Source organism: Rhodanobacter sp. LX-99 (genome assembly GCF_018599185.1).
Taxonomy (GTDB): Bacteria; Pseudomonadota; Gammaproteobacteria; order Xanthomonadales; family Rhodanobacteraceae; genus Rhodanobacter.
The window spans coordinates 998,145-1,054,490 of record NZ_JAHFVL010000001.1 but is presented as its reverse complement, the minus strand read 5'-3'; the positions used below and the strand labels follow the sequence as shown (position 1 = coordinate 1,054,490).

The 56,346-nt window shown below is 67.2% G+C and carries 53 protein-coding genes (2 of these 53 running past the window's edge); 31 read left to right on the top strand and 22 right to left on the bottom strand.

Annotated elements, in window-relative coordinates:
- The 3 genes in view from KK131_RS05130 to KK131_RS05120 are tightly spaced (at most 55 nt apart) and all read right to left on the bottom strand, a layout consistent with a single transcriptional unit that may run on beyond the window.
- A protein-coding gene (locus tag KK131_RS05130) for an FAD-dependent oxidoreductase (RefSeq protein WP_214555619.1) crosses the window boundary here: on the bottom strand, positions 1-99 show its 5' portion. The gene continues 2,001 nt to the left of window position 1, outside the view; 99 of the gene's 2,100 nt are visible here — the first part of the coding sequence; it begins with the start codon at positions 97-99; its stop codon lies off the left edge, out of view.
- A complete protein-coding gene (locus KK131_RS05125) occupies positions 96-1,418 on the bottom strand; it encodes an amino acid permease (RefSeq protein ID WP_214555618.1) in 1,323 nt (440 codons plus the stop codon). The genes KK131_RS05130 and KK131_RS05125 overlap by 4 nt, the downstream gene beginning before the upstream one ends.
- A 55-nt stretch (positions 1,419-1,473) precedes the next feature.
- On the bottom strand, positions 1,474-2,544 hold the full coding sequence (locus tag KK131_RS05120) for an SRPBCC family protein (protein WP_214555617.1): 1,071 nt from the start codon (positions 2,542-2,544) through the stop codon (positions 1,474-1,476).
- A 337-nt stretch (positions 2,545-2,881) separates the two neighbouring features.
- On the opposite strand from KK131_RS05120, the gene KK131_RS05115 reads away from it, so the two are divergent.
- The 20 genes from KK131_RS05115 to KK131_RS05020 all read left to right on the top strand — a co-directional run bounded on the left by KK131_RS05115 (position 2,882) and on the right by KK131_RS05020 (position 29,286).
- Positions 2,882-4,900 carry a tetratricopeptide repeat-containing sulfotransferase family protein gene (locus tag KK131_RS05115; RefSeq protein ID WP_214555616.1) on the top strand — a complete coding sequence of 673 codons (2,019 nt, stop codon included), beginning with the start codon at positions 2,882-2,884 and terminating at the stop codon, positions 4,898-4,900.
- A 46-nt stretch (positions 4,901-4,946) separates the two neighbouring features.
- A complete protein-coding gene (locus tag KK131_RS05110) occupies positions 4,947-7,496 on the top strand; it encodes a TonB-dependent receptor (protein ID WP_214555615.1) in 2,550 nt (849 codons plus the stop codon).
- Positions 7,497-7,749: 253 nt separating this feature from the next.
- Positions 7,750-9,021: an efflux RND transporter periplasmic adaptor subunit gene (locus KK131_RS05105; RefSeq protein ID WP_214555614.1), complete on the top strand. Its 1,272-nt coding sequence runs from the start codon at positions 7,750-7,752 to the stop codon at positions 9,019-9,021.
- A gap of 131 nt (positions 9,022-9,152) precedes the next feature.
- A complete protein-coding gene (locus tag KK131_RS05100) occupies positions 9,153-9,869 on the top strand; it encodes an ABC transporter ATP-binding protein (RefSeq protein WP_214555613.1) in 717 nt (238 codons plus the stop codon).
- Between the two features lie 101 nt (positions 9,870-9,970).
- The gene (locus tag KK131_RS05095; RefSeq protein ID WP_214555612.1) at positions 9,971-11,284 is read left to right on the top strand and encodes an ABC transporter permease; all 1,314 of its coding nucleotides are present in this window, start codon (positions 9,971-9,973) and stop codon (positions 11,282-11,284) included.
- Positions 11,285-11,294: 10 nt separating this feature from the next.
- Entirely contained in the window at positions 11,295-12,527 is a 1,233-nt protein-coding gene (locus tag KK131_RS05090) for an FtsX-like permease family protein (RefSeq protein WP_214555611.1), read from the top strand.
- A gap of 47 nt (positions 12,528-12,574) precedes the next feature.
- Positions 12,575-13,891, top strand: coding sequence for an ABC transporter permease (locus KK131_RS05085; protein WP_214555610.1), 1,317 nt, complete (start codon positions 12,575-12,577; stop codon positions 13,889-13,891).
- Positions 13,892-13,902: 11 nt separating this feature from the next.
- Entirely contained in the window at positions 13,903-15,159 is a 1,257-nt protein-coding gene (locus tag KK131_RS05080; RefSeq protein ID WP_214555609.1) for an ABC transporter permease, read from the top strand.
- A 90-nt stretch (positions 15,160-15,249) separates the two neighbouring features.
- Positions 15,250-16,548, top strand: coding sequence for an ABC transporter permease (locus tag KK131_RS05075; protein WP_214555608.1), 1,299 nt, complete (start codon positions 15,250-15,252; stop codon positions 16,546-16,548).
- Between the two features lies 1 nt (position 16,549).
- Positions 16,550-17,773, top strand: a complete 1,224-nt coding sequence (locus KK131_RS05070; protein ID WP_214555607.1) for an FtsX-like permease family protein — start codon at positions 16,550-16,552, stop codon at positions 17,771-17,773.
- Between the two features lie 63 nt (positions 17,774-17,836).
- On the top strand, positions 17,837-19,141 hold the full coding sequence (locus tag KK131_RS05065; RefSeq protein WP_214555606.1) for an ABC transporter permease: 1,305 nt from the start codon (positions 17,837-17,839) through the stop codon (positions 19,139-19,141).
- A gap of 7 nt (positions 19,142-19,148) precedes the next feature.
- Entirely contained in the window at positions 19,149-20,378 is a 1,230-nt protein-coding gene (locus KK131_RS05060) for an FtsX-like permease family protein (protein ID WP_214555605.1), read from the top strand.
- A gap of 53 nt (positions 20,379-20,431) precedes the next feature.
- Entirely contained in the window at positions 20,432-21,748 is a 1,317-nt protein-coding gene (locus KK131_RS05055) for an ABC transporter permease (RefSeq protein ID WP_214555604.1), read from the top strand.
- A 69-nt stretch (positions 21,749-21,817) separates the two neighbouring features.
- Complete coding sequence (locus KK131_RS05050; protein WP_214555603.1) at positions 21,818-23,023, top strand: FtsX-like permease family protein; 1,206 nt, start codon at positions 21,818-21,820, stop codon at positions 23,021-23,023.
- Between the two features lie 88 nt (positions 23,024-23,111).
- Positions 23,112-24,452 carry a sigma-54 dependent transcriptional regulator gene (locus KK131_RS05045; protein ID WP_214555602.1) on the top strand — a complete coding sequence of 447 codons (1,341 nt, stop codon included), beginning with the start codon at positions 23,112-23,114 and terminating at the stop codon, positions 24,450-24,452.
- 78 nt (positions 24,453-24,530) lie between these two features.
- Complete coding sequence (locus KK131_RS05040; protein WP_214555601.1) at positions 24,531-24,857, top strand: hypothetical protein; 327 nt, start codon at positions 24,531-24,533, stop codon at positions 24,855-24,857.
- A 304-nt stretch (positions 24,858-25,161) separates the two neighbouring features.
- Positions 25,162-26,547, top strand: a complete 1,386-nt coding sequence (locus KK131_RS05035) for an ATP-binding protein (protein WP_214555600.1) — start codon at positions 25,162-25,164, stop codon at positions 26,545-26,547.
- A 60-nt stretch (positions 26,548-26,607) separates the two neighbouring features.
- Positions 26,608-27,552 carry an SPFH domain-containing protein gene (locus KK131_RS05030; protein ID WP_214555599.1) on the top strand — a complete coding sequence of 315 codons (945 nt, stop codon included), beginning with the start codon at positions 26,608-26,610 and terminating at the stop codon, positions 27,550-27,552.
- A gap of 10 nt (positions 27,553-27,562) precedes the next feature.
- On the top strand, positions 27,563-28,009 hold the full coding sequence (locus tag KK131_RS05025) for an NfeD family protein (protein WP_214555598.1): 447 nt from the start codon (positions 27,563-27,565) through the stop codon (positions 28,007-28,009).
- Positions 28,006-29,286 carry a threonine/serine exporter family protein gene (locus tag KK131_RS05020; protein ID WP_214555597.1) on the top strand — a complete coding sequence of 427 codons (1,281 nt, stop codon included), beginning with the start codon at positions 28,006-28,008 and terminating at the stop codon, positions 29,284-29,286. Before KK131_RS05025 ends, KK131_RS05020 begins: the two co-directional genes overlap by 4 nt.
- A gap of 277 nt (positions 29,287-29,563) precedes the next feature.
- Here the strand turns inward: KK131_RS05020 and KK131_RS05015 are convergent, their stop codons facing one another.
- The 3 genes from KK131_RS05015 to KK131_RS05005 all read right to left on the bottom strand — a co-directional run bounded on the left by KK131_RS05015 (position 29,564) and on the right by KK131_RS05005 (position 32,384).
- Positions 29,564-29,887, bottom strand: coding sequence for an H-NS histone family protein (locus tag KK131_RS05015; protein ID WP_214555596.1), 324 nt, complete (start codon positions 29,885-29,887; stop codon positions 29,564-29,566).
- Between the two features lie 280 nt (positions 29,888-30,167).
- Positions 30,168-31,865: a proline--tRNA ligase gene (locus KK131_RS05010; RefSeq protein WP_214555595.1), complete on the bottom strand. Its 1,698-nt coding sequence runs from the start codon at positions 31,863-31,865 to the stop codon at positions 30,168-30,170.
- 96 nt (positions 31,866-31,961) lie between these two features.
- The gene (locus KK131_RS05005) at positions 31,962-32,384 is read right to left on the bottom strand and encodes a DUF4124 domain-containing protein (RefSeq protein ID WP_250887056.1); all 423 of its coding nucleotides are present in this window, start codon (positions 32,382-32,384) and stop codon (positions 31,962-31,964) included.
- 110 nt (positions 32,385-32,494) lie between these two features.
- On the opposite strand from KK131_RS05005, the gene KK131_RS05000 reads away from it, so the two are divergent.
- From KK131_RS05000 to rimI, 3 genes are read left to right on the top strand one after another with little or no spacing between them, the layout of a single operon-like run.
- Positions 32,495-33,277, top strand: coding sequence for a phosphatidylcholine/phosphatidylserine synthase (locus tag KK131_RS05000; protein ID WP_214555593.1), 783 nt, complete (start codon positions 32,495-32,497; stop codon positions 33,275-33,277).
- Positions 33,274-33,771, top strand: a complete 498-nt coding sequence (locus KK131_RS04995) for a hypothetical protein (protein ID WP_214555592.1) — start codon at positions 33,274-33,276, stop codon at positions 33,769-33,771. The genes KK131_RS05000 and KK131_RS04995 overlap by 4 nt, the downstream gene beginning before the upstream one ends.
- Before the next feature lie 5 nt (positions 33,772-33,776).
- Positions 33,777-34,259: a ribosomal protein S18-alanine N-acetyltransferase gene (rimI, locus tag KK131_RS04990; RefSeq protein ID WP_214555591.1), complete on the top strand. Its 483-nt coding sequence runs from the start codon at positions 33,777-33,779 to the stop codon at positions 34,257-34,259.
- Positions 34,260-34,335: 76 nt separating this feature from the next.
- On the opposite strand, the gene KK131_RS04985 is transcribed toward rimI, so the two are convergent.
- From KK131_RS04985 to KK131_RS04955, 7 genes are all read right to left on the bottom strand, one after another.
- Positions 34,336-37,254, bottom strand: coding sequence for a valine--tRNA ligase (locus KK131_RS04985; RefSeq protein ID WP_214555590.1), 2,919 nt, complete (start codon positions 37,252-37,254; stop codon positions 34,336-34,338).
- A gap of 155 nt (positions 37,255-37,409) precedes the next feature.
- Positions 37,410-37,763: a DUF3147 family protein gene (locus tag KK131_RS04980; protein ID WP_214555589.1), complete on the bottom strand. Its 354-nt coding sequence runs from the start codon at positions 37,761-37,763 to the stop codon at positions 37,410-37,412.
- A 40-nt stretch (positions 37,764-37,803) separates the two neighbouring features.
- Entirely contained in the window at positions 37,804-38,565 is a 762-nt protein-coding gene (locus KK131_RS04975) for an alpha/beta hydrolase (RefSeq protein WP_214555588.1), read from the bottom strand.
- A gap of 73 nt (positions 38,566-38,638) precedes the next feature.
- Entirely contained in the window at positions 38,639-39,709 is a 1,071-nt protein-coding gene (hemE, locus tag KK131_RS04970) for a uroporphyrinogen decarboxylase (protein ID WP_214555587.1), read from the bottom strand.
- Between the two features lie 5 nt (positions 39,710-39,714).
- Positions 39,715-39,975 carry a WGR domain-containing protein gene (locus KK131_RS04965; protein WP_056387319.1) on the bottom strand — a complete coding sequence of 87 codons (261 nt, stop codon included), beginning with the start codon at positions 39,973-39,975 and terminating at the stop codon, positions 39,715-39,717.
- Between the two features lie 109 nt (positions 39,976-40,084).
- A complete protein-coding gene (gene aroB, locus KK131_RS04960) occupies positions 40,085-41,176 on the bottom strand; it encodes a 3-dehydroquinate synthase (protein WP_214555586.1) in 1,092 nt (363 codons plus the stop codon).
- Complete coding sequence (locus tag KK131_RS04955; RefSeq protein ID WP_214555585.1) at positions 41,173-41,727, bottom strand: shikimate kinase; 555 nt, start codon at positions 41,725-41,727, stop codon at positions 41,173-41,175. The genes aroB and KK131_RS04955 overlap by 4 nt, the downstream gene beginning before the upstream one ends.
- Before the next feature lie 53 nt (positions 41,728-41,780).
- Between KK131_RS04955 and KK131_RS04950 the strand changes: the two genes are divergently transcribed.
- The 3 genes from KK131_RS04950 (at position 41,781) to KK131_RS04940 (ending at position 43,296) form a co-directional block, all read left to right on the top strand.
- Entirely contained in the window at positions 41,781-42,614 is an 834-nt protein-coding gene (locus KK131_RS04950; RefSeq protein WP_214555584.1) for an NAD-dependent epimerase/dehydratase family protein, read from the top strand.
- 24 nt (positions 42,615-42,638) lie between these two features.
- Positions 42,639-42,983 (top strand): YbjQ family protein, encoded by a 345-nt coding sequence (locus KK131_RS04945; protein ID WP_214555583.1) that lies wholly within the window; start codon positions 42,639-42,641, stop codon positions 42,981-42,983.
- 109 nt (positions 42,984-43,092) lie between these two features.
- Positions 43,093-43,296 carry a dodecin family protein gene (locus KK131_RS04940; RefSeq protein WP_214555582.1) on the top strand — a complete coding sequence of 68 codons (204 nt, stop codon included), beginning with the start codon at positions 43,093-43,095 and terminating at the stop codon, positions 43,294-43,296.
- A gap of 56 nt (positions 43,297-43,352) precedes the next feature.
- On the opposite strand, the gene KK131_RS04935 is transcribed toward KK131_RS04940, so the two are convergent.
- Complete coding sequence (locus KK131_RS04935) at positions 43,353-44,183, bottom strand: kinase (RefSeq protein WP_214555581.1); 831 nt, start codon at positions 44,181-44,183, stop codon at positions 43,353-43,355.
- A gap of 233 nt (positions 44,184-44,416) precedes the next feature.
- On the opposite strand from KK131_RS04935, the gene pdxH reads away from it, so the two are divergent.
- The 3 genes from pdxH to KK131_RS04920 are packed head-to-tail and all read left to right on the top strand — an operon-like array spanning position 44,417 to position 46,270.
- Positions 44,417-45,004 (top strand): pyridoxamine 5'-phosphate oxidase, encoded by a 588-nt coding sequence (gene pdxH, locus KK131_RS04930; RefSeq protein ID WP_214555580.1) that lies wholly within the window; start codon positions 44,417-44,419, stop codon positions 45,002-45,004.
- Positions 45,001-45,441, top strand: a complete 441-nt coding sequence (locus tag KK131_RS04925; protein ID WP_214555579.1) for a secondary thiamine-phosphate synthase enzyme YjbQ — start codon at positions 45,001-45,003, stop codon at positions 45,439-45,441. Before pdxH ends, KK131_RS04925 begins: the two co-directional genes overlap by 4 nt.
- Positions 45,442-45,445: 4 nt before the next feature.
- Positions 45,446-46,270, top strand: a complete 825-nt coding sequence (locus tag KK131_RS04920; protein WP_214555578.1) for a cobalamin-binding protein — start codon at positions 45,446-45,448, stop codon at positions 46,268-46,270.
- A gap of 479 nt (positions 46,271-46,749) precedes the next feature.
- Here KK131_RS04920 and KK131_RS04915 read toward each other — a convergent pair whose 3' ends face one another.
- Both KK131_RS04915 and proC read right to left on the bottom strand, forming a co-directional pair.
- Positions 46,750-47,325 carry a YggT family protein gene (locus tag KK131_RS04915; protein ID WP_214555577.1) on the bottom strand — a complete coding sequence of 192 codons (576 nt, stop codon included), beginning with the start codon at positions 47,323-47,325 and terminating at the stop codon, positions 46,750-46,752.
- Positions 47,322-48,146 (bottom strand): pyrroline-5-carboxylate reductase, encoded by an 825-nt coding sequence (gene proC, locus KK131_RS04910; RefSeq protein WP_214555576.1) that lies wholly within the window; start codon positions 48,144-48,146, stop codon positions 47,322-47,324. The genes KK131_RS04915 and proC overlap by 4 nt, the downstream gene beginning before the upstream one ends.
- A 369-nt stretch (positions 48,147-48,515) precedes the next feature.
- On the opposite strand from proC, the gene KK131_RS04905 reads away from it, so the two are divergent.
- Both KK131_RS04905 and KK131_RS04900 read left to right on the top strand, forming a co-directional pair.
- The gene (locus tag KK131_RS04905; RefSeq protein WP_214555575.1) at positions 48,516-49,553 is read left to right on the top strand and encodes a type IV pilus twitching motility protein PilT; all 1,038 of its coding nucleotides are present in this window, start codon (positions 48,516-48,518) and stop codon (positions 49,551-49,553) included.
- A 172-nt stretch (positions 49,554-49,725) separates the two neighbouring features.
- Positions 49,726-50,895: a PilT/PilU family type 4a pilus ATPase gene (locus KK131_RS04900; protein ID WP_214555574.1), complete on the top strand. Its 1,170-nt coding sequence runs from the start codon at positions 49,726-49,728 to the stop codon at positions 50,893-50,895.
- A 71-nt stretch (positions 50,896-50,966) separates the two neighbouring features.
- Here the strand turns inward: KK131_RS04900 and KK131_RS04895 are convergent, their stop codons facing one another.
- The 6 genes from KK131_RS04895 to KK131_RS04870 all read right to left on the bottom strand — a co-directional run.
- Entirely contained in the window at positions 50,967-51,344 is a 378-nt protein-coding gene (locus KK131_RS04895) for a BON domain-containing protein (protein ID WP_214555573.1), read from the bottom strand.
- Between the two features lie 238 nt (positions 51,345-51,582).
- The gene (locus tag KK131_RS04890) at positions 51,583-53,364 is read right to left on the bottom strand and encodes a hypothetical protein (protein ID WP_250887057.1); all 1,782 of its coding nucleotides are present in this window, start codon (positions 53,362-53,364) and stop codon (positions 51,583-51,585) included.
- Between the two features lie 109 nt (positions 53,365-53,473).
- Positions 53,474-54,400 (bottom strand): aspartate carbamoyltransferase catalytic subunit, encoded by a 927-nt coding sequence (locus tag KK131_RS04885; RefSeq protein WP_214555571.1) that lies wholly within the window; start codon positions 54,398-54,400, stop codon positions 53,474-53,476.
- 36 nt (positions 54,401-54,436) lie between these two features.
- Positions 54,437-54,889, bottom strand: a complete 453-nt coding sequence (ruvX, locus tag KK131_RS04880; protein ID WP_214555570.1) for a Holliday junction resolvase RuvX — start codon at positions 54,887-54,889, stop codon at positions 54,437-54,439.
- Positions 54,886-55,455: a YqgE/AlgH family protein gene (locus KK131_RS04875; RefSeq protein WP_214555569.1), complete on the bottom strand. Its 570-nt coding sequence runs from the start codon at positions 55,453-55,455 to the stop codon at positions 54,886-54,888. The genes ruvX and KK131_RS04875 overlap by 4 nt, the downstream gene beginning before the upstream one ends.
- Positions 55,456-55,507: 52 nt before the next feature.
- A protein-coding gene (locus KK131_RS04870) for an energy transducer TonB (protein WP_214555568.1) crosses the window boundary here: on the bottom strand, positions 55,508-56,346 show its 3' portion. 31 nt of this gene lie beyond the right edge of the window; only the last 839 of its 870 coding nucleotides appear in the window; the start codon falls outside the window, past its right edge — the gene reads right to left on this strand; its stop codon occupies positions 55,508-55,510.

The following is a 56,346-nucleotide window of genomic DNA, read 5'->3' as shown; positions in this document are numbered from 1 at the left end:
CATGCCGTTGCAGTGCGGCACCTGGAAGAAGCGGTTCTTCGCCGTCACCGGGCCGATCTTGAGCGGGGTGAACAGGATGTCGTAGCGCGGATCTCTCATTCCGGAATGACCTCGGCGGGTGGCGCGTTCCTGCGGCGCAGGCGCATGAGCGCGTACAGCGGCAGGCCGGCCGCGATCAGCCCCAGCGCGTACACGAACGGCTCGTGGCCGATGCCGACGAAGGCGAAGACCACGAACGCCACGCAGGTGACGGCGACCAGCAGCACCCGGCGCGTGGCGCACGTCGCGCTGCGCCGCCGCCACAGCACGATCAGCGCGAGTGCGCAGCACAGGTAGAGCGGCAGGTTGGCGGCGGTCACCACCCGGGTGAGGAAGGTGAACGCCGCCACCAGCGACTTGCTGTAGCTCATCCAGACCATCGCCGAGGCGAGCGCACCGATCACCAGCAGCGCCACCGCCGGCGCGCCGTGGCGGTTGTTGCGCGCCAGCACCGCCGGCAGCACGCCGTTGACGGCCATCGTGCGGGTCAGTTCGCCGGCGAGCAGGGTCCAGCCATTGAGCGCGCCCAGTCCGCTGATCACCACGAACAGCGCCAGCCAGCGCCCGGAACCGGCGACGGCGAAACGGTCCATCAGCAACGCGAACGGTGCGCTTGCCTGGGCCAGCTCCTGCTGCCGGATCAGCAGCAGCGGCACGGTGGAGACGATGATGTAGATGATCGCGGTCAGCACGGTGCCGGTCATGGTCGAGCGCGGAATCGTGCGCCCCGGGTCGTCCACCCGCGCCGCCGGCACGCTGGCCGATTCGATGCCGAGCATCGCGAACAGGGCGATAGTCGAGGCCGCCATCACCTCGGCCAGGGTGATCGGCGTGGTCGGCAGGTGCGCGGTATAGCTTGCCGGCGAGGTCAGCAGCAGCCAGCCGCCGAGCAGCGCGATCGCCAGCATCGGCAACAGCTTCAGTGCCGTGGTGGCGATCTGCACGCCGCCGCCGGTGCGCACGCCGAACAGGTTGACCACCACCACCGACCACAGCAGGCACAGCGCGAACAGTGCCGGCGGGAGCGCGCCCAGCGGCGGGAACACCACCGTCATGTAGCCGACCACGCCGGTGGCGAGCGCGGCATTGGTGAGCCACATCGACACCCAGTACGCCCACAGCGCCATGTACGCCGGCAGCTCGCCCAGCGTGCGGCGGATGTAGCCGTACGGGCCTTCGGCATCGGGCAGGGCACGGGCCAGGTGCGAGAACACGCGGGCCAGAACGAGACAGCCGGCCAGCACGATGATCCAGCCGATCAGCGCGTTGAATCCGAACGGCGCCAGCGATGCCGGCAGCACGAAGATGCCCATGCCGATGACGTTGCCCACGACCAGCGCGGTGCAGGTCCAGAAGCCGATCGTGTTGCCGTTGCGCATGTCGGCTTCCGCCAGGTTTCGGTTCAGGGGTGTGGCCGGACGGGGCGGCGCATGCTCATGCGGATTCGCCGGCGGGGCCGGCATACGCCGCTCGCAGCAGGTTCTGGAAATGCCAGACGCCGCCCTCGCGTTTCGGGCACAACCGGCCGGGAACGTAGAAGCCGGACGCCAGTCCCTTCTGCACCGCTTCGCAGATCGCGATGTCCTCGTTCTGCACTTCGTCGCTGAACGCCTGGTCGGCGGCGATGCGGGCCTGGGCGCCGGCGTCCTGCGCGTAGTAGTAGTCGAACACGATGCGGCAGCGGTCCGGCCCCAGCGGCAGGATGCGGTTGGTTTGCAGCCGGCCGGGCATGATGTTGAGCATCACGTTGGGGTAGATGAAGTAGTAGAACGCCTGGCCGTCGCCGTAGAGCTCGGTGCTGTTGCGCAGCGGCGAGGATTGCAGCGAATGCCACGGGAACAGCTCGGTGTCGTAGGCGCGGTAGTCGAGCACGCGGGACAGGCCCGGGTGCACGTGCGGGAGGTGGTAGCCCTCGAGGTAATTGTCGACGTAGACCTTCCAGTTGCAGTCGATGTCGTAGTTGTCGCGGCGCAGGTAGCGCATGGCTGACAGGTCGATCGGCGCGATGCGTTCGGCGATGCCGCCGTAGACTTCGTCGAATGGCGGCACCTCGTCGCCCAATGCCACGAACACCAGGCCCTGCCATTCGTGCACGCGCAGCGGCGGCAGGCGGATGTCCTCGACCTTGAAATCGCAGGCGTCCTGCATCTCCGGCGCGCTGCGCAGCTGGCCTTCGAGCGTGTAGGTCCAGCCGTGGTACTTGCAGTGCAGGGCGCGCGCGCCCTTGCCGTCGCACAACGCCAGCGGCCCCGCGCGGTGGCGGCAGACATTGGGGAAGGCGCGCAGCGCGCCGTCCGCGCCGCGTACCAGCAGGATGGGCACCCCGGCGATCTGGCCGACGGCATGGTCGCCCGCTTCGGCCAGTTGCCCCTGGTGGGCCACCAACTGCCAGCTGCGCGCGAATACCGCACGCTGTTCCATCGCCAGCATTGCGTCGCCGGCGTAGTAGCGGGCGGGCAGCGCGTGCGCGCGGTTGAGTTCCTTGACCATGGTATCGGCAGGCATGAGCAGGTTCGGTCCCCGGGTGATGGGCGCGACGAGCAGCCGTCTTCCGGGGATTCCATGTCCCGCATGCCGTCTCGCGCCCGCAGCAGTGTTTGCCCGATCCAGCCTAGCGCCTCCGCCGAACCTGGGGCAACCGGTGCCGCCTGTGCCGTACAGATCGGGGCACCCCTGACATATTTGCCAGCGCCACTATCTACCGGCCGGGTTCGGTTGTAGATTGCAGCGATACCCGTGAGGAGCTGCTGTCGTCCATGCAACGCGCTGTGCCCCGGCTGTGCTGCCGCGCGAGACTCGACCCGTACGGGCAGCAGGGCGTATTGTCACGGCGGGGCCGTCCGTGACGGGTGCGCCGGCCACCGGTACGCTGGAACAGGCGCTGGCCCACGCGGCACGCCTGCTGGAGCGGGATCCGGCATTGGCGGTCGAACAGCTCGACGAAATTCTGCAGGTGGCCGCGGGTCATCCGGCCGCACTGCAGTTGCTGGCCGCCGCGCGCTCGCTGCAGGGAGACATGCAGGGCGCGCTCGACATCCTCGTTCCCCTGGCGCAGGCCCAGCCGAACTGGGCCATGATCCACTTCGACCTGGGGCTGGCCCTGGGCCGCTGCGGACGCGGGCAGGAAGCGATCCAGGCGCTGCGCCGCGCGGTGGCGCTGAAGCCCGACCTGCCGCAAGCCTGGCGTGCGCTTGGCGACCACCTGATGGCGGCCGGCGATCAGGAGGCGGCGGACGCGGCATACGCCAGCCACGTGCGTCATTCCACCCGCGATCCGCGCCTGCTGACCGCCGCCGTCGCCCTGGTCGAGAACCGCATCCCCGAGGCCGAGGCCTTGTTGCGCGAGCACCTGAAGCAGGCGCCGACCGACGTGGCGGCGATCCGCATGTTCGCCGAGGTCGCCGCCCGGCTGGGTCGCAACGAGGACGCCCAGCATCTGCTCGAACGCTGCCTGGAGCTGGCCCCCAGCTTCCAGGAAGCACGCCAGAACTACGCGCTGGTCCTGCATCGCAGCAACCAGCCGGAGCAGGCGCTGGTGCAGATCGAGCAGCTGCTGGCGGCCGATCCGGAACATCTGGGCAACCGCAATCTCAAGGCGGTGGTGCTGTGCCGGATCGGCGACTACGAGCCCGCCATCCGCATCTACGCCGAGCTGCTGGAACACTACCCGCGCCATGCGAAAGTGTGGGTGAGCTACGGCCATGCGCTGAAAACCGCCGGGCACACCGAGCGCGCCGTCGCTGCCTATCGCCGCAGCCTGGAACTCGAGCCCTCATTCGGCGAAGTCTGGTGGAGCCTGGCCAACCTGAAGACCTTCCGCTTCAGCGCCGACGAACTGGCCGCGATGCGCCGGCAGCTGGCGCGCGCGGATCTCGCCGACGACGACCGCCTGCACCTGGAGTTCGCCGTCGGCAAGGCGCTGGAAGACGCCGGCGAGTACGAGCCGTCGTTCCGGCATTACGCGCAGGGCAATGCGATCCGCCGCGCGCAGGTGCACTACAGCGCCGACGACACCAGCGCGCGGGTGCAGTACATCCGCGCGCACTACACCCGCGAGTTCTTCGCCGCGCGTGCGGGTGCCGGCAGCCCGGCGCATGACCCGATCTTCGTGGTCGGGCTGCCGCGTGCCGGCTCCACGTTGATCGAGCAGATCCTGTCCAGCCACAGCCAGGTCGAAGGCACGATGGAGCTGCCCGAGGTGACCTCGATCGCGCGCCTGCTGCGCATGCAGGGCGACGCCGACGACGCCATGCCCTACCACGGCGCACTGGCAGTGCTCGATGCCGATGCCCTGCGCGCGCTCGGCGAGCGCTACCTCGCGCACACCCGGATCCAGCGCAAGACCGCGGCACCGCTGTTCATCGACAAGATGCCGAACAACTTCATGCATATCGGCCTGATCCACCTGATGCTGCCGAACGCGAAGATCATCGATGCGCGCAGGCATCCGCTGGCCTGCGGCTTCTCGGCCTTCAAGCAGCACTTCGCGCGCGGCCAGGGCTTCAGCTACGACCTTGAGGATGTGGGGCGCTACTACCGCGACTATGTCGCGCTGATGGCGCATTTCGACGCGGTGCTGCCCGGGCGCATCCACCGCGTCGTGTACGAGCGCATGGTCGACGACACCGAGGGGGAAGTGCGCCGCCTGCTCGAGTATTGCGGCCTGCCGTTCGAGGCATCGTGCCTGCGGTTTTTCCAGAACCCGCGGCCGGTGCGCACGGCCAGCTCGGAACAGGTGCGCCAGCCGATCTACCGCGAGGGGATGGATCACTGGCGCCACTACGCATCATGGTTGGGGCCGCTCGCATCGGCGTTGGGGCCGGTGCTGGAGAGCTACCCCGACGTACCGGTATGGGAGTGATGGCTTAAATCCGATGGATTGTCGTGGACTTGCGAGGGGAGGGCTTATGCACACGAGTAGATTCAAGAAGATCACGGGGGCGCAGCGGGTCGGGCTGGCCAGGTTGCCGCTTGCGGCGGCGATCTGCCTGGCCATGGCCACACCGGGCTTCGCCCAGGATGCGGGGCAGGCCGAGGCGTCGGCCGCGACACCGGCAGCAAAACCGAAGACCACGACGCTGAGTGTGGTGAACGTAACTGCGCAGAAGCGCACCGAGAACCTGCAGAAGGTGCCGATCAGCATCAACGTGCTGGAGACGGACCAGCTCGAGGCGCTCCACGTACAGAACTTCAACGACTATGTGAAGTACCTGCCCAGCGTCACCTTCCAGCAGGGCGGCGGCGGCATCGCCACCGGCCCCGGTTTCGCAACCATCTACATGCGCGGCGTGGCCAGCGGCGGCAACACCAACCACTCCGGATCGCAGCCGAGCGTGGGCGTGTACCTCGACGACCAGCCGGTCACCACGATCCAGGGCCCGCTCGACATCCACATGTACGACATCGCCCGCATCGAGGTGCTGGCCGGGCCGCAAGGCACGCTGTACGGCGCCAGCGCCCAGGCCGGCGCCTTGCGCATCATCACCAACAAGCCCGATCCGAGTGCTTACGCGGCAAGTTACAGCCTGGGTGTGGACACTGTGGCGCATGGCGGCATCGGCTATACGGCCGAAGGCATGCTCAACGTCCCGATCAGCAAGAACGCGGCGGTACGCATCGTCGGTTGGCGCGAGCATGATGCCGGCTACATCGACAACAAGGCCGGCTCGCGCACGTTCCCCACTTCGGGCATCACCATCAGCAATGCACCGAATTGCTCGCCGAGCGGGACCTCGCCGTCCTCGGCGTTCCAGTGTGTCGGACATGCCAGGGACAATTACAACGACGCCAATACCAGCGGTGCACGGGCGGCGCTGAAAGTCGACCTCGACGACAACTGGTCGATCAGCCCGATGCTGATGGGGCAGCAGACGATCTCGCATGGCAACTTTGCCAGCGATCCAGTCGTTGGCGATCTGGCCGTTACCCACTTCTATCCCGAGCGCGTCAATGATCGCTGGTGGCAAGGCGCGCTGACCGTGCAAGGCAAGATCGGCAATTTCGACTTGACCTATGCCTATGCGCACCTCAAACGCAGTCAGGAAGAGCAGACCGATTACACTGACTACGGGTTCTGGTACGACGCCTTGTATGGCTCCGGCGCATCCTTCTATGACAACAACGGCGCGCTGATCAATCCCTCGCAGCATATCAGCGACCGGGATCGCTACACCAAGAACAGTCACGAACTGCGTCTTGTCTCACCGGCGGACGAACGGCTGCGCCTCGTCACGGGCCTGTTCTGGCAGAAGCAAAAGCACGACATCATGCAGGATTACCAGGTCGATGGCCTGGCCGACGCGCTGTCAGTCACGGGCTGGAACGACACGATCTGGCTGACCCGACAAGTGCGCTACGACCGCGACAAGGCGGTGTTCGGCGAACTGTCCTGGGACTTCATTCCCGACGTGCTCACCGGCACGTTCGGTGAGCGTTATTACCGCACCAGCAATCAACTGTACGGCTACTTCGGCTACGCCGCAGGCTTTTCATCGAGCCAGGGTGAGGCTGCCTGCGTGTCGCCCGAACCGTTCCTGGATGCACCGTGTTCCGACTTCAACAAGAGAGTGAGGGAAAGCGGAAATCTCACCAAGTACAACCTGACCTGGAATATCAACGACACCAAGATGATCTATGCGACCCGGTCCGAGGGTTTTCGCCCTGGCGGTGTCAATCGGCGCGGCACATTGTTGCCGTACCAGGCCGATTTCCTGATCAACGAGGAGCTGGGCTGGAAGACTTCGTGGTTGGACAATCGGGTGTCGTTCAACGGCGCGGTGTTCCGTGAGACATGGAACGACTTCCAGTTCCCGATCCTCGGTGCGAACGGCCTCACCGAAATCAAGAACGCGAACTCCGCCCGCATCGACGGTCTCGAGTCGCAACTGAACTGGCAGGCCACGTACAACCTGCAGCTGACGGCGGGGATCGCGGCGTATCGCGCCCGACTGACCGCCAACTACTGCGGGTTCACCGACGCCAACGGTCGTCCGATCACGGATTGCCCGGCCGGCTCGATCAACCCGCAGGACGGCAGTGTCGTGGCCGGGCCGCTCGCTCCGAAGGGTACGCAGCTGCCGATCACGCCCAGGTTCAAAGGCAACCTCATTGCGCGCTACACCTTCAGCCTTGGCGGCAACGACGCCTTCGTCCAGGCGGCGCTTGTCCATGTCGGCAGACGCACGACCGACCTGCGCTTGAGCGAGCGTGCACTGCTCGGTGACCTGCCTGCCTACAATTCCGTCGATCTGTCCGCCGGCGTGCAGAGAGGCGGCTGGTCGGCCGACGTTTACGTCAACAATGCATTCGACAAACGCGCGGCGCAGTACAAGTACACCGAGTGTGGTGTCGATGTTTGTGGAGCACACGGTATCGTTGCGCAGTATCCGAACGGACAGGTCTATACCGGCTTCAGCCTGCCGCGCACGTTCGGGATCCGCTTCAAGCAGGAGTTCTAGGAGGGAGACGCCGCTTGTTCGGAACGAAGGGCTCCGGCGCGAACCGGAGCCCTTCGCGTTTCCGGAATGGCGATGGCGTTTGACCGTGCCGCGTTCGTCCGATTGTCCGCATGGTGTCCGCGGACACTCGGCCGGGGCCGTGCATGCGACGCAAGCTACTGAAAGACATTGGTTTCTGCCGTTGTTGTCGGGTGGCACGCGGATTGCAGACGTCCCCATGCAACCGCGCTGTCCGCGGTCAGGAACGGCATAGATGATCCGCGACACTTCCGCACAAGACCGACTGGTCGAGGTCAAACCCAACCGCAAGCGCCGGTTGATCCTGCTTGGTGCCGGCGTACTCGTGCTGGCGCTGCTGGCCTGGCTGGCGCCGGGCATCGGCCGGATGTTCTCGGCGTCCGAATCGGTCAGCAGTTCGCGGCTGGCCTTCGCCACCGTCGAACGCGGCCCGTTCGTGCGCGACATCGCCGCCGAGGGCAAGGTGGTGGCGGCGGTCAGTCCGACCCTGTACGCCACCTCCGGCGGCGCGGTGACGTTGCAGGTGCATGCCGGCGACACGGTGAAGATCGGCCAGGTGCTGGCCACCATCGTCAGCCCGGAGCTGACCAACAAGCTGGCGCAGGAACAGAGCAACGCCGACGCGATGGAAGTGGAATACCGGCGCGCGCAGATCGACGCGCGCAAGCAGCGTTCCGCGCTGCAGGAAACCTACGACAACGCCGTCATCGACCAGACCACCGCCGAGCGCAACCTCGACCGTTACCAGAAGGCGTATGCCAAGGGCGCGGTGTCCAACATGGACGTGGACAAGGCCAAGGACGCGCTGGACAAGGCAAAGATCGCCACCACGCATGCCAAGGCCAACCTCGGCCTCGACAACGACAGCCTCAACTTCGACATCCAGTCGAAGAAGCTCGCGCACGAGCGCCAATTGCTGCTGGTGAAGGACCTGCAGCGCCAGGTCGACGACCTCAACGTGAAGTCGCCGGTGGACGGCCAGGTCGGCCAGCTGTTCATCGCCGAGCGCGCCACCGTGGCCAAGGACGCGCAGCTGCTCAGCGTGATCGACCTGTCCGCGCTGCAGGTGGAGATGCAGGTGCCGGAAAGCTTCGCCCGCGACCTCGGCATCGGCATGTCCGGCGAGATCAGCGGCAACGGCCACACCTGGAAGGGCCTGGTCAGCGCGATCTCGCCGGAAGTGGTCAATGGCCAGGTCGCCGCACGGCTGCGCTTCGAAGGCGAGACGCCGAAGCAGCTGCGGCAGAACCAGCGCCTGTCGGTGCGCGTGCTGCTGGACAAGCGCGACAACGTGCTGACCGTGCAGCGCGGCTCGTTCGTCGACGAGTCCGGCGGCAGCTATGCCTACCTGGTGCGCGACGGCATCGCCAAGAAAACCCCGATCCGCGTCGGCGCCTCCAGCATCGACAAGGTGGAGATCCTCGACGGCCTGAAGGAAGGCGACCGCATCGTGATCTCCGGCACCGACAGCTTCAAGGGCGCGGCCACGGTCGCGATCAGCAACTAGCCGGGATTTGGGATTCGGGATTGGGGATTCGCAAGAGCACAAGCTCGCGTGGCCGCCGCTTTTCCGAATTCCCAATCCCCAATCCCGAATCCCGAATCCCGAATCCCAGCTCCAACCACCGAGGAACAACCATGCTGAAGATGACCCACCTGTCCAAGGTCTACCGCACCGAAGTGGTGGAGACCTACGCGCTGCGCGATTTCAACATCGACGTGAAAGAGGGCGAGTTCGTCGCCGTCACCGGCCCGTCCGGTTCCGGCAAGACCACCTTCCTGACCATCGCCGGCCTGCTGGAAACCTTCAGCGGCGGCGAGTACCACCTGGACGGCATCGAGGTGAGCAACCTCAACGACAACGCCCGTTCGAAGATCCGCAACGAGAAGATCGGCTTCATCTTCCAGGCGTTCAACCTGATCCCCGACCTCAACGTGTTCGACAACATCGAGGTGCCGCTGCGCTACCGCGGCATGAAGGCGGCCGAGCGCAAGCAGCGCATCATGGAATCGCTTGAGCGCGTCGGCCTGGCCTCGCGCGCCAAGCACTACCCGGCCGAACTCTCCGGTGGCCAGCAGCAGCGCGTGGCGATCGCCCGTGCGCTGGCCGGCTCGCCGCGCCTGCTGCTGGCGGACGAACCGACCGGCAACCTGGACACCCAGATGGCGCGCAGCGTGCTCGAGCTGCTGGAGGACATCCATCGCGAAGGCGCCACCATCGTGATGGTCACGCATGACCCGGAACTGGCCGCGCGCGCCCAACGCAACGTGCACATCATCGACGGCCAGGTGGTGGACCTGTCGGAGGACCCGCGTTTCCACACCGTGCATGTCGCTGACGAAGCCCACGGCTGAGCGGCCGGGATTCGGGATTGGGGATTCGCGAGAGCCACGGCTCGCGCATCCGCTGCTTCCCGAATCCCCGATCCCCAATCCCAAAATCCCGGATCCTGATCATGTTCGCCTACTATTTCCAACTCGGTCTTCGCAGCCTGCGCCGCCATCCGGCGCTGACGGCGTTGATGGTGATGGCGATCGGTTTTGGCGTGGCGGCGTCGATGATCACCTGGTCGGTGTTCCGCGCGGTGTCGGGCGACCCGATTCCCGGCAAGTCCTCGCAGTTGTACACGGTGCTGGTCGACAACCGCGGCCCGCAATACAACGACGGGGGCGAACCGCCGGAAGCGCTCACCTACACCGACGCCACCGCGCTGGTCGCGGCACACAAGGCCACGCGCCAGACGCTGCTCTACTACGTGGCGCCGTCGGTGCTTCCCGAGGGCGACCAGAGCCTGCCGTTCATCGCCCATGGCTACGCCACCAATGCGGATTTCTTCAGCATGTTCGAGGTGCCGTTCGAGTACGGCGGCGCCTGGCATGCGAGCGACGACGAAGGGCGCGCCGCGGTGGCGGTGATCAGCCACGAGCTCAACCAGCAGCTTTTCGGCGGCGCCGACAGCGTGGGTCGCGGGATCACCATGGACCGGCATACCTACCGCATCGTCGGCGTGACCGCGCACTGGGATCCGCAGCCGCGCTTCTACGACCTGTTCAGCGGCAACGGCTTCGGCGATCCGGTGCAGTTGTACCTGCCGTTCAGTCGTGCGGTCGACGTGCAGATGGATACTGCCGGACGCAACAATTGCGGCAGCAACGTGGATTTCGGCGCCGGCCGGGACGCATGGCTGCATGGCGAATGCGTGTGGGTGCCGGTGTGGGTGGAACTGGCCGACCAGGCCGCCGCGAAAGACTATCGCGAATTCCTGACCAACTACGCCGCCGAGCAGCAGCGTGCCGGCCGCTTCCACTGGGCGCCGAACGTGCGCCTGCGCGACGTCAACGACTGGCTCGACTACAAGCATGTGGTGCCGCCGGAAAGCCGCATCTCGCTGCTGGTGGCGCTGGGTTTCTTCGTGATCTGCCTGGTCAACACGATCGGCCTGCTGCTGGCCAAGTTCATGCGCCGCGCCGCCGAGATCGGCGTGCGCCGCGCGCTCGGCGCGCCGCGACGCGAGATCTACCACCAGTTCCTGGTCGAGGCGGGCACCGTGGGCTTGGCCGGCGGCGTGCTGGGCCTGTTGCTGACGGCGCTGGGCATGCTTGGTGTCGGCCTGCTGTTCGAGCCGGAGATCGCCCGGCTCGCGCATCTCGATTTCTCGCTGGTGGCGATGACCTTGCTGGTGGCGATCGTGGCCACCGTGCTGGCCGCGTTCTATCCGACCTGGCGCGCCGCGCGGGTGCAGCCGGCGTGGCAGCTGAAGTCGAACTAGGGCAACGACCATGCAGATCAAACCCATCCTCACCGCGATGCGCCACCACAAGGCCGGCACCGTGCTGATCGCGCTGCAGATCGCACTGACCCTGGCGATCGTCTGCAATGCGCTGTTCATCATCCAGCAGCGTACGGCGCGGATGTCGCGCCCCAGCGGCGTGGATGAAGCCAACCTGTTCGTGATCCGCAGCGACTGGACCGACAAGTCCGACGCGCAGCGCATCGACGCGCAGATGCAGGCGGACCTGATCGCGCTGCGCCAGCTCGGCAGCGTGCAGGACGCCGCGCCGACCAACAGTTTTCCGCTGCGCGGAAGTGGCTGGGACAACTTCATCAAGCTGCAGCCCGACCAGGTCAAGATGACCACCGACGCGGCGATGTTCTTTTCCGACGACCACACCCTGGCCACGCTGGGCACGCACCTGATCGCGGGGCGCAATTTCACCGCCAGCGAAATCGGTGCGCAGCGACCGCGCGACGCGATGCATGCCGCGCAGGTGATCATCAGCAAGGATCTGGCGCGGCGGCTGTATCCCGATGGCTCGGTGCTGGGCAAGACCATCTATGTGTCGATGGGGCGGGGGCCAGCCACCGTCATCGGCATCACTGACACCTTGCAGGCGCACATGATCAGCAGCTGGGCCAACGCGTACGCGTACAACGCCGTGCTGGTGCCGGCGCGGCTGCTGAACGACTACACGTACTACCTCGTGCGCGCGCGACCGGGCCAGCTCGACGCCGCCATGCGCGATGCGCCGAAGGCCCTGTATGCGCAAAGCCGCATGCGCATCATCGACCGCAAGGATGGCGTGATGAGTTTTGCCCAGGTGCGCCAGCGTGCCTACGAACGCGACCTAGGCATGGCGATCCTGATGGGCATCATCAGCGTGGTGCTGCTGGCGATCACCGCCGCCGGCATCGTCGGGCTGACCAGCTTCTGGGTCGGCCAGCGGCGCAAGCAGATCGGCGTGCGCCGCGCGCTGGGGGCCACTCGCGGCGACATCCTGCATTACTTCCTCACCGAGAACCTGTTGATCGGCTTCGGCGGGGTACTGGTCGGGGCGGTGCTGGCGATCGGCATCAACCTGTGGATGGTCACCCAGTTTGAAATGGCGCGACTGTCGCTGGTCTATGTGGTGAGCGGCGTGGTCGTGCTGTTGTTGCTTGGCCAAGGCGCGGTGCTGGGACCGGCACTGCGCGCTTCACGCGTGTCGCCGGTGGAGGCGACACGTTCGGTGTGACGAATACCGCCTCTCCCGCCAGGGAGAGGCCAACTCTGGAGATGCGCATGTTCAGCTACTACCTCGAATTGGCGCTGCGCAGCCTCAGGCGCAGTCCGGGCCTGACCGCGTTGATGGTGCTGGCGATCGGCTTCGGCGTGGCCGCGTCGATGACGACCTGGTCGGTGTTCCGTGCGGTATCGGGCGACCCGATCCCGTGGAAGTCGTCGCAGCTGTTCGTGCCGCAGATCGACAACTGGGGGCCGAACGGCCGCAGCGACGACGGCGAGCCGCCGAACGCGATGAGCTACGCCGACGCGATGGCGCTGATGCGCGACCATCGCGCGAAGCGGCAGTCGGCGATGTACCAGGTCTCGCCGTCGGTGGTGCCGGCGGAGGCCGGCAAGCACCCGCTCAACGTCAGCGGCCATGCGGTATATGGCGAGTTCTTCCCGATGCTGGACGTGCCGTTCAAGTACGGCAGCGGCTGGAGCGAAAGCGATGACACCAATCGTGCGACGGTGGTGGTGATCAGCGCCAAGCTCAACCAGAAGCTGTTCGGCGGCGCCAGCAGCGTGGGCAAGACCGTCAACATCGAGGGCAAGGATTACCGCGTGGTCGGCGTGCTCGATGACTGGAACCCGCAGCCGCGCTTCTACGACGTGGTCAACACCGGCGGTTTCTCGACCACCGGCGACGACGTGTTCCTGCCGTTCCTCACGGCCATCCAGACGTCCATGCCGAACGACGGCAACACGAACTGCAATGCGGTGCCCGAGGAGTCGGGTTTCGTCGGCCTGCAGCATTCCGAGTGCGTGTGGATCGCCTACATGGCCGAGCTGGACGGTGCCGCGGCGGCGACTTCCTATCGCAATTACCTCAACGACTACTCGCGCGAACAGCAGCAGGCCGGGCGTTTCCGCTGGGCGCCGAACAGCCGCCTGCGCGATCTGCCGGCATGGCTGGACAACCAGCACGTGGTGCCCAGCGATACCAAGGTGTCGTTGCTGGTGGCGCTGGGGTTGCTGCTGGTGTGCCTGGTGAACACGGTGGGCCTGCTGCTGGCGAAGTTCCTGCGCCGCAGCGGCGAGATCGGCGTACGTCGCGCGCTGGGCGCGCAGCGCGCCGCGATCTACGCACAGTTCCTCACCGAGGCCGGCATCGTCGGCCTGGCGGGTGGCGTACTGGGCCTGTTGCTCACCGGGGCGGGCGTGGCCAGCGTGGGCTGGGTGCTGCCCAGGGACATCGCCGCGCTGGCGCGGGTGGACGTGTCGCTGCTGCTGCTCACCCTGCTTGTGGCCGTGGTCGCCACGATGCTGGCCGGCCTGTATCCGACCTTCCGTGCCTCGCGCGTGCAGCCCGCATGGCAGTTGAAGAGCAATTGAGGAGCATGAACATGACACTGCATCCCATTCTTGCCGCACTGCGCAAGCACAAGGCGGGCACCGTACTGATCGCGTTGCAGATCGCGCTGACGCTGGCGATCGTGTGCAATGCGGTCTTCATCATCGGCCAGCGCATCGACCGCGTGAACCGCACCACCGGGCTGGACGAGGGCGACCTGTTTTTGGTCAGCCAGCAATGGGTGGGCGCGCCCAACGCCGACAGCACCGATGGCGTGGAGAAACTGGACGCCATGCAGCGCGAGGACCTCGCTGCCCTGCGCCAGCTGCCGGACGTGGCTTCGGTGGCGCCGATCAACTCGCTGCCCTTGCTCAACTCCTCCTGGACCGGTTCGGTTTCGCACAAGCCGGGCGCCCAGCTGGGCGGCAAGGGCAATACCCGTACGGCGTACTACTTCACCGACGAGCAGATGCTGTCCACATTGGGAGTGCGCCTGGTGGCTGGCCGCGCCTTCAATGCCGGCGACGTGCAGCATCAGGGTTTCCGCGACCGGCGCGATCGCCCGGTCGCCATCATCACCCAGCAGCTGGCGGACAAGCTGTTCCCGAAGGGCGACGCGGTCGGCAAGGTGATGTACACCGACGGCAGCAATGCGCCCACCACCATCATCGGGGTGGTGGCGCGCATGCAGATCCCCGCCACTGGCAGCTGGGGCAACGACTTTGCGTGGTACTCGACGCTGATACCGACCCGGCTGGACGCGAACTTCGCGCGCTATGCCGTGCGCGCCAAGCCCGGCCGGCTGGACGCCGCGATGCGCGCGGTGGCGCCCACGCTGTACAAGGTGAACCCGATGCGCGTGCTCGACGACGATAGCGTCAAGCCGTTCTCCGAGATCCGCGCCAGGGCCTATCGGGCCGACGTGGGCATGGCGATCCTGATGGGCGTGATCTGCCTGATCCTGCTCTGCGTCACCGCCGCCGGCATCGTCGGCCTGACCAGTTTCTGGGTCGGCCAGCGGCATCGGCAGATCGGCGTACGGCGTGCGCTGGGCGCCCGCAAGATCGACATCCTGCGCTACTTCCAGATCGAGAACCTGCTGATCGCCGGCGCCGGCGTGGTGATCGGGGTGTTGCTGTCGCTGGGCCTGAACATGTGGCTGATGAGCCACTACGAGATGACCCGCATCCCGCTGCCGTACGTGCTGACCGGCGTGCTGGCGATGCTGGCGATCGGCCAGGCTGCGGTATTCGCACCGGCGCGGCGCGCCTCCAACGTGCCGCCGGTCGTGGCGACGCGGGCGGCCTGAGCTTTTTTCACGCCCTTCCTTGCTTGTCCCGAAAAGGGATTGCCTTCGGTCGCAGGGGAGGGAGGGGACAAGAACGACGGAGCGCATGGAATGTTCGGCTACTACCTCGATCTGGCACTGCGCAGCCTCAGGCGCAACAAGGCGCTCACTGCACTCATGGTCGTGGCGATCGCGCTGGGCATCGGCGCGTCGATGACGACACTGACCGTGCTGCACGTGCTGTCGGGCGATCCGCTGCCGGACAAGAGCGGCAAGCTGTTCTATCCGCAGCTGGATCCGCAGGACATGGACGGCTACAAGCCCCAGGACGATCCGCCGGCGCAGGTCAGCTGGATCGACGGCATGGCGCTGCTGCACGCCAAGCGCGCCCGCTACCAGGCGTTGATGACCGGCGGCGCCGTGCCGATCCAGCCGGCGCAGTCCTCGATCGATCCGTTCTTCGAGGACGCGCGCTACACCTCTGCCGATTTCTTCCCGATGTTCGAGGTGCCGTTCCTTTACGGACAAGGCTGGAACGCGGCCGACGACGAGGCCGGCGCGCGCGTGGCCGTGCTCACCCGCGAACTCAACGACAAGCTGTTCGGCGGCAAGGACAGCACCGGACAGACGCTGCGCATGGACGACGTGGCGTTCCGCATCGTCGGCGTGCTGGACGCCTGGCGGCCGACACCGCACTTCTACGACCTCAACACCGGCAGCTATTCCTCCGACGAGGGCGTATTCGTGCCGCTGACTACGGCGACGGACCTGAAGTTCGCCCGCAATGGCTCGACCGATTGCTGGGGCAAGGGCTCGGGCGACAACATGAAAATCGCCACCTGCACCTGGCTGCAGTTCTGGGTGCAACTGGACACGCCGGCCGACGCGGCCGCGTACAGCGAGTTCCTGCTGAACTATTCGCGGGAACAGAAAACGCTGGGCCGTTTCCAGCGGCCGGCCAATGTCCGCCTGCCCGACTTGATGGGCTGGCTGGACTACAACAAGGTGGTGCCCAGCGACGTGCACCTGCAGGCATGGCTGGCGTTCGGCTTCCTGCTGGTGTGCCTGGTCAACACGGTCGGGCTGATGCTGGCCAAGTTCCTGCGCCGCTCGGGCGAACTCGGCGTGCGGCGTGCACTCGGTGCTTCGCGTCGTTCGCTGTTTGCGCAGCTCCTGGTCGAAGCCGGTGCGGTCGGCCTGGTCGGTGGCATCGGCGGCCTGCTGCTGGCGCTACTCGGCCTGTGGCTGGTGCGCAGGCAGCCCTCGGATTACGCCGCGCTGGCGCACCTGGATCTGCCGATGCTGCTGGCGACGTTCGTCTCCGCCGTCGTGGCCAGCCTGCTGGCGGGCCTGCTGCCTGCCTGGCGGGCCTGCCTGATTCCGCCCGCGCTGCAACTGAAGAGCAACTGACATGGAACTCGGACCGATCCTCTCTACTTTGCGCCGGCACAAGATCCCCGCACTGCTGCTGATCCTGGAGATCGCGCTGACCTGCGCCATCGTCTGCAATGCCGTGTTCCTGATCAGCCAGCGCCTGGAACGCAACAAGATGGTCAGCGGCGTGGCCGAGCACGAGCTGGTGCAGCTCCAGGTCGCCAACATCGGCAAGCCGGCCAATGCCAAGGCACGCGCGCAGGAAGACCTGGCGCTGCTGCGGCAGGTTCCCGGCGTGACCGCGGCGGCGCTGGTCAACCAGGTGCCGTTCACCAACAGCTCGTCGAACACCAGCATCAAGCTCGACCCGACGCAGAAGCTGCCCACGCTCAATGCCACCATGTACATGGGAGAAAGTCTGATCGGGACCTACGGTGCACGGCTGGTGGCGGGGCGCGATTTCAATGCCGACGAATACATGGACTTCGACGCCATGCGCAGCGATCCCGACCTGCAGAACAAGGTGGGCTCGGTGATCATCACGCAGGCGATGGCGGAACGGTTGTGGCCCGGCGAGAGCGCGCTGGGCAAGAACATCTATCTCGGCGAGACATCGGTACGCGTGATCGGTGTGATGCAGGCGCTGATCCGGCCATCGCTTTTCATGGGCGATGACGCGGCGCAGTGGACGATGGTCTTCCCGCTGCGGATGAGCACCGCCAGCGCCTCGCGCTATGTGCTGCGCACGGCACCGGAACAGCGCGATCGCGTGCTGGAAGGCGCGGCCAAGGTGCTGCGCAAGGCCGATCCGCATCGCATCATCCTCAAGAAGGAGACGCTCGACGACATCCGCAGCGATTTCTTCCGGAACGACCGCGCGATGGCCGGCATCCTGGTCGGCGTCATCGTCGCGCTGCTCGCCGTGACCGCGCTGGGCATCGTCGGCCTGGCCAGCTTCTGGGTGGCGCAGCGCCGTCGCACCATCGGCGTGCGGCGTGCGCTGGGCGCGACCCGCCGCAACATCCTCAACTATTTCCAGACCGAGAACTTCCTGCTCGCCACGATCGGCATCGCTCTGGGCATGGTTCTGGCCTACGGCATCAACCTGTTCCTGATGCTGCACTACGAACTGCCGAGACTGCCGGCCGTCTATTTCCCGGTCGGCGCGATCGTGCTGTGGCTGATCGGGCAGGCGGCGGTGCTCGGTCCGGCGCTGCGCGCCGCGGCGGTGCCACCGGTGGTGGCGACGCGGTCGGTGTGATTGCTGGAAGCCCCTCCCCGAGACGGGTCACGGGGAGGGATTTGAACTCAACGGAGCGCTGTCATGTTTGCCTATTACCTCGACCTGGCCCTGCGCAGTCTCAGGCGCAACAAGGTACTTACCACGCTGATGGTGCTGGCGCTGGCGCTGGGCATCGGCGCCACGATCACCACGCTGACCGTGCTGCGGCTGCTGTCCGGCGATCCGTTGCCGCAGAAGAGCGCGCATCTGTTCTACCCGCAACTCGATCCGAATGCGAAGGACGGCTATATCGTCGGACAGACCAAGCCGGCACCGACGATGACCTACGTCGATGCGATGAACCTTCTGCACGCGCACCGCGCCGTGCGCCAGGCGGCGATGGCGCTGAGCCAGGCGAAGATCCTGCCGCAGCAGGGCGGCAAGCACCCGTTCTTCAGCGACGCGGTGATGACCACGGCGGATTTCTTTGCAATGTTCGATGCGCCGTTCCAGTACGGCGGTGGCTGGACCGCCGCGGACGACGACAGCGGTGCGCAGCTGGTGGTGATCGCCAGCTTTCTCAACGACAAGCTGTTCGGCGGTGCCGACAGCGTGGGCAAGACCATCCGCCTGAACGATCGCGACTTCCGCATCGTGGGCGTGCTGAAACCGTGGGCGCCGCAGCCGCGCTTCTACGCGCAGGACCTGGGTGGCCGCAGTTACGGCGATGGCGATGCCGCGTTCCTGCCGCTGAGGACGGCCCGAGCCATCGACATGGGCCCGCAGGACACCGAATGCTACGCGGCCGTCACCGACATCAAGCATCTGGAAACGGCGCCGTGCATGTGGCTCGGTGTCTGGGTGGAACTGGCTGATGACACCGCCGTGGCGGACTACAGATCCTTCCTGTCCGGCTACGCGCAGCAGCAGATCGCGCAGGGCCGCTTCGAGCGGCCGGAGACGGCACTGCTCGATCTGATGGGATGGCTGCGCGACCAGCAGGTGGTGCCCGACGACGTGCGCCTGCAGGCCGGGCTGGCGTTCGGCTTCCTGCTGATCTGCGTGGTCAATACGGTCGGCCTGCTGCTGGCCAAATGCCTGCGCCGCTCGCAGGAGATCGGCGTGCGCCGCGCGCTGGGTGCCACCCGGCGCGAAATATTCACCCAGTTCATGGTCGAGGCGGCCATCGTCGGCATGGCCGGCGGCGTGCTGGGTCTGCTGTTCGCCGAACTCGGCCTGCTGGGCATCCGTCACCAGCCGGCGGAATACGCCAGCCTCGCCCATCTCGACTTGGGCATGTTCTTTTTCACCTTCGTCGTCGCCCTGGGCGCCAGCCTGATCGCCGGCATCCTGCCGGCCTGGCGCGCCTGCGTGTTGGCGCCGGCCCCGCAACTGAAAGCTGCCTGAGGTGGCCATGGAAATCCGTCCGATCTTCGCCAGCCTGCGCAAGCACCGCATTCCCGCCTGCCTGATCGTGCTGGAAATCGCGCTGGCCTGCGCGGTGCTGTGCAACGCCGTGTTCATGATCAGCCAGCGCGTGTCCGACATCCACCTTGGCAACGCGATCGACGAACCGGGCATCGCCACGGTGGTTCTGCGCGGCACCGACGACAAGCTGGTCGGCAGCGACATTCCGCGCAACCTCGCTGCGCTGCGCGGCATCGCGGGCGTGCAGGCGGTGGCGGTGACCAGCACGCTGCCGCTCAGCCACAACAACTGGGGCTGGAGTTTCGGCCTCGATCCCGACGCCACCATCAGCGACCAGAAGAGCCACAACGTCTCGCTGTACTTCGTCGGCGAAGGCGCCGACCAGGCGCTGGGTTTGCGCCTGCTGCAGGGGCGTTTCTTCAACGGCGACGAATACGCCGGCAGCAAGTTCGACACGGCGCCCCTGCCGGAAACCCATGTGGTCGTCATCACCCAAAGCCTGGCCAAAAAGCTGTGGCCGGGACAGTCGGCGCTGGGCAAGACGCTGTATTCGATGCCGCACTACTACACCGTGATCGGCGTGGTGGCCGATGTGCTGCGCCCGGCGATCGGCACCCACTCCGGGCCGTACACCTACGACAGCACGTATTACCCGCTCAGCGCCGACGGTTCCAAGGGCGTGCTGGCCTACTACCTGATCCGCAGCGCGCCGCAAGACCGCGACCGCATCCTGCGCGAGGCCGAGCAGACGCTGGCCAAGCTCAACCCCGGCGCGGTGACCAAGGGCCAGACCTACAGCGATATCCGCAACAAATATTTCGCCGACATGAGCAGCATGGCGTGGATGCTGGTGCTGGTGTGCGTGGTGATGCTGGCGGTGACGGCGTTCGGCATCGTCGGCCTGACCAGTTTCTGGGTCGGCCAGCGGCGGCGGCAAATCGGCATCCGCCGCGCGGTCGGCGCCACGCGCGGCCACATCATGCAGTACTTCCAGACCGAGAACCTGCTGCTGACCACCGCCGGCGTGGCCATCGGCATGGGGCTGGCCTTCGGCATCAACGTCTATCTGATGCAGCACTACGAAATGTCGCGCATGCCCTGGTACTACCTGCCGGGCGGTGCGCTGTCGCTGTGGCTGCTGGGTCAGGCGTCGGTATTCGGGCCGGCGCAGAAAGCGGCCTCCGTGCCACCCGTGGTGGCGACGCGGTCGGTTTAAGTCCTCTCACCGGTGTTGCCGTGAAAGGACGTTTGAATTCAATGGAGCCGTGCATGTTCACCTACTACCTCGACCTGGCCCTGCGCAGCCTGAAGCGCAACAAGATGCTCACCGCATTGATGGTGATCGCGATTGCGGTCGGCATCGGCGCCAGCATGACCACGCTGACCGTGATGTACCTCCTCTCCGGCGATCCGCTTCCGGGCAAGAGCGGCCACATCTATTACCCGCAGCTGGATCCGGAAACCGGCGCCGACGTACGCAAGGTGCCGCCGGACCTGCTCGACTACATCTCTGCGCACGACCTGTGGCAGTCGGGCAGGGCCGATCGCCAGACCATGGTCATGGACGGCAACATCAAGGTGCAGCCGGGTGGCGGGCAGTCGCCCTTCATGACCACCGTCGTGGGCACCACTTCGGACTTCTTCCCGATGTTCAACGTGCCGTTCCGCTATGGCGGCCCCTGGGTTGCCGCCGACGAGGCGCGCGGGGTGCGCCAGGTGGTGATTTCCGACGTGCTCAACCAGCGCCTGTTCGGCGGTGCCAACAGTGTCGGTCGCAGCATCGTGCTCAACGGAGCCAGCGTGCAGGTGGTCGGTGTGCTCGACCACTGGCGCCCGCGGCCGCGGTTCTACCTGTTGGCTGGTGCGCGCAATTCCGGCGGCAATACCTCTTATTTCTACGGCAAGGTGCACGACGTGTTCCTGCCGCTGCCGACCGGGCTGGCCATCAACGCCGGCAACTTCGGCTGGTACACCTGCTGGGCCAAGCCCGATCCGATGAACCTGCCCACCGCGCCATGCGAGTCGGTGGCGTTGTGGGTGCAACTGGATACGCCGGCCAAGGCCGCGGCTTATAGGGGTTACCTCACCGCCTACGACGCGCAGCAACGCGAGCTCGGCCGCCTGACTCATCCGGCCAATACCCGCATGTTCTCGTTGAGCGAATGGATGGCCTACCAGAACGTCGTGCCGGGCGACGTCAAGTTGCAAACCTGGTTCGCGTTCGGCTTCCTGCTGGTGTGCCTGTTCAACATGGTCGGACTGCTGCTGGCCAAGTTCCTGCGCCGCAGCGGCGAGATCGGCGTGCGTCGCGCGCTGGGCGCCTCGCGCACCGCCATCTTCGAACAGTGCCTGATCGAGGCCGGCATCATCGGGTTGCTCGGCGGTGTGTTCGGCTTCCTGCTGACCGTGCTCGGCCTTTGGCTGGTGCGACAGCAACCGGTGGAGTATGCGGACATCGTTACGCTGAACGTGCCGATGTTCCTGCTCACTTTCGCGCTGGCGATTGTCGCCAGCCTGATTGCCGGCGCCTTTCCGGCGTTGCGAGCCAGCCGGGTTGCGCCGGCTCTTCAGCTCAAGACGCTTTAATGCGCCATTCCTGCGCGTGAAAGCGGCCATCCATGGCCGCACTCCTCACAAGAGCACTGGATATCCATCATGCAAATCCTGCCCATTCTCGCCGCCCTGCGCCGTCACCGCATCGCCGCGTTCCTGATCGGCATGGAGATCGCGCTGGCCTGCGCGATCCTGTGCAATGCACTGTTCCTCATCTCCAACCGTGTCGACATGATGCGCGTCGACAGCGGTGTCGACCAGAATCGCCTGGTCGTGCTGTGGCTGGACGGCATCGACGATACCAATGCCACGGATCTGGCCGCGCGCCTGCGTGCCGGTTTCGCGGGTATCGCCGGCGTGGAGTCGGTCGCCGTCGGCAATGCCGTGCCGTTCACGCAGCGCGCCGGCGAGATGGGCTTCCGCGTGGTCGCCGACGACCCGCACTACACCCAGCAGGGACACTTTTATGTCGGCGGCCCGGAATTTGCCGCCACGCTGGGTCTCAGGCTGGCGCAAGGGCGCTGGTTCAATCCGGACGAATACGGGCCGATGGGCGAATTCCTGCCCGAATCGCCGTCGGTCATGCTTGATGCCGCCTATGCGGAGAAACTGTGGCCAGGCCAGGACCCGCTGGGCAAGATGGTGTACACGGGCGAAAACAGTTATCGCGTGATCGGTACCTACGCTTCGCTGGTGAGGCCGGACCCGAGCCCGGACAGCCAGCACAACACCCTGCTGGTGGCCGGCAATCCCGGTAAGCATCTGGCCGGAGTCTACGTATTGCGCACGACGCCGGAGCAGACCGATCGGGTATTGCGCGATGCGCGCGCGCTGATGGCGCGTGTTGCACCGACCGTGGTCGTCGAGAAGGATTTCAGCGGCACCATGCTGGCGTTGCGGCACGCTTTTTTCGCTGGTGACCGTGCCATGGCTGGCCTGCTGGTCGGCGTGATCGCCGCCCTGCTGCTGGTCACCGCGCTGGGCATCGTCGGCTTGGCCAGCTTCTGGGTGCAGCAGCGGCGCCGGCAGATCGGCATCCGCCGCGCGTTGGGCGCTACCCGCGGCGACATCCTGCATTACTTCCAGACCGAGAACTTCCTGATCGTCAGCGGCGGCATCGTACTTGGCATGCTGCTGGCATTCGCGCTGAATCTCGCGCTGATGACGAATTACGAATTGCCGCGCCTGCCGCTGTACTACCTGCCGGTCGGCGCGCTGCTGCTGTGGGCGTTGGGTCAGCTGGCCGTACTTGGCCCCGCGCTGCGCGCAGCGGCGGTGCCACCGGTGGTGGCGACGCGGTCGGTATGAAAGACGAATCTGCAGGTATACGCATGACCATAGTCATGGCAACCTTTCAGGCCGGAGCGGCATCCATGTCCGCATGTGCAGAAGAAAGATGCGAACCGTACTGATCATCGACGACAACCCGGCCGTGGGCGAGGCGCTGTCGCTGGCGCTTTCGCTCAACGAGATCCGTCCGCTCACCGCGCTGACGCCCGACGAGGGGCTGGCGCTGCTGCAGCGCGAGGCGGTGGACGTGGTGATCCAGGACATGAACTTCACCGCCGACACCACCTCGGGCGAGGAGGGCGTGGCGCTGTTCCGGGCGATCCGCGAGCGGCATCCGGACCTGCCGGTCATCCTGCTCACCGCGTGGACGCACCTGGAGACCGCGGTGGAGCTGGTCAAGGCCGGCGCCGCCGACTACCTGGCCAAGCCGTGGGACGACAACAAGCTGCTGGCCACGGTGGAGAACCTGCTGGAGCTGTCCGAGTCGACCCGCGAGGTGAGCCGCAGCCGCCGTGAGCGGCGCCAGCGGCGCGAGCAGTTGCAACGCAAATATGAACTGGACGGCCTGGTGTTCGCTTCCGAGGCGATGGCGCGCACGCTGGACCTGGCCTGCCAGATCGCCCGCTCCGACGTACCGGTGCTGATCACCGGCCCGAACGGCACCGGCAAGGAGCGCATCGCCGCGATCGTGCACGCGAACTCGGCGGTGAAGCGCGGCCCGTTCGTGGCGGTGAATTGCGGCGCGCTGCCGGGCGAGCTGATCGAGGCCGAGTTGTTCGGCGCCGAGGCCGGCGCGTACACCGGCGCGAACAAGGCGCGCGAAGGCCGCTTCGAGCTGGCCGACGGCGGCACGCTGTTCCTGGACGAGATCGGCAACCTGCCGCTGCCCGGCCAGATGAAGCTGCTGCGCGTGCTGGAGACCGGCCAGTTCGAGCGCCTGGGCTCGGGGAAGACGCGCCAGGCCAAGGTGCGCGTGCTGTCGGCGACGAATGCCGACCTCAAGGCGATGATCCAGGCCGGCACGTTCCGCGAGGACCTGTACTACCGGCTCAACGTGATCGAGGTGAACCTGCCGCCGCTGAGCGAGCGCAACGACGACATCCTGCCGCTGGCCGAATTCTTCCTGGGCGGCCGCGCCGAACTCGGCGACGCCGCGCGCGAGGCGCTGCTGGGTTACCCGTGGCCGGGCAACGTGCGCGAGCTGAAGAACGCGATCGAGCGCGCTGCACTGCTGGCCGACGGCCATCCGATCACTCCCGAGCTGCTGAACCTGCCGCAGCATGCGACGGCCGCCGCGCGCAACCTCGACGAACCCAGCCGCGAGGCGGTGGAGACCGCACTGCACAAGGCCGATGGCGTGGTCAGCCGCGCCGCGCAAAGCCTGGGCCTGTCGCGCCAGGCGCTGTATCGGCGGATGGAGCGCTACGGCCTGGCGAGCACGGCTTGAGCGATCTGTGACGGCGATGCTTGTCCTCGACGGGAAGGCGTAGAAAGATGGCTGCATGTATCCAGCAGGGGAGGCGTCATGCGATATCGCCGGATCATGCTTGTTGCCGCCTGGCTGACGGCCGGCGCGGCCATGGGGCAGGTGCCATCGGGTTCCCGCGAAGGCTGGACGCTGCAGCCCACGGCCACCAGCCCGGCCCGGTATCGGCTCGGTTCGCCGACGGTGCTGGCGGCATCGACGAAAAGCCCGTTCAGGTTCAGCGACGGCAGCGATGGCGGTGTGCTGAACAAGCCGCCGCCGCGTCCGATGGACCGTGCCGCGGTGCTGGGCACCGAGCGCGCCTGGGTGGGTGGACGGCCGCCGCTCGACTGCGCGATGACCCCGATGGACGCCAGGTGCCATTGAGAGGCTGTGAATTTTTCAGCCTCTCGGTCCGGCCACGGCGAGGGCATGGATGCCCGATGTTGAGGCAACGCAGGAGCAGTTGCCCGATGGCCGGGCGCGAATCGGGCACGCACGTGCCTGATTCGCGTGAGCGAGTCCGGACAAATCCGTCAGGAACGGACTTGAACAGCCGCAGGCTGGCCCGCAGGGTGCATGCGATGGATGGCATGCACACATGCGCCGGACTCGCGGCTGAAAAATTGCGCAGGAAGCGCGATTTTTCACAGGCTCAGAGCCGGCTTTCCCCCGTCGATGAGAACAGCCGATGTGGCGTCGCCTGAATTCGCTGCAGGGGCGCCTGACCTTTTTGCTGGCCGTGGCCGGCCTGGCCGGCGCGCTGATCTACGCCGGCGTCACCCAGTGGCCGCTGCCGCAGCTGCTGGTATGGCTGCGCAAGGACCTGGCGCTGTCGATACGCACGCCGATGCAGCTGGGCATCTACGGCGGCCTGCTGGCCAGCGTGATCGTGCTGCTGCCGCTGTCGTTCTGGCTGGCCGGCCGGGTGATGGCGCCGGTGAGCCGCCTGCTGCGTGCGCTGGAGGGCGCGGTGGCCAGTTATCGCGACGGCGATTTCAGCTTCTCGATCGCGGTGGACCGGCGCGACGAGTTGGGCGAGCTGATCCGCATGCACAACGCGCTGGGGCACACCCTGCGCGAACAGCGCCAGCACCTGGTGCAGCGCGAGCTGCTGCTGGACACGGTGGTGCAGAACACCCCGGTGGCGCTGGTGCTGACCGATGCGATCGGCAAGGTGGCCTACGCGAACATTGCTTCGCGGCACCTGTTCAACGAAGGCCGCACCCTGGTCGGGCTGGACTTCGCCGAGTTGCTGACCGAGGCGCCCGAAGCGCTGCGCAAGGCGGTGGAGAGCGGCGAAGACGCGCTGCTCAGCGTGGAGATGGAAGGCAGCGAGGAAACCTTCCACCTGTCGCAGCGCGCGTTCCGGCTGCAGGGCCGGCCGCACCGGCTGCACCTGTTCCGGCGCATGACGCGCGAGCTGTCGCGGCAGGAGGTGGCGACCTGGAAGCGGGTGATCCGGGTGATCAGCCACGAGCTCAACAATTCGCTGGCGCCGATCACTTCGCTGGCGCACTCCGGCGCGGAGCTGGCCCGCCGCGGCCAGGTCGAGCGGCTGCCCGGCGTGTTCGCCACCATCGGCGAACGCGCGCTGCACCTGCACCGCTTCATCGCCGGCTACGCCAGCTTCGCCAAGCTGCCCACGCCGCAGCCGGTGGACATCGAGTGGAAGCCGTTCCTCGACGGCCTGGCGCTGCATTGCCAGTACCGCCTGGCGACGCCGGTGCCGGCGCGGCCGGGACATTTCGATGCGGTGCAGATCGAGCAGGTGCTGATCAACCTGATCAAGAACGCGCACGAGTCGGGCGGGCCGGGCGACGAGGTCACGCTGTCGATCCTGGATGTCGGCAACGAACTGCGCATCGAGGTGGCCGATCGCGGCCCCGGCATGAGCGAGACGGTGCTGGCGCAGGCGCTGCTGCCGTTCTATTCGACCAAGCGTTCCGGCACCGGGCTGGGCCTGGCGCTGGCACGCGAGATCACCGAGGCGCACGGCGGCCGCGTGCTGCTGGCCAACCGCGAAGGCGGCGGCCTCAGGGTCAGCCTGCGCCTGCCGCAACCGGCGGCCCGGTAGCGCTCGAAGCGGCACGGGCTCGCCTATACTCAGGCCTTCTTCATGGACATGGGGTGGGCAATGGGACAGCTTCTTGCGTTGGTCATCGTGGCCGTCGTCGTCATCGGCGTGGCCAAGCTGGTGCGCATCGTGCCGCAGGGCTACGAGTGGACCGTGGAAACGTTCGGCAAGTACACCCGCACGCTGAGTCCGGGGCTGCATTTCCTGATCCCGATCTACCAGGCGGTAGGGCGCAAGATCAACATGATGGAACAGGTGCTGGACGTGCCCAGCCAGGACGTGATCACCAAGGACAATGCGGTGGTGCGCGTCGATGGCGTGGTGTTCTACCAGGTGCTGGACGCGGCCAAGGCAGCCTACGAGGTGGCCAACCTGGAAGGCGCCGCGCTGGCGCTGATCATGACCAACATCCGCACCGTGCTCGGCTCGATGGACCTGGACGAAAGCCTGAGCCAGCGCGACGCGATCAACGCCAAGCTGCTCGGCGTGGTGGACGAGGCGACTCATCCGTGGGGCGTCAAGGTCAACCGCATCGAGATCAAGGACATCTCGCCGCCGCGCGACCTGGTCGATGCGATGGCGCGGCAGATGAAGGCCGAGCGCGAGAAGCGCGCCAACATCCTCGACGCCGAGGGCTTCCGCCAGGCGGCGATCCTCAAGGCCGAAGGCGAGAAGCAGTCGGTGATCCTGGCCGCCGAAGGCGAGAAGGAAGCCGCGTTTCGCGCCGCCGAAGCGCGCGAGCGCTCAGCCGAGGCCGAGGCGAAGGCGACCACGATGGTGTCCGAGTCGATCGCCGGCGGCAACGTCAACGCCTTGAACTACTTCGTCGCCAACAACTACGTCGAGGCTTTGAAAGAGATGGCCAAGTCGCCGAACCAGAAGATGCTGCTGCTGCCGATCGAGGCCACCGGCATCCTCGGTTCGCTGGCCGGCATCGCCGAGCTGGCGAAGGAGTCGCTCGGCCAGCAGCAGAAGCCGGCCGCCATCCAGCCGCCGCTGCGTTGAGGGCACGACGATGTGGGAGCTCTCGACGCATTACCTGTGGTGGATCCTGGCGCTGCTGCTGATCGCCGGCGAGTTGCTGCTGCCCGGCTATTTCCTGCTCTGGATCGGCCTGGCGGCCGCCGCGATGGGCGTGGTGCTGTGGATCGACCCGACGCTGGGCCTGCTGGCGCAGGCGATCCTGTTCGGCCTGCTCGCGTTTGCCTCGTGCATCGGTTACGCGCGCTGGCTGCGGCCGCGGCTTGAACGCCGCGCGCCCGGCGGCGAACGGCTGAACCGTCGCGCCGAGCAGTTGATCGGCCAACGCTACGAGCTGATCGAGCCGATCGTCAACGGCCGCGGCAAGGCCCGCGTGGGCGACGGCCAGTGGCTGGTCAGCGGACCGGACCTGCCGCTGGGCACCACGGTGGAAGTGGTCGCGGTGGAAGGCGCCACGCTGCGGGTACGCGCGGCGGCATGAGCGCAGGCGACACCATCAGCCAGCAGCAGTTCGCCACCACGGCGTCGGCCACGCGCATCGCGTTCGTGCTGGAACTGGCGCGGCGGCTGCACCAGTACGGCACCTCGGCGCCGCGGCTGGAAATGGCCATTGCCGGCGCGGCGCAGCGGCTGGGGCTGTCCGCCGACGTCTGGTCCAGCCCCACCGCGATCATCATCTCGTTCGCCGACCTGGCCCAGGGCGAGGAAGGCGTGGCGCAGACCACCCAGGTGATGCGGCTGGCGCCGGGCGAGGTGAATCTCGAGCGGCTGTGCGAAGCCGACGACATCGCCGACCGCGCGATCGCCGGCGAGCTGGGCCTGCGCGAGGGCTTCCGCCTGCTGCGCGAACTGGGCCGACCCGACACGCGGCGCGAGAAGATCGGCTCGGTCGCCAGCTACGGCCTGTCCGCAGCCGGCATCGCGGCGCTGTTCCTGCACAGTTCCTGGGTGGACCTGGTGGTGGCCGGCGCGATCGGCGTGATGATCGGCTGGATCACCCTGCTGGCGGCCAGCCGGCCGCGGCTGGCGGTGGCCAGCGACGCGATCTGTGCGCTGGTGGCGACCACGGTGGCGATCGTGGTGAGTGCGTTCGTGGTACCGCTGGCGATCAAGTCGGTGGTGCTGGCCAGCCTGATCATCCTGGTGCCGGGCATGTCGCTGACCAACGCCGTGCGCGAGATTTCCAGTGGACACCTGGTGTCCGGCATGGCGCGCATGGGCGGCGCCATGTCGACCCTGCTCAAGCTCACCTTCGGCACCATCGCGGCGACCCAGCTGTGCGCCGCGGTGGGCATCACGGCCCGCGACTTCGCGCTGCCGGCACTGCCTACCTGGACCGATTACCCGGCCCTGCTGGTCGCGGCGGTCGCGTTCGCCATCCTGTTCCGCGCGGCCCGGCGCGACTGGCCGGTGGTGATCGTGGCGGTGGTGGTGGGCTACCTGGCCACGCGCTGGGGAGGGGCGATTTCCGGCTCGCTGCCGGGCGCGCCGGTGGGCGTGTTCCTGGGCGGGCTGCTGCTGGGCGCGCTGGCGAACGTCTACGCGCGCTTCGCGCATCGCCCCGGCGCGGTCATCCGCGAGCCGGGCATCCTGCTGCTGGTGCCGGGCAGCGTGGGTTTTCGCAGCGTGTCGTTCCTGCTCGAACGCGATACCACGCTGAGCGTGGATACCGGCCTGCTGCTGGTAACCCTGCTGGTGTCGCTGGTGGCGGGACTGATGTTCGGCGACCTGCTGGTTTCCCCCCGCCGCTCCTTATAAAACAAAAGTAGCCGAAGACGTATTCTTCACTGTCACCTTGTCCATCAAGACGACGAACCCGCTCGGCACCTTCGCCCCTTCCCTGCAAGGCAGGGGAGGGTTGGGGAGGGGTTGCTCTTGGCCAAGGCAAGATCAAAAACCACCTCCCCCTGCTTTGTAGGGGAGGAATCAAGCGTGTGCTTGCCCGCTCAAGCGGATGAAGCATTGTCTTGGAACCAACAAAAAAGCGCCGGCATCAAGCCGGCGCTTTTCATTGAAGCGGCTCGCGGAACAGCAATCAGATCGCCAGATCCTTTTCCTTCTTGCCGGCCTTCAACGCGTCATTGAACCAGTGCGGGCGCTTGCCGCGGCCGGACCATGTCTGTGCGGGATTGGCCGGGTTGCGGTATTTCGGCGCGACCGTTCCGGTGCTGCGCTTGGCCTTCCCGCGCGTGCTGCCGAAGATGTCTTCGAAGGTATACCCCTCGGCCTTGATCAAGGCATGCACTTTCTCGCGCAGCTTGACGACCTTTTCCTTGCGCAGTTCATTCTGGCGCACCTGTGCCTTGTTGATCAGGTCATTGAGCTGGTTGTGATTGAGGTTCTTGATATCGACGGCCATGGTGGACTCCCGGGTAAGTATCGAAAATTAAACGGTCTGGCTATGGTCTGGCCATTATTGGGAACAAAGTCGGACGCATTGGAAGTTGTTGCAAAACTGATTCTCGCTGATTTGCGGAATCCTTGTAAAGCGCAGTGCACCGCGTGAAGTGTGCTTTCACATTAAAAATAATTAATAGTGTGATCGGTTTTGAATTAACCAATTTCGCCGGTTTCGTCACGGAAGATGCAAAAACGGCCGCACCGGGCGACCGTTTTTGTTAATGCGGCGACTGACTTGATCAGCCGAGCAGGGCAAACAGTTCTTCTTCGCTGAGTGACCGGCTTTCGCTGTCTTCGCGGGCGCGATATTCCAGGGTGCCCGCGGCCAACCCGCGCTCGCTGACCACGACACGGTGCGGAATGCCGATCAGCTCCATGTCGGCGAACATGCTGCCGGCGCGTACGCCACGATCGTCCAGCAAGGCCTCGATGCCGCGCTGGCTCAGCGCCTGGTACAGCGCCTCGGCGGCCGCGCTGACGGCGGGCGCGTTTTTCGGGTTGATCACGCATACCGCCACGCGCCACGGCGCCATGGCTTCCGGCCAGAGGATGCCGGCTTCGTCGTGACGCTGCTCGATCGCGGCCGCGACGATGCGGCTGACGCCGATGCCGTAGCAGCCCATGGTCATCACCTGCGGCTTGCCGGTTTCGTCCACCACGGTGGCGCCAAGCGTTTCGGCGTACTTCGTGCCCAGCTGGAACACGTGGCCGACCTCGATGCCGCGGGCAAGGTGCAGCACGCCCTTGCCGTCGGGGGAAAGGTCGCCCTCGACCACGTTGCGCAGGTCGGCGACGCGGGTGATGCGCGCATCGCGGTCCCAGTTCGCGCCGGTGCAGTGCGTGCGGTCGACATTGCCGCCGCAGACGAAGTCGGCGAGCACGGCCGCGTCGCGGTCGACGATCACCGGGATCGACGCGGGCAGGCCGACCGGGCCGATGAAACCGGGGCGCGTGCCGGTGGCGGCGAGGATTTCCTCCTCGCTGGCGAGCACCGATTCGTCCGGCAGCTCGGCCAGCTTGCCGGCCTTGACCGCGTTGATCTCGTGGTCGCCGCGCAGGCACAGCGCGACCAGGCCGTCGCGACCGCGCACCAGCAGGGTCTTCACGCACTGCTGCGGGCTGACCTGGAGGAAGCCGGCGATGTCGTCGATGGTTTTCTGGGTGGGCGTGTCGACCCGCTGCAGGGCGGCGGCAGGGGCAGGGCGTCCGGCGGCCGGCGCCAGCGCCTCGGCCTTCTCGATATTCGCGGCGTAATCCGAACCGTCGGAAAACACGATGGCATCCTCGCCGGAATCGGCCAGCACCTGGAATTCGTGGCTGGCATTGCCGCCAATGGCGCCGGTATCGGCCTGCACGGCGCGGAAGGTCAGGCCGAGGCGGGTGAAAATGCGCGAATAAGCCTGGTACATCGCCGCGTAGGTCTCGGCCAGCGACTCCTGGGTCAGGTGAAACGAATAGGCGTCCTTCATCAGGAATTCGCGCGCGCGCATCACGCCGAAACGCGGGCGGATCTCGTCGCGGAACTTGGTCTGGATCTGGTAGAAGTTGACTGGCAGCTGCTTGTAGCTTTTCAGCTCGTTGCGGGCAAAGTCGGTGACCACTTCTTCGTGGGTCGGGCCATAGCAGAATTCCTGACCCTTGCGGTCCTTGATTTTCAGCAGCTGGCCGCCGAATTTCTCCCAGCGGCCGGTTTCCTCCCACAGTTCCTTCGGCTGCACCGACGGCATCAGCATTTCGATCGCGCCGGCGCGGTCCATTTCCTCGCGCACGATGTTTTCCACCTTGCGCAGCACGCGCAGGCCCAGCGGGCTCCAGGTGTACAGGCCGGAGGCGAGCTTGCGGATCATGCCGGCGCGCAGCATCAGCTGGTGGCTGGCGATTTCGGCGTCGGCAGGGACTTCCTTGACGGTGGCCAGGTGGAATTGGCTGAGGCGCATGCGGGCGGTTCCGGCGTGGTAAAGACGCCTAGTGTAGCGGCCTGCCGGCGCCGTCGCAGATCACGCCGGCACCGCCCGGCGCATGCAGGCGGTGGATTACCGGGCCTGCTGGCAGAACTGGTCGTATTGCGTCTGCGTCGCGGCGGCCTGCTGCTTGCGCTGGGCGTCGTCGAGCGCGACGGTCTTGCCGTCCTGCTGCATCACCACCGGACCGCCGCCCTGCAGCGCGGTGAGGTTGGCCTTCAGCGTATCGCACATCTTGCTGCGGTTTTCCGGCGTGTCGGCCACCGGTTTGGCGGGCTCGGCCGGGGCGTCCCTGCTTTGCGCCGTTTCGCTGGGCGCGGGTGCGGCCAGCGGTTCCACCGTGCCGGTGGTGGTCACCTTCACGTACTTCGTGCCCTGTGCCGGCGGCGCTTCCGAGTAGTGCACGGTGCCGCTGGCGTCCGTCCATTTGTAGACCTGGGCGGCGGCCAGCGGGGCCAGCAACAGCAGCGCCACGGCAATCAGCGAACGATGCATGGTGTTCTCCATTTCGCAGGGAAATTACGGTTCACCTTGTTATCACTCCGGCGTGCCGGACTCAAGCAGCCGATGGTTTACACTGCGCGCATCCTGTCACGGATTGATTCATGAGCGAGCCATTGCCTGTCCGCCCGCCCCGCCACCGGGGCATCTACCTGCTGCCGAACCTGTTCACCACGGGGGCGATGTTTGCGGGTTTCTACGCGATCATCGCCAGCATCGGCGGCCGTTATACCGAGGCGGCGGTCGCGGTGTTCATCGCCGCGCTGCTGGACGGCATGGACGGCCGCGTGGCGCGGATGACCGGCACCCAGACCGAGTTCGGCGTGCAGTACGACTCGCTGTCCGACCTGGTCAGCTTCGGGCTGGCGCCGGCGCTGGTGATGTATACGTGGTCGCTGTCGACGCTGCGCGATTTCGGCCCGCTGTGGGGCAAGCTGGGCTGGGCCGCCGCGTTCATCTACGCCGCCTGCGCTGCGTTGCGGCTGGCGCGCTTCAATACCCAGGTGGGCGTGGCCGACAAGCGCTATTTCCAGGGGCTGGCCAGCCCGGCGGCGGCGGCGGTGTGCATGTCGTTCGTGTGGAGCGTGGACAAGTTCGGCCTGGCGGGCAGCGATTTCTGCTTCATCACGCCGGTGATCGCGATCGTGGTCGGGCTGCTGATGGTCAGCCGTTTCCGCTATTTCAGTTTCAAGTCGCTGCCGATGGGCGATCGCCAGAGGGTGCCGTTCGTGTGGATGGTGGTCGCGGTGCTGCTGCTGGCCTTGCTGATCCTGGACACGCCGCGCGTGCTGTTCGTCGGCTTCACGCTCTACCTGTTGTCCGGCCCGGTATGGACCATCTGGAGCCTGGCCACGCATCGGCGCCGGGCACGGCGCAGCGCGGCATGAGCGCCCTGCCGCGCCAGCACGTCAGCGCCGACCATCGCGCCCGCGTGTTGCGTGCGCTGGGTGTGACGCCATGGCAGCGGCGTACGGCGCCCGCCGCTGGTGCGGCAGGCGAGCCGGAGCATGCGACCGCCGCGTCGGACATGGCGGCGAACGTCGCCTGCGTGGTGGTGTTGCCGCAGGACTGCAGCACGCGCGAGCTCGACCTGGTCGGCCGCGCCCTGAATGCGTGCGGCGCCGCCCTGGCGCGCGCCGCGCGGGTCACGGTGAGCGGAGGCCAGCTGGCCGCGGGCGCGCCCGCGGCACAGGCCTACCTGGTGTTCGGCGAAGCGCAGGCGCACGCGCTGGGTCGCGCGCTGCCGGCGGCGGTGATGCATCAGGCGCAGATCGTGCTGGCCGACGAGCCGGCGCTGGTGCTGACCAGTGCCGATGCCAAGCGACGGCTGTGGAACGCGCTGCGCAGCGTGCGCCGCGCGCTGGCCGCTGCGGGCGGTTAAGCGTCATGGTCGCGGTGATCAAGCCGGTGATCCAGGTGCGCGGCATGCGGGCCGAAGACCTGGACACGGTCAGCGCGCTGGAGAATGCCTCCTACGAATTCCCCTGGTCGGCGGGCATCTTCAGCGATTGCGTGAAGGCCGGGCACCCGTGCTGGGTACTGTGCGTGGACGAGGCGATTGCCGGCTACGGCATCCTGTCGATGGGCGCCGGCGAGGCGCACGTGCTGAACCTGTGCATCGGACCGGACTGGCGCGGCCGCGGCCTGGGCCGGCACCTGCTGGGTCGCCTGCTGGACATCGCACGCTGGAACGGCGCCGAGCGAGTATTCCTCGAGGTACGCCCGTCGAACCCGCTGGCGAAGACGCTGTACGAGTCGGTGGGCTTTCGCGAGATCGGGCGTCGGCCGCGTTATTACCCGGCGCGCCACGGTCGCGAGGATGCGATCGTGATGGCGCTCGAGATTGCCGCAGGCAATCTCGAGAAATAGGTAAAGGCGCCCTTGATCTTCCACTCCAGACGGCAGGGCGGAACGTGTAGTCAGCAAACCCACGAGATACCGAACGTTACCCCAGCTTTTGCGCCTGCTCGCGCAGCGCGCCCAGCGTGCTGTTCCAGTCGGCGATGCGCTGGCGCTCCTGCGCCACCACCTCGGTGGGCGCGTTGGCGACGAAGCTGGCATTGCCGAGCTTGCCTTCGCACTTCCTGATCTCGACTTCGATGCGGGCGATTTCCTTGGCCAGGCGCGCCTTTTCGGCGCCGAGGTCGATCAGCCCGGCGAGCGGGATCAGCACGCGCAGCGTGCCGACCACGGCGGCGGCCGCGGCGGGTTCCTCAGCCCCGGCTTCGATCCACTGCGGCGCTTCGGTGCGGGCAAGGAAGGCGATCTGGGCGGCGAACTTCGTCACGCGGGCACGATCGCCGGCGTCGCCGTCGGCAAGCAGCAGCGGGATCGCCTTGGCCGGCGAGATGTTCATCTCCGAGCGGATCCTGCGGATGCCCGAGAGCACGGCCTTGAACCATTCGACCTCGGCCGCGGCCGCATCGTCGGCGGCGAACTCGGCCGCCTGCGGATAGGGGCGGTCGTACACGCTGGCCGTGGTCAGCGCCAGGCGCGGCGCCACCGACTGCCAGATTTCCTCGGTGATGAACGGGATCACCGGGTGCAGTGCGCGCAGCACCGCTTCCAGCACCACCAGCAGGGTGTGCCGGGTCGAAGCGGCGGCTGCGGCGTCGTCACCATTCAGGGCCGGCTTCGACAGCTCCAGGAACCAGTCGCAATACTCGTTCCAGACGAATTCGTACAGCGCCTGCGCCAGCAGGTCGAAGCGGTAGCTGACGAAGTGCTGCTCGACTTCGCCCAGCGTCTGCTTCAGCCGGGTGAGAATCCACCTCTCGGCTTCGGTCACCGGAACCGAGCCCTTCTCCCCCTGGGAGAGGGGTTGGCGTAAGGGTTCGGTCGTGCCGGAAGCTTGCGCTACGCCCGAACCCTCTCCCGGCGCATTCGCGCCACCCTCTCCCGATGGGAGAGGGGAAACGTTCATCAGCACGAACCGCGCCGCGTTCCACAACTTGTTGCAGAACGCCTTGTAGCCTTCGGCGCGCTTGATGTCGAAGTTGATCGTGCGGCTGTAGCTGGCCAGCGCGGTGAAGGTGAAGCGCAGCGCGTCGGTGCCGATCGCGGGGATGCCGTCGGGGTAGTCCTTGCGGATGCGCTTCTCCACCTTGGCGCGCACCTGCGGGATCAGCAGCGACTTGGTGGATTTCTCCACCAGCGGTTCCAGCGCGATGCCGTCGATCAGGTCCAGCGGATCCAGCGTGTTGCCCTTGGACTTGGACATCTTCTGGCCTTCCGCATCGCGCACGATGGCGTTGATGTAGACCTCGCGGAACGGGATCCGGCCGGTGAAGTACTTGGTCGCCATCACCATCCGCGCGACCCAGAAGAAGATGATGTCGAAGCCGGTGACCAGTACCGCGCTGGGCAGGAAGATCTTGTCCTGCTCCCAGTTCGCGACGATCTCGCCACGCTCGTTCTCCACCGGCCCGTCCGCCGGCCAGCCGAGCGTGGAGAACGGCCACAGCGCGGAGCTGAACCAGGTGTCCAGCACGTCGTCGTCCTGGCGCAGCGCGCCGACCGGTTCGGTGGTGGCGTTGGCGCGCGCATCCGCCTCGTCCTCGCCGACGAAGATGTTGCCGGCCTCGTCGTACCACGCCGGGATGCGGTGGCCCCACCACAGCTGGCGGCTGATGCACCAGTCCTGGATGTTGTCCAGCCATTGCGTATAGGTGGTGCTCCAGTTTTCGGGCACGAACTTGATCTCGCCCGAACGCACGGCGTCGAGCGCCGGCTCGGTGATCGCCTTGCGGCCGCCGGGACGTCCATCCTTCTGGATGTCCGAAGTCAGGTCGACGAACCACTGGTCGGTCAGCATCGGCTCGATCACCGCGTCCGAGCGCTGGCTCACCGGCACCTGCAGCTTGTGCGGCTTCGTCTCGACCAGCAGGCCGAGCGCTTCGAGATCGGCCAGCACGGCCTTGCGCGCGTCGTAGCGGTCGAGGCCGCGATATTTCTGCGGCGCGTTGTCGTTGACTTTCGCATCCAGCGTGAAGATGGTGATCGGCGCCAACTGGTGGCGCTGGCCGATCGCGTAGTCGTTGAAGTCGTGCGCCGGGGTGATCTTCACGCAGCCGGTGCCGAAGTCCTTGTCGACGTAATCGTCGGCGATCACCGGAATCTCGCGCTCGGTCAGCGGCAGCTTCAGCGTCTTGCCGAGCAGGTGCGCGTAGCGTCCGTCCTCCGGATGCACGGCCACGGCGACGTCGCCCAGCATGGTCTCGGGACGGGTGGTGGCGACCACCACGCTCTCGTCGCTGCCCACCACCGGATAGCGGATCGACCACATGTGGCCGTCGCGCTCGACGTTGTTCACCTCGAGGTCGGAGACGGCCGTGCCCAGCAGCGGGTCCCAGTTCACCAGCCGGTTGCCGCGGTAGATCAGGCCCGCGCGATACCAGTCGATGAACACCTTGCGCACCGCGGCCGACAGGCCCTCGTCCATGGTGAAGCGCTCGCGCGACCAGTCGGCGGCGGCGCCGATGCGGCGCATCTGGTTGGCGATGGTGGAGCCGGATTCCTCCTTCCACTTCCACACCCGTTCGACGAACGCGTCGCGGCCCAGGTCGTGCCGGGTCTTCTCCTCGACCGCCAGCTGGTTTTCCACGATCTTCTGGGTGGCGATGCCGGCATGGTCGGTGCCGACCTGCCACAGCGTGTTGAAGCCGCGCATGCGGTGGTAGCGCACCAGCATGTCCATCACCGTCTGCTGGAACGCATGCCCCATGTGCAGCGTGCCGGTGACGTTCGGCGGCGGCAGCAGGATGCAATACGGCGTGCCCTTGCCCGACGGCTGGAACGCGCCGCTGGCTTCCCAGTGCTCGTACCACTTCGACTCGATCTGGGCGGGTTCGAAACTCTTTTCCATCGGGATAGGCTCGGGTGGCGCACGCAGGGCGCGCGCTTTGTCATGGGGGAAAGCGGTGATTGTACGGGGCGGGGGCCGGGCTGCCAAAAACGGCCCTTGCCGCGGGTACTTGCGGCGTCAGGGTTGCCACTTCTAGCGCTTCGGTCGATGGCGGCTCAGGGCAGCAGGTCGATGCCGAAGCGCCGCATCAGCAGGGCGAATGCGCCGAAGCACGCGACGGTAATCAGCACGCAGGCCAGCAGGGTCGGCCAGAAGCCCAGCCGCGGCAGCAGCGCCGGGAAGGCCAGGAACATCGGCAGGGTCGGCACCACGTACCAGAAGGTGTACCAGGCGTGGTTGGCGATCTTGCCCTGCGGCTGATGCTCGACGTGCAGCCAGATCAGCGCGAGCACGGTGACCAGCGGCAGCGCCGCGATCAGCCCGCCGAGGCGGTCGCTGCGCTTGGCCGCTTCGGACACGATCACCACCACCGCGGCGGTGATCAGGTATTTGCTGATGAGCCAGGCCATCGGGCGCTCCGCGAGGGGGAAGTGGGTTGGCGGGCGCGGGTCAGTGGGCCGGCGCGGGAAGGCCGCGCAGGAAGGCGGTGAAGCTCGCCAGGTTGGCCTGCCAGCCGCCGGGATCGCGCGCCGCGACCAGGGTCGAGGCGCCGTGCACGCCGACCTTGGGCTGGTAGTGCACGACGTTGGCGCCGTGCGCGTCGCGAAGTACCTCGGCCACGTCGCCGGCCTCGTCCGGGTCGGTGGTGATGTAGAACGGCAGGGCTACCTTGGCGGCGGCCTGCTTGATCTGGTTCTTGTCGTCGAAGTATTCGCCCGGCGAGAAGCTGGCGATGGCGCCCAGGCCTTGCGGATGCTTCGCGGCCAGCATGATCACCAGCGATGAGCTGTAGGAACTGCCCACCGCGACGATGCGCGCGTAGTGCTGCGCGCGGGCCCAGGCCAGGGCGGCTTCGAGATCGGGCAGTGCGGCCAGGTAATCCGCCGACGCGCCGAGCTTCGCCACGGTTTCGTTGCGGCCGCCGAACAGGTTGCCGCCGGAGCGTTGGTCGATCGCCAGCGTGTCGAAACCCAGTTTCTGCAGCGCCGGTACCACGCTGTCGTATTCGTGCCGGTTCGCGTGGGCCTGGTGGAACAGCAGGGCGATGCTGCGGCCGTGCGGCTGCGCCCGGCTGAGCGTGCCGTACACGGCCACACCGTCGGCGGCGTGCAGGGTCAGCGGTTCGCCGGCCAGCGCCAGGGCGGGCAGGCACAGCAGGATCAGGCAGGCGCAGCGGACGAGGCGGGCATGGGCTGCGATGGTCAGGGTCATCACACGGCTCCTCGGGGATACCCGGCGCAGGCTACGTGAGGCGTCGGGCAAAGGCCAGCGGCGGCGCAGCGGCTCAGCGCGCGCGCAGCTCGCGGCCGTAGCCGTGCACCTCGTCGACCAGCACCTTGACGTGTTCGGGGTTCACTTCCGGCGTGATGCCGTGGCCAAGGTTGAACACGTGGCCGGGATGGTTGCCGTAGCTGTCCAGCACGGTGCGGGCCTCGCGGCGGATCACCTCCGGGCTGGCGCGCATCACGGCCGGATCGAGGTTGCCTTGCAGGGCGACCTTGCCGGCGACGGCGCGGCGGGCGTCGGCGAGATGCATGGTCCAGTCGACGCCGAGGGCGGCGCAGCCGGTGTCGGCCATTTCCGCCAGATGCTGGCCGGCGCCCTTGGAGAACAGGATCACCGGCAGCTCGCGCGCGTGGGTGTCGGCTTTCAGCGCGGCGACGATCTGCGCCATGTAGCGCAGCGAGAATTCGCGGAACGGGGCAGGGCCGAGCAGGCCGCCCCAGGTGTCGAAGATCATCAGCGCCTGAGCGCCGGCGGCGGCCTGGGCGATCAGGTAGGCGGCGACGGACTGCGCCAGCGTGTCGAGCAGCTGGTGCGCGAGTTTCGGTTCGTTCCAGCACATCGTCTTCAGGGTGGCGAAGTCGCGCGAACCGGCGCCCTCGACCATGTAGCAGGCCAGCGTCCACGGGCTGCCGGCGAAACCGATCAGCGGCACGCGGCCATGCAGTTCCTGGCGGATCAGGCGCACGGCATCCATCACGTAGCGCAGCTCGCCGTCCATGTCGGGCACGGCGAGTTTCGCGACGTCGGCGGCGCTGCGCACGGGGCGCGCGAACTGGGGGCCTTCGCCGTGGGCGAACGACAGGCCCAGGCCCATCGCGTCGGGGATGGTGAGGATGTCGGAGAACAGGATCGCCGCATCCAGTTCGAAGCGCTCCAGCGGCTGCAAGGTCACTTCGCAGGCGTACTCCGGGTTCTGCGCCAGGCCCATGAAGCTGCCGGCGCGCTCGCGGGTGGCGCGGTACTCCGGCAGGTAGCGGCCGGCCTGGCGCATCACCCAGATCGGCGTGGTGTCGGTGGTTTCGCGGCGCAGTGCGCGCAGGAAGCGGTCGTTCTTCAACACATCGGTCATTTCAGTCAACGTCCGTACGGGCCTTCCAGCCCCTGGGCAAACATCAGGCGGAAGCCGCGCTTGAGCTGGGCGTCGCGGGCTTTCTCGAAGGCGGCGACCGCCTCGTCGCGCTCCAGGAACTGCTCGCGCTTCATCGTGGCGCGGCCGCCCTGGGTGCCCGATTCGCGGTACAGCGTCCAGCCGCCGAGCAGGTCCTGCTCCAGCGTGATCTGGACGTAGCGGGGTGCGTCGGTACTGCCGGGCACGGTTTGCAGATAGAGGCGCATGGGTTCCAGGGATGCAGCACGAACGGGCGCGTGGCCGGACGACACAGTTTATAGGATTTGCGGGGATACACCCGTGGCCCGGTCGGGCCATGTCGTCACACCCGGCGGTTCATGCCGCGGCTTGCAGCACGGCCAGCACGTCGGCCTCGTCCACGCCGGCGACGATCTCGGCGCGGCCGATGCCGCGCCACAGGATCAGCCGAAGCATGCCGGCAGTGTTCTTCTTGTCCAGCCGCATCAGTGCCAGCAGCTGCGGTGCGTCCATGCCGGGCGGGATCGCCACCGGCAGGCCGAGGGTTTCCAGCAGGCGCTGCAGGCGGGCAGCGGCGGCCGGTTCGCTCATGCCCAGGCGCTCGGACAAGCGGGCGGCCAGCAGCATCCCGACCGCCACGCCTTCGCCGTGCAGCAGGGCGGTGTAGTGGCCGGCGGTTTCCAGCGCATGGCCGAAAGTATGGCCAAAGTTGAGCAGGGCGCGTTCGCCCTGCTCGGTTTCGTCGCGGGCGACCACGCCGGCCTTGTACTGCACCTTGCGCGCGATCGCTTCCAGTACCGTGGCGGGGTCGCGTGCAGCCAGCGCGTCGGCGTGCCGTTCCAGCCAGGTGAAGAACGGCTCGTCGCCGATCGCCGCGCCCTTGATCACCTCGGCCAGGCCGGCGCGGTATTCGCGATCCGGCAGGGTAGTCAGGGTGTCGATGTCGGCGACCACCGCGCGCGGCTGATGGAACGCGCCGGCGAGGTTCTTGCCGACCGGCAGGTTGACCCCGGTCTTGCCGCCGACCGAGGAATCGACCATCGCCAGCAAGGTGGTCGGCATCTGGATGAAGTCGATGCCGCGCATCCAGCACGCCGCGCTGAAGCCGGCCAGGTCGCCGACCACGCCGCCGCCCAGCGCGATCACGCAGGCGTCGCGGGTGGCGCCGAGCTGGCCCAGCGCTTCCAGCGCGCGGCCGACGTTGGCGAATGTCTTGTGTGCCTCGCCGTCGTCGAGCAGGAACGACGACCAGTGCAGGCCGTCCAGCCCTGCCTCGATGCGCGGCAGGTACAGCGGCGCCACCGTGGTGTTGCTGACCACCAGCGCATGCCGGCCGCGCAGCATGGCGCGCCAGCGCGCGTGGTCGCCGAGCAGGCCGGCGCCGATCCAGACCGGGTAGCTGCGCTGGCCGAGGGCAACGGTGATCGTCTGGAATGCGGGGTGGTTCATGCGGTCTGCCTGGGCGATGCGCCGGGGCGCCGCCAATGGTGGTCGATCAGCGCGATGCAGCGTTCGCTGGCGGCGGCGACGCTGCCGTGTTCGCCGGGCACCGCGAGATCGGCGAGTTCGCGATAGAGCGGCTCGCGCACCTGCGCCATCGCCTGCAGCCGTTCGCGGCGGTCGGGCACCGCCAGCAGCGGACGGCGGTGGTCGCGTTCCAGCCGCTCCAGTTGCTGTTCGATCGTGGTCTGCAGCCACACCACGTAGCCGCGCTCGCGCAAATGCCGGCGGTTGTGCGGTGCGAGCACCACGCCGGCGCCGGTGGCCAGCAGCACGCCGGGGCGGTGGCTGCACTCGTCCAGCAGCGCGCTTTCGCGCTGGCGGAAACCGGCCTCGCCCTCGATCTCGAACACCGTGTTCACGTCCACGCCGCAATGACGCTCGATCTCCTGGTCGAGATCGACGAACGTCAGGCCATAATGCGCGGCAAGCCGTCGCCCGATCGAGGTCTTGCCGGCACCGGTGGGGCCGATGAGGAACAGGTTGTGCGACGGGTTCATGGGCAAATGCTAACAGGGCGGATCAACCTGGGCAGATCGACAGGAGGGTGGTGGTGAGCGAACGTATCCTGCTGGCCGGATGCGGCGATCTGGGCGAACGCGTGGCGCAGCGCCTGCGCGCGCGCGGCGACGAAGTATGGGCGCTGCGGCGCCAGCCGCCGGCGCACGGCGGGCACGGCATCCATTGGCTGCGCGGCGACCTGACCGATCCGGCCAGCCTGTGCGAACTGCCGGTCGGGATCACCCGGCTGGTCTACCTGCCGGCTCCGGCGACGCGCGACAAGGCGGCGTACCGCGCGATCTTCGTGGACGGCCTGCGCCACCTGCTCGACGCGCTCGATCGCCGCAAGCTGGCGCGGGTGCTGTTCGTCTCGTCCAGCGCCGTGTACGGCGAGCACGACGGCGACTGGGTCGACGAGGCCACTCCGACCGACCCGCCGGGATTCAACGGCGCGGTACTGCTCGAGGCCGAGCAGTGGCTGGCGGAGCAAGCGCTGCCGTCGACCGTGCTGCGGCTGGCCGGACTGTACGGGCCGGGCCGGCTGCAATTGATCGAGCGCCTGCGTGCGGGACAGCTGCGCGTGCCGCGCGAGACGCCGCACTGGGCCAACCGGGTCCACGTCGACGACGCCGCCGCGGCGGTCGCGCATCTGCTGCAGCTGAAGTCGCCGCAGCCGCTGTATCTCGGTGTCGACGACACGCCGATGCCGCTCGACGAGCTGTACGATTTCCTGGCCGCCCTGATCGATGCGCCGCTGCCCGCCGAGGGCGCGGCGCCGGCCGGCGTGGGCAGCAAGCGGCTGCGCAATGCGCGGCTGCGCGCCAGCGGCTGGGCGCCGCAATGGCCGGACGCACGCGAGGGCTACGCTGCGCTGCTCGACAGCTGAACCATCCACCGAAGGAGCATCGCCATGGCAAACAGCGTTCCGCATCATCAGGTCAGCACCGCCAACGAGATTCCCGGCTGCCGCATCGTGCGTTCATTCGGCATCGTGCGCGGCATCACCGTGCGTTCGCGCAGCGTGGTCGGCAATCTCGGCGCGGCGCTGCAGACCATCGTCGGCGGCAACATCTCGATCTACACCGAACTTTGCGAGAAGGCGCGCGAGGAGGCGTTCGAGCTGATGCTGCGGCACGCCGCCGCGATGGGCGCGAACGGCGTGGTGGCGATGCGCTACGACGCGAACGAGGTGGCGCAGGGCGTCACCGAAGTATTGGCCTACGGCACGGCGGTGCAGGTCGAAGCGTCAACGTGAGGTGATTTTGCAGTGCGGCTTGTCCTCGCGCACGGCAGCGGGTCAGACTCGGGCTTCAGGCGGGGGAACGCAACGTGCCGTTTGCACGATTCCACCGGAGAGTGTCGCCATGTCGGTAGCCAAGGTCATCGAAATCAATGCGTCGTCCAGCAAGGGCGTGGAAGATGCCGTGCAGCACGGATTGAAGAAGGCGGGGGAGTCGGTGAAGAACATCAAGGGCGCCTGGGTCAACGAGATCAAGGTGGTCACCAAGGACGACGGCACCATCGCCGAGTGGCGCGTCAACCTGAAGATCAATTTCGTCGTCGACTGATCGACCAAGAGCGAAGATCAGGGTCGGGGCGGCGTCATGCTTCCCCGATTCCCGATTCAACCGTGGCTGAGCCCGGTCACGTGACGGTCGTCGTCGTATTCCACGCAGGTGTCGGCCAGGGCCGGCAAGGTGGCCAGCGCGTGCCGGCTGAGCCGCTCGAAATGCGCCAGGAACCGCTCCATCGCGGTGGCGTCCATCGCCAGCGGCGCATGCCGCGCCAGCAACTCCTGTTCCTGTTCGCCGCGCCAGCGGCGCACGATCTCCCAGTTCGGCGCCTGCAGCACGATCAGCGCATCGAACTTGCGCCATAGCGGCTGGTAGCCGCGCAACTGCTTGTTGACCCAGTGGCGCCAGCTGCCGTCGGGGTCTTCGGTACGTTCCAGTTCGTTGACCGGCCTGGCCAGCGCGGCTTGCAGCTGTGGCCGGATGCCCAGCGCCCAGCCTTCCACGATCACCAGCCTGGGCGGGCGCGTGGTGCGCGGCCAGCGCGACGGCGGGAAGCGGGTATCGCGGCCCTTGTCGAAGCGCGGGTGCGACACCGGCAGCTTGTCCGAGGCGTGTGGCAGGGCGGCCAGCACCGACATCATCAACTCGATCTCGTGCGTGCCCGGCACGCCGCGGGTGCGCAGCAGCGGATGCACGTCGCGCGCCAGCCCCTCGCGGTCGCTGCGGGCGTAGTAGAAGTCGTCCAGCGCGAGCACCTCGGTGGGCCAGCCGCGCGCTTCGGCCTGCGCCTTCATCACCCGCGCCAGGGTGCTCTTGCCGCTGCCCTGCAGGCCGGACAGGCCGAGGATGTACGGGCGGCGCGAGCGGGCGATGCGCCCGGCGTACTGGTCGAGCAGGTGGCCGGCGAGGGCCTCGTTCTGCAGGTCGGCGTGGGACGTCATCCGCGGGGCACCATGGTTCCAGGAGGGATTTCCGTCACCGGCAGGCAGCGGCGGCGGGACATTCCGCGAACGGGCATGTCGCTGCCGCCTTCACATTCCATGGGAGAAAATGGCGTCGCCATCCGGAGCGCGGCGGTACTGGATGAAGGGGGCATTGCACTATTATCGGTCAGGTTCATCCGCGCCATGATGGCGCGTGTCGGCCACGATGCAAAAGGAAAGTTTCAGACATCATGCTCAAATCCGAGATTCTCGACACCTTCCTGCACCTGCTGGACGAAGCCAAGGCCAGCGGCGACCGCGAGCCGACGGCGATGAACCTGGCCACCGTGGACGGTTCCGGCCGGGTCGCCTCGCGCATCGTGCTGCTCAAGGGCGCCGACGAGCGCGGCTTCCGCTTCTACACCAATTACGAGAGCGACAAGGGCAGCCAGCTCGAAGCGCATCCGCAGGTGGCGCTGTGCTTTCACTGGAAGCAGCTGCGCGAGGGCGTGCAGGTGCGCGTGGAAGGCGTGGCGCGCAAGCTGCAGGCGGAGGAGTCGGATGCCTACTTCGCCAGCCGTCCGCGCGGCAGCCAGATCGGCGCGTGGGCTTCGCTGCAGTCGCAGACGCTGCCCGACCGCGACACTTTCGAGCAGCGCGTGGCGCGCTACGAGCAGCAGTTCGAAGGCCGCGAGGTGGCCCGGCCGCCGCACTGGGGCGGCTTCGTGGTCGAGCCGGACATGCTGGAGTTCTGGTACGGCGCCGAGTTCCGCCTGCACGAACGGGTGCGCTGGGATCGCCATGGCCAGACCTGGACCAGCCGGATGCTCTACCCATGACCCGGGCGCTGCCCGCGGAGCATGTGGCGCAGGGTGGCTTTGCCGTGCACACGCGCGGCCGCGGTTTCAGCGAGATCACCGCGCAGGTCGGCGACGCGGTGGCGGCCAGCCACGTGCAGACGGGCATCGCGCAGGTGTTCACCGCGCATACCAGTTGCTCGCTGCTGATCAGCGAGAACGCGGACCCTGCCGTGCGCAACGACCTGGAGCGCTGGTTCGCGCGCGCCGTGCCGGACGGCGATGCGATCTTCCGGCACGACGCGGAGGGCCCTGACGACATGCCGGCGCACGTCCGTTCGGTCCTCACCGGGGTCAGCCTCACTGTGCCGGTACATGGCGGCAAGCTGATGCTGGGCACCTGGCAGGGCATCTACCTGTGGGAACACCGCATCGACCCGCACCAGCGCAGGGTCGTGGTGACCGTGCTGGGGAATTGAGCGCATGCATCACGCCGCAGCGGATTCCGGCTTGCCGGACCACTTCCCGCAACGCATCGTCTGCCTCACCGAGGAGCCGACCGAGGTGCTGTACGCGCTCGGCGAGGAGCGCCGCATCGTCGGCATTTCCGGCTTCACCGTGCGGCCGCCGCGCGCACGCAAGGAGAAGCCGAAGGTCTCCGCGTTCACCAGCGCGAAGATCGGCGAGATCCTGAAACTGGAACCGGATCTGGCGATCGGCTTTTCCGACATCCAGGCCGATATCGCCCGCGAGTTGATCAAGGCTGGCGTCGAGGTGTGGATCAGCAACCATCGCAGCGTCGACGGCATCCTCGCCTACATCCGCCGGCTTGGCGCGATGGTCGGCGCACACGAGAAAGCCGAGGCGTATGCGCAGCGCGCCGAACGGCACATCGCCGACATCCGCGCCGCGGTCGCGCAATTGCCGCGGCGGCCGAAGGTGTATTTCGAGGAATGGGACGAACCGATCATCACCGGCATCCGCTGGGTCGCCGAGATCATCGGTATCGCCGGCGGCGACGACTGCTTTCCCGAACTCGCCCGCGAACCGCTGGCCAAGCAGCGCATCCTGCCGAACGGCGACGAGGTGGTGCGGCGCGCGCCGGACATTATCTTCGGTTCGTGGTGCGGCAAGCGTTTCCGCCCTGAGAAGGTGGCGGCGCGTCCCGGCTGGGGCGCGATCCCTGCGGTGCGTGATGGCGAGCTGCACGAGATCAAGTCGCCAATCATTTTGCAGCCGGGGCCAGCGGCGCTGTTCGATGGGCTGGACGAGATCCATCGGATCATCGCGGAATGGGCGCTGCGCTGAGCTTTTCCGCTTTCCGTTTGTTGTAGGAGCACACTCTGTGCGCGATGTTCTTGCTCTCGTGGCGTTCAAAGCGAAAACGTGATGAAGCGAAAGGCTGAAGCAACAGCAAGGCATCGCCTTGTTGTTGCTCTGCTCCTGACCCTGCTCTTCTGAAGAGTGCGCGCAGGATGCGCGCTGCTCTACCCGGGGCCCCCTCTGCAGCGGCGGGCGGGCGGAGGAAAAGCCCGAAGGGTGGTTCGCATGGATGCGAACCAGTTTGTCGTCAGGGCAGGAGGCCCTGTCGACAAACCCCGTAGCCCGCACGCGAACCTTGCGGGCAGGATGCCCGCAAGGCGCGGAAGCGGGGGTGCCCTCTCTCTTTGGTTACTTTCTCTCGGGCAAGCGAGAGAAAGTGACTCGCCCTCCGAAGGAGGACGAAAGCTTTTGCTTCAAGGCTCTTGCTTCACGGACCATCAAGTGCTCTCTACGAGAGAGAAAGCTCAGGCACCCAGCGCCAACCGCGCGCCCCCATCCAGCAACGGCGCCGCCACCAGCAGGCGCGCCAGCAGCAGCACGATCATCACCGCCATCGGGGCGAAGTCGATCTGGCCGGCGATCAGCTTGCCGTGCAGCGGGCGCAGCAACGGGGCGACGATGCTGCCGGCGAGTTGCAGTAGGGGATGGCGGCGGTCCACCGAGAACATGCTCAACAGCGACCAGCCGAAGATCAGCACCAGGTAGAACAGCAGCACGAAGTCGAGCAGTTCGGCCAGCGCCAGCACGATCAGGCCGAGCGAGTGCGGCATCACGCCGAGCAGGGCGAACAGCAGCAGGCGCTTGAACAGCATCGCCAGCCACGCCAGCAGCAGGGCGGCCAGGTTGATCCGGCGCCAGTTCGGCAGCACGCGGCGGATCGGTGCCAGCGCCGGGTTGGTGTAGCGGTAGACGAATTGGCTCAGCGGATTGTGGAAGTCCGCACGGCAGGCTTCGGCGGCCACGCGCAGCAGCAGCAGGGTGACGATGGCATCGAACGCCAGGTCGAGCAGCAGGGCCAGTGCATTCAGCAGGTAGCTCACGGCAGTTTGTCCAGTTCGGCGGCGAGTTCCACGCCACGCCGGGTGGCGGCGGCGACGGCGCGGGCGACGATGTGCGGCAGGCCATCGGCGCTGAAACTTTCCAGCGCAGCCTGGGTGGTGCCATGCGGCGAAGTGACGCGCTGGCGCAGCACGGCGGGGTCTTCGCCGCCGTCGACCAGCATGCGACCGGCGCCCAGGCAGGTCTGCGCGGCGAGCGCGCGCGCGGTGTCGCGGGGCAGGCCTTGCGCCACGGCGGCGGCTTCCAGCGCTTCGACCAGGGCGAAGAAATACGCCGGGCCGGAACCGGACAGCGCGGTGACGGTATCCATCAGCGCTTCGTCGTCGATCCAGCGGGTGATCCCGGCAGCGTCGAGAATGTGCTGCGCCTGTGCCTTCTGCGCCGGGCTGACCCGGCTGTTCGCGCACAGGCCGGTGGCGCCGGCGCCGATCAGCGCGGGCGTGTTCGGCATGCAGCGCACGATCGGCAGGCCGTTGCCGAACCAGCGCTCCAGCTGATCCAGCCGCACGCCGGCCGCGATCGAGATCAGCAACGGCCGGTTGCGCTGCAGGGTGTCGCGCAGTTCGGTGTGGATCGCCGGCATCACCTGCGGCTTGACCGCCAGCAGGATGACCTCGGCCTCCGCCACGGCCAGCCGGTTTTCGGCGTAGCAGGCGATGCCGAATTCGCGGCCGAGCGCCTGGCGCGCCTCCGCCAGCGGCTCGGCCACGCTGAGGGTGGCCGGCGCCACGCCGGTTTTCAGCAGGCCGCCGATCAGGCTGCGCGCCATGTTGCCGCCGCCGATGAAGGCAAGTCGTGTCATGCGGGATTCCTCGTTCGTCCAGACCGCGTACCTTACCGGAGCCGACGCGATCGCGACGGATTTTGCCGGTCGGGGCGCCGGCGTCCGGCCGCCGCGGAGGTCGTGATCATGGCCGGATGACGATTTTTCGACCGGGTGCGCAAACCGGGTCGACAGTTTGCGCATTGAGGGCAGAAAGACTGGCCGCACAGCCGGTTGCGCGAGTAGTATCGACGCGGCTACAGGGGGGATTCGGGTAGTTCGTCCAGGTGGTGTCGTGGCGCCGGATGCCATGCGCTGCGGTGCACCACGCCTGCGAATGTCATCCGGCCCCGGATGTGGCATACGAATTCATGCCATCCAGACGATCGGTTGAGGGGAAACGACTTCATGGACATTGCCGAACTGCTTGCCTTCTCGGTGAAGAACAAGGCCTCGGACCTGCACTTGTCCGCCGGGCTGCCGCCGATGATCCGCGTCGATGGCGACGTCCGCCGGATCAACATCCCCGCGCTCGAACACAAGCAGGTGCACTCGCTGATCTACGACATCATGTCGGACAAGCAGCGGCGCGACTACGAAGAGTTCTACGAAACCGACTTCTCGTTCGAGATTCCCGGGCTGGCGCGCTTCCGCGTCAACGCGTTCAACCAGAACCGCGGCGCCGGCGCGGTGTTCCGCACCATTCCGTCCGAGGTGCTGACGCTGGAAGACCTCGGCGCGCCGCGCATCTTCAAGGAACTGATCGAGCAGCCGCAGGGCCTGATCCTGGTGACCGGCCCGACCGGTTCGGGCAAGTCGACCACGCTGGCGGCGATGGTCGACCACATCAACAAGAACGAATACGGGCACATGCTCACGATCGAGGACCCGATCGAGTTCGTGCACACCTCGCAGAAGTGCCTGGTCAACCAGCGCGAGATCCACCGCGACACGCTCGGCTTCAACGAGGCGCTGCGTTCGGCGCTGCGCGAGGATCCGGACTACATCCTGGTCGGCGAGTTGCGCGACCTGGAGACCATCCGCCTCGCGCTGACTGCGGCGGAAACCGGCCACCTGGTGTTCGCCACCGTGCATACCAGTTCGGCGGCGAAGACGATCGACCGCATCATCGACGTGTTCCCTGCCGGCGAAAAGCCGATGGTGCGTTCGATGCTGTCCGAATCGCTGCGCGCGGTGATCTCGCAGTCGCTGCTGAAGAAGGTCGGCGGCGGGCGCATCGCGGCGCACGAGATCATGGTCGGCATCCCGGCGATCCGCAACCTGATCCGCGAGGACAAGGTGGCGCAGATGTATTCGTCGATCCAGACCGGCCAGCAGTTCGGCATGCAGACGCTGGACCAGTGCCTGCAGGACCTGGTCAAACGCGGCCTGGTGACGCGCCAGCAGGCGTTCGCCTACGCCAAGAACAAGGACAGCTTCAAATGAGCGCCGGGATCCGGGATTCGGGATTCGGGATTGGCGAAAGCCAGGACCGCGCCGCGGCTCGGTATTCCAGTGCTTGCACAGACGAACAGGTCGTTGGCCAGGAGCGCACTGCGCGGGCCGGCAGCTTTGACGAATCCCGAATCCCGAATCCCGAATCCCGGGGGCATACGCCATGAGCGACTTCGATTTCACCTCCTTCCTGAAACTGATGGTGCACAAGAAGGCCTCCGACCTGTTCATCACGGCGGGCGTCGCCCCTTCGATGAAGGTGCAGGGCCGGATCGTGCCGATCACGCAGAGTCCGCTCAGCGTGCAGCAGTCGCGCGACATGGTGCTCAACGTGATGACGCCGGGCCAGCGCGAGGAGTTCGAGAAGACCCACGAGTGCCAGTTCGCGATCTCCGCACAGGGCGTGGGCCGTTTCCGCGTGTCGTGCTTCTACCAGCGCAATTGCGTCGGCATGGTGCTGCGCCGGATCGAGTCGAAGATCCCCACGATCGAGGAGCTGACCCTGCCGCCGGTGATCAAGCAGCTGGCGATGACCAAGCGCGGCATCATCATCTTCGTGGGCGGCACCGGCACCGGCAAGTCCACCTCGCTGGCGTCGATGATCGGCTACCGCAACGCGAACTCGACCGGCCACATCATCACCATCGAGGACCCGATCGAATACGTGCACAAGCACGAGGGCTGCATCATCACCCAGCGCGAGCTGGGCATCGACACCGACAGCTGGGACAACGCGCTGAAGAACACCCTGCGCCAGGCGCCGGACGTGATCATGATCGGCGAGGTGCGCACGCGCGAGACGATGGAGCACGCGATCAACTTCTCCGAGACCGGCCACCTGTGCCTGTGCACGCTGCATGCGAACAACGCGAACCAGGCGATGGACCGCATCCTGCACTTCTTCCCGGAGGACCGTCGCCAGCAACTGCTGATGGACTTGTCGCTGAACCTGAAGGGCATCGTGGCGCAGATGCTGATTCCCACCCCCGACGGCAAGGCGCGCCGGGTGGCGGTGGAAGTATTGCTGGGCACGCCGCTGGTACAGGATTACATCCGTCAGGGCGAGATCCACAAATTGAAGGAAGTGATGAAGGAATCCACCCTGGTCGGCATGAAGACGTTCGACCAGAGCCTGGTCGAGCTGTACCACGCCGGCGAGATCAGCTACGAGGACGCGCTGCGCCACGCCGACAGCTCCAACGAGGTGCGCCTGCGCATCAAGCTGGCGCAGGGCGGCGATGCGCACACCTTGTCGCAGGGCCTGGATGGCGTCGAGCTGGAGGAAACCCGCGACGCGCAGAATTTCGGTGGCGCCAACTTCCTCAATCGCTGAAGAGCTGCTGTCGCGACATACGAAAAAGGCGCCTGCGGGCGCCTTTTTCATTGGCTGCGCGTCCCGTGCGCCTATTTCTCCGCCGGCGGCATGCCGCCGACGGTCAGGCCACTGCTGTCCACGCTCTTCACGCCCTTGACGAGCTGGGCGACGCGCTCGGCGCGCTCTTTCTCGGCTTGCGAGGAGACCGTGCCGCTGAGCGTGACCACGCCATCGTGGGTCGAGACCGAGATGTCGGTGGCCGAGATGCCCTTGGTGGTACCGAACTCGGATTTCACCTTGGTGGTGATCCAGGCATCGGCTGCCTTGTCCGGCACGGTCTGGTTCTCGGACGATTGCTGCATCCGCGCGCCGGCGTCCTGGGCCATGACCTGGCCGAACGGGACGGCCGCAAAGGCGAACATCAGGGTGGTTGCGTACAAGCTGTTGCGGATCGTGGAAGTGCGCATGGCGGTCTCCTCGTGTAATGGCGATGCCTGTCGGAGGAAGGACAAGCGGGATGCCGTGGTGGCCATGGCAACAGCCGCGTCGTGAACGCCGCGTGGCCGTGACCGCTACCGGTTCAGCGCGGGATTACGGATGCGAAGGGTGGATCACGGCGATGTTGGAATCGCGTTGGATGGCGCGCGCCATGCATGAAAAAGCCGGGGCGCCGCAGCGCCCCGGCTTTTCGTCGAGCGCCGCCGCTTACTTCAGCAGGGTCTGGCTGGTGATCACCACGCCGCCGGTGTCGACGTGCATCTCCGCGTCGATACTGTCGACGCGTTCGGCCTGGGACTTCATCGCGGCGAACTGGGCCTTGGAGCGTGCCAGCTCGGCGGCGGCGTCGGCGGCATCGTCGCTGTCGTCGATCGACGGTTCGTCGCTCTTGCTGAGCGTCGCGGTCGCGGCGGCCAGGCTGTCGATCTTCTGTTCCATCAGCTGCAGCCAGCTCAGGTACATCGCGCCGCTGATATGCATGCGGCCCATTTGGCCGGCGTCGCCGACCGGGTCCTTCAAGGTGTCGCTCAGGCGTGCGTCCTCGCCGGCACCGACGCCGAGCGCAAGCGCCTTTTCGCCCATGGCAATCCACGCTTGCTGGCCCAGCATGCCGGCCATCTCCTTCGGCAGCGGCAGCGGTTTGCCGTCATGGGCGGGCTTCAGCTGAGCCAGCGCCGGCACCATCACCTGGCCCATCGCGAGCAGGCCTTCGGGATTGCTGGTGCCGAGCACGAGACGCCCGGTGAACGTGGGCAGGCCGGCGTCCTTGCCCGGCGCCAGCGAGTCCAGCGCGATGCGCAGGCCGAGCATGTCGCCGAACGGCGGGATCGCCGCCTTCTGCATGGCCGGGCCGAGCTTGGCGAAACTGTCGTTGAGATCGGTCAGCGAGGGGCAGCTGAACGGCTTGGCGGCCACGGCATCGGCCTGGGCCAGCCAGAACGTGCGCGCGCTGGAAACCGGCAGCGCCAAACTCAGGTCGAACGGCGCGGCGCCGGCGCTGCCCAGGCCGGGCAGCGCCACCTTGAGGCCGGCAAACGCCTTGCTGATGTCGTCGGCCAGCGTCACGTCGAAACGCACGTTCTGGTGTTTCGCGTCCAGCTTGGTATAGCCGAAGCTCACCGCCGGGACGCGCGCGGCGATGCGTGCGGCGTCGGCGGCGCAACTGGGCGAGGTCTGCAGCTGGGTGGCGACCGGTTCGCCGGTCTTGGCCGCGATGGCTTCGGCATGGGCTTTCTGGATCGCGCCGACCAGCGGATCCTGGCCGCTGATCGCCAACGGCAGCGCGCGGGTCAGGTCCAGCTCGCCGACCAGCCACTTCTGATAGCCCTTGGCCCTGGCCAGCGTGGTGAGCCGGCCGTCATCCTGCAGGCTCTTCTGCGGCCGGTCCAGGCCCAGCGCCTGGCGCAGCATGGCCGGCGCGGCGTTCGCCGGCAGCAGCGCGGCCACCGCCTGCTTGTTGACCGTGGCCAGCACCATCTCGGTGCCGGAAGCGGGGAACGCGTACTTGCGGTAGCTCTGCTTGTCCACGTTGGCGACATCGAGCTTCTTGCCGTAGGCGGTTTCCAGCCGACCGACGAAACCTTCGAACGCGCCCGGATCGCTCAGTTGGAAGCGCAGCACCGGTGCCAGGCCGAGTCCATAGAACGCGGAGTAACCCTTGAGGTTCAGGCCGGCGCCCTGGGCGAAGGTCTCGATGGTCTTGCCGTTGAATTCGGTGCGCAGTGCACGCAGCAGGCGGGCGCCGTCGGGATCCTTCCTGGCCAGCCGTTCGGCGGTGGCGTCGAGCTGGGCCAGCTGGGACGGCAATTGCGCATCGGCCTGGGCGAGCAGGGCGCCGCGGGTGGCGTCGTCCATGATGTCGAGGTTGGCTACCACGTACGGCGTGTCCGCCGGTACGAAAGCCAGGGGCGCATCCTTGTCCTTGTGCCCGCAGGACGCCAGCATGACGCCGGCGAAACCCAGCGCGATGTATCGCGTCGTCGATCGCATGATGATCCCCAGTGTGGTGAATGGTGCGCCGGTCATTATGCCCGCTTGCCCGGGGCGGTGGCATGGCCGGTGGAGGGCAATCGCCGGCCCGACGGGGCCAGCGGATGGGTCAGCGGGCCAGCACTTCGTTGAGCACGGCCATGCGCACGAACACGCCGTTGCCGACCTGTTCGAGGATGCGCGACTGCGCGCCGTCGGCCACGTCCGAGGCGATCTCGATGCCGCGGTTGATCGGACCCGGGTGCATCACCAGGCAGCCCGGGGCGGCCAGGGCCAGTCGCCGCCGGTCCAGCCCGTAGTGGGCGAAATACGCCGCCTCGTCCGGCAACTCGATGCTGGCCATGCGCTCCTTCTGCAGGCGCAGCATGATCACCGCGTCGACGCCGTCGATGGCCTGGTCGAATTCGTCGTAGCGGCGGGCTTGCGGCGCCTCGTCCGCCGCCGGCATCAGTTCGGCCGGTCCGCACAGGCGGATTTCCTTCACCCCCAGCGCGGTGAACGCATTGATGTCCGAACGGGCCACCCGCGAATGCTTGATGTCGCCGCAGATGAGCACGCGAAGGTTCTGAACGTCCGGCCGGTGCTGGCGGATCGTCAGCGCGTCCAGCAGGCCCTGGGTGGGGTGCGCGTGGTTGCCGTCGCCGGCGTTGATCACGGATACCCCGCTCATCGCGTGGCGCACCAGCATGTCGGGCGTGCCCGACTGCTTGTGCCGCACGACGATCGCGTCCAGGTGCATGGCTTCGAGCGTGTGCAGGGTGTCGAACAGTTCCTCGCCCTTGCTGGTGGAGGACAGCCCGATGTCGAAATTGATCACGTCGGCGCCCAGCCGCCGCGCGGCCAGCTCGAACGAGGTGCGGGTGCGCGTGGACGGCTCGAAGAACAGGTTCAGCACGGTGCGCCCGGCCAGCACGTCGAGCTTGCGGGTGCCGTGTGCGCAGGCGTCGCGCAGCGACTCGGCACGATCGAGCAGGCGCTCGATCGTCTCGCGCGGCAGGTTTTCCAGGGTGGTCAGGTGGCGCAGGCGAGGGCTCATGGCGGCGGGTCTGGGGGTGGGAAGGGAAAGGTCTGTTCAGTGACCGTGGGTGTCGACCGCCGGCGCGTCGGCGCCGGCGAGCCAGCGCTCGAGGATGACCGCGGCCGCTTCGGCGTCGATGCCGGCGGCGTCGCGGCGGCGCTTGAGCCCCACCGCACGGGCGGCGGCGAACCGCTGCGCCGCTTCCTGCGAACTGTGCCGCTCGTCGACCAGCACGACCGGCAGGCTGTAGCGCTGTTGCAACTGGATGGCGAACTGGCGGGCGCGGCGGCTGGCGGGCTGCTCGGCGCCGTCCAGGGTCAGCGGCAGGCCGACCACCAGGGTGCCGGGCTGCCATTCCTGGCGCAGCGTGTCGAGGCGTTGCCAGTCCGGGTTGCCGTCGTCGCGCACGGTGAGGGTGGTCAGCGCGCGCGCGCTGGCGGTGAAGGTATTGCCGATCGCCACGCCGGTGATCCGGCTGCCGACGTCGAAGCCGAACACACAGCTCATGCGTGACCCGCGTAGCCGGACAACTGGCGCGGGTCGACCCCGACCAGGCCGGCCGCGGCGCTCCAGCGTTCCTCCAGCGGGGTGTCGAACACGACCCGACCGCAGGCCTCGGCGGTAAGCCACGCGTTCGCCATCAGTTCCTGTTCCAGCTGGCCGGCGTCCCAGCCGGCGTAGCCGAGCACCATGATCGCCTGGCGCGGACCTTCGCCGGCGGCCATCGCGACCAGGATGTCGCGCGAGGTGGTGACCGACCAGTGGTCGTTGATGCGGTAGCTGGAGTCCCAGTCGCCGGGCTCGCGGTGCAGCACGAAGCCGCGCTCCTGCTGCACCGGGCCGCCGATCAGCACCGGCGCGTCGGCCAGTTCGCTGTCCGTGCATTCCAGTTTCATCTGCGCCAGCACGTCGCCCAGACGGTACTCGGACAGCTGGTTCACCAGCAGGCCGACCGCGCCGTCCTCATCGTGCTGGCACAGCAGCGCCACGCCGCGCGAGAACGGCGGATCGGCCAGGTTCGGCATGGCGATCAGGAAATGCCCGGTGAGGGTCGAGGGCTGCACGGCGGTCATGTGCGCATTGTAAGCGCAGCGCGTGCCGTGCGCAGGAGGTCGCCGCCTCCGTTCAGCGAGTCTGCAGCACGTTGTTGGGCTGGAAGCGCCAGGTGCGGGTGATGTTGAGCTCGTCGATGCGTTCCGCGCTCCTGGGCGCCGGCGGGAACGGCGCGGCCAGGCGCACGATGCGCTCGGCGGCGGCGTCCAGCACCTTCTGGCCGGAACTCTGGATCACCTCGATGCTCTTGATGCTGCCGTCGAGATTGAGCACCACCGTGAGCAGCACGTCGCCATGCAGGCCGCGGCGGCGCGCTTCTTCCGGATAGTTGAGATTGCCGACCCGCTCGACGCGATCGGACCAGCCGCGCATGTAGGCGGCGTAGGCGTATTCCCGGGTGCTGGCGGTGAGGTATTTCACCTTCGGCCGCTTGGCGTACGCCACCTTCTTCTGGCGCAATTCGGCGGCGAGCTGGGCGATCGCCTGCTGGCGTTGCAGTTCCTCGGCGGTCGGGGCCTGCTCCTGCGGGTCGACCTGGGTACGCGCGGTATCGCTGGTCACGCGGAAATCGGTGGCGCCGCTGGTGGTGACCATGCGCGTCGGGGTGGCCTCGCGCGGCCGCGGCGTGGCGGCTTCGACCGGTTGCGCCGCGATGCCGGGATCGGGCTTCGGGATCGCGCCGGAGAACAAGTCCGACGGCCGCGCGGCGCGATCGCTCTGGCCGCCGCCGGTATTGTTGGCCTGGGCAAGGAAGTCCGCCTTGTCCGGCGCCTGCTGGTTGGCCACGTTGACCAGGGTCACGTCCAGCGTGGGCAGGCTGGGCGTGGGTTTCACGAAATGGAACGTGATGCCCAGCAGCAGCACGCCGTGCAGCAGCAGCGAGAACAGCAGGGTGGCACCGATCGGATCGG

Excerpts from the sequence above, each read along its gene's own strand:
- KK131_RS05125 (WP_214555618.1), bottom strand. The coding sequence starts at position 1,418 with ATGCGCAACGGCAACACGATCGGCTTCTGGACCTGCACCGCGCTGGTC.
- KK131_RS05120 (WP_214555617.1), bottom strand. The coding sequence starts at position 2,544 with ATGCCTGCCGATACCATGGTCAAGGAACTCAACCGCGCGCACGCGCTG.
- KK131_RS05110 (WP_214555615.1), top strand. The coding sequence starts at position 4,947 with ATGCACACGAGTAGATTCAAGAAGATCACGGGGGCGCAGCGGGTCGGG.
- KK131_RS05105 (WP_214555614.1), top strand. The coding sequence starts at position 7,750 with ATGATCCGCGACACTTCCGCACAAGACCGACTGGTCGAGGTCAAACCC.
- KK131_RS05100 (WP_214555613.1), top strand. The coding sequence starts at position 9,153 with ATGCTGAAGATGACCCACCTGTCCAAGGTCTACCGCACCGAAGTGGTG.
- KK131_RS05095 (WP_214555612.1), top strand. The coding sequence starts at position 9,971 with ATGTTCGCCTACTATTTCCAACTCGGTCTTCGCAGCCTGCGCCGCCAT.
- KK131_RS05090 (WP_214555611.1), top strand. The coding sequence starts at position 11,295 with ATGCAGATCAAACCCATCCTCACCGCGATGCGCCACCACAAGGCCGGC.
- KK131_RS05085 (WP_214555610.1), top strand. The coding sequence starts at position 12,575 with ATGTTCAGCTACTACCTCGAATTGGCGCTGCGCAGCCTCAGGCGCAGT.
- KK131_RS05080 (WP_214555609.1), top strand. The coding sequence starts at position 13,903 with ATGACACTGCATCCCATTCTTGCCGCACTGCGCAAGCACAAGGCGGGC.
- KK131_RS05075 (WP_214555608.1), top strand. The coding sequence starts at position 15,250 with ATGTTCGGCTACTACCTCGATCTGGCACTGCGCAGCCTCAGGCGCAAC.
- KK131_RS05070 (WP_214555607.1), top strand. The coding sequence starts at position 16,550 with ATGGAACTCGGACCGATCCTCTCTACTTTGCGCCGGCACAAGATCCCC.
- KK131_RS05065 (WP_214555606.1), top strand. The coding sequence starts at position 17,837 with ATGTTTGCCTATTACCTCGACCTGGCCCTGCGCAGTCTCAGGCGCAAC.
- KK131_RS05060 (WP_214555605.1), top strand. The coding sequence starts at position 19,149 with ATGGAAATCCGTCCGATCTTCGCCAGCCTGCGCAAGCACCGCATTCCC.
- KK131_RS05055 (WP_214555604.1), top strand. The coding sequence starts at position 20,432 with ATGTTCACCTACTACCTCGACCTGGCCCTGCGCAGCCTGAAGCGCAAC.
- KK131_RS05050 (WP_214555603.1), top strand. The coding sequence starts at position 21,818 with ATGCAAATCCTGCCCATTCTCGCCGCCCTGCGCCGTCACCGCATCGCC.
- KK131_RS05045 (WP_214555602.1), top strand. The coding sequence starts at position 23,112 with ATGCGAACCGTACTGATCATCGACGACAACCCGGCCGTGGGCGAGGCG.
- KK131_RS05040 (WP_214555601.1), top strand. The coding sequence starts at position 24,531 with ATGCGATATCGCCGGATCATGCTTGTTGCCGCCTGGCTGACGGCCGGC.
- KK131_RS05035 (WP_214555600.1), top strand. The coding sequence starts at position 25,162 with ATGTGGCGTCGCCTGAATTCGCTGCAGGGGCGCCTGACCTTTTTGCTG.
- KK131_RS05030 (WP_214555599.1), top strand. The coding sequence starts at position 26,608 with ATGGGACAGCTTCTTGCGTTGGTCATCGTGGCCGTCGTCGTCATCGGC.
- KK131_RS05025 (WP_214555598.1), top strand. The coding sequence starts at position 27,563 with ATGTGGGAGCTCTCGACGCATTACCTGTGGTGGATCCTGGCGCTGCTG.
- KK131_RS05020 (WP_214555597.1), top strand. The coding sequence starts at position 28,006 with ATGAGCGCAGGCGACACCATCAGCCAGCAGCAGTTCGCCACCACGGCG.
- KK131_RS05015 (WP_214555596.1), bottom strand. The coding sequence starts at position 29,887 with ATGGCCGTCGATATCAAGAACCTCAATCACAACCAGCTCAATGACCTG.
- KK131_RS05010 (WP_214555595.1), bottom strand. The coding sequence starts at position 31,865 with ATGCGCCTCAGCCAATTCCACCTGGCCACCGTCAAGGAAGTCCCTGCC.
- KK131_RS05005 (WP_250887056.1), bottom strand. The coding sequence starts at position 32,384 with ATGCATCGTTCGCTGATTGCCGTGGCGCTGCTGTTGCTGGCCCCGCTG.
- KK131_RS05000 (WP_214555593.1), top strand. The coding sequence starts at position 32,495 with ATGAGCGAGCCATTGCCTGTCCGCCCGCCCCGCCACCGGGGCATCTAC.
- KK131_RS04995 (WP_214555592.1), top strand. The coding sequence starts at position 33,274 with ATGAGCGCCCTGCCGCGCCAGCACGTCAGCGCCGACCATCGCGCCCGC.
- rimI (WP_214555591.1), top strand. The coding sequence starts at position 33,777 with ATGGTCGCGGTGATCAAGCCGGTGATCCAGGTGCGCGGCATGCGGGCC.
- KK131_RS04985 (WP_214555590.1), bottom strand. The coding sequence starts at position 37,254 with ATGGAAAAGAGTTTCGAACCCGCCCAGATCGAGTCGAAGTGGTACGAG.
- KK131_RS04980 (WP_214555589.1), bottom strand. The coding sequence starts at position 37,763 with ATGGCCTGGCTCATCAGCAAATACCTGATCACCGCCGCGGTGGTGGTG.
- KK131_RS04975 (WP_214555588.1), bottom strand. The coding sequence starts at position 38,565 with ATGACCCTGACCATCGCAGCCCATGCCCGCCTCGTCCGCTGCGCCTGC.
- hemE (WP_214555587.1), bottom strand. The coding sequence starts at position 39,709 with ATGACCGATGTGTTGAAGAACGACCGCTTCCTGCGCGCACTGCGCCGC.
- KK131_RS04965 (WP_056387319.1), bottom strand. The coding sequence starts at position 39,975 with ATGCGCCTCTATCTGCAAACCGTGCCCGGCAGTACCGACGCACCCCGC.
- aroB (WP_214555586.1), bottom strand. The coding sequence starts at position 41,176 with ATGAACCACCCCGCATTCCAGACGATCACCGTTGCCCTCGGCCAGCGC.
- KK131_RS04955 (WP_214555585.1), bottom strand. The coding sequence starts at position 41,727 with ATGAACCCGTCGCACAACCTGTTCCTCATCGGCCCCACCGGTGCCGGC.
- KK131_RS04945 (WP_214555583.1), top strand. The coding sequence starts at position 42,639 with ATGGCAAACAGCGTTCCGCATCATCAGGTCAGCACCGCCAACGAGATT.
- KK131_RS04940 (WP_214555582.1), top strand. The coding sequence starts at position 43,093 with ATGTCGGTAGCCAAGGTCATCGAAATCAATGCGTCGTCCAGCAAGGGC.
- KK131_RS04935 (WP_214555581.1), bottom strand. The coding sequence starts at position 44,183 with ATGACGTCCCACGCCGACCTGCAGAACGAGGCCCTCGCCGGCCACCTG.
- pdxH (WP_214555580.1), top strand. The coding sequence starts at position 44,417 with ATGCTCAAATCCGAGATTCTCGACACCTTCCTGCACCTGCTGGACGAA.
- KK131_RS04925 (WP_214555579.1), top strand. The coding sequence starts at position 45,001 with ATGACCCGGGCGCTGCCCGCGGAGCATGTGGCGCAGGGTGGCTTTGCC.
- KK131_RS04920 (WP_214555578.1), top strand. The coding sequence starts at position 45,446 with ATGCATCACGCCGCAGCGGATTCCGGCTTGCCGGACCACTTCCCGCAA.
- proC (WP_214555576.1), bottom strand. The coding sequence starts at position 48,146 with ATGACACGACTTGCCTTCATCGGCGGCGGCAACATGGCGCGCAGCCTG.
- KK131_RS04905 (WP_214555575.1), top strand. The coding sequence starts at position 48,516 with ATGGACATTGCCGAACTGCTTGCCTTCTCGGTGAAGAACAAGGCCTCG.
- KK131_RS04900 (WP_214555574.1), top strand. The coding sequence starts at position 49,726 with ATGAGCGACTTCGATTTCACCTCCTTCCTGAAACTGATGGTGCACAAG.
- KK131_RS04895 (WP_214555573.1), bottom strand. The coding sequence starts at position 51,344 with ATGCGCACTTCCACGATCCGCAACAGCTTGTACGCAACCACCCTGATG.
- KK131_RS04890 (WP_250887057.1), bottom strand. The coding sequence starts at position 53,364 with ATGCGATCGACGACGCGATACATCGCGCTGGGTTTCGCCGGCGTCATG.
- KK131_RS04885 (WP_214555571.1), bottom strand. The coding sequence starts at position 54,400 with ATGAGCCCTCGCCTGCGCCACCTGACCACCCTGGAAAACCTGCCGCGC.
- ruvX (WP_214555570.1), bottom strand. The coding sequence starts at position 54,889 with ATGAGCTGTGTGTTCGGCTTCGACGTCGGCAGCCGGATCACCGGCGTG.
- KK131_RS04875 (WP_214555569.1), bottom strand. The coding sequence starts at position 55,455 with ATGACCGCCGTGCAGCCCTCGACCCTCACCGGGCATTTCCTGATCGCC.